This window comes from Alkaliphilus pronyensis, assembly GCF_009017275.1.
In the GTDB taxonomy this organism is placed as follows: domain Bacteria; phylum Bacillota; class Clostridia; order Peptostreptococcales; family Natronincolaceae; genus Alkaliphilus_C; species Alkaliphilus_C pronyensis.
In genome coordinates this window covers 115344-173014 of the sequence record NZ_WBZC01000010.1, presented here as the reverse complement: position 1 = coordinate 173014, position 57671 = coordinate 115344, and the positions used below count along the sequence as shown (strand labels likewise).

The following is a 57671-nucleotide window of genomic DNA, read 5'->3' as shown; positions in this document are numbered from 1 at the left end:
AATTGCTTGCATGCCTCTAATGCCCTTTGGCACATGGGTCCTAATGCAATAATTAAGGCGTCTTTACCTGCTTCATAGACTATCTCACCTCTACCTGTAGCTATTTCCTTAGAGTTGTCAGTCTCTATTACATCTGTATTACCCCTAGGGTATCTTATAGCAACTGGTCCATTACTATTGACAGCATAATCTATCATTTGCTTAAGCTCATTACCATCTTTTGGCGCCATAAAGGTGAGGTTAGGTATACAGGATAAAAAGGATATATCAAATACCCCATGATGGGTTTCTCCATCATTCCCCACTACCCCAGCTCTGTCTAGTAGTAATGTAACAGGTAAGCTTTGAATACAAACATCATGTATTACTTGATCAAAGCCTCTTTGTAGAAAAGTAGAATACACTGGAAAAAAGGGCTTATATCCTTCTGCTGCAAAGCCTGCCGCCAATGTTACTGCATGTTGTTCTGCAATACCAACATCAAAAAATCTGTCAGGAAATTTTTCTGCAAAAGTGGATAACCCAGTTCCAGAAGGCATTGCAGCAGTTATAGCTACTATTTTGGGGTTTTCTTCTGCTTTTTCTACTAAAGCAGCTCCTGCAACATCTGAAAAACTAATCTTTGAGGCTTTAGCTACTGGTTTTCCTGAGTCCACCTTAAAGGGACTAACACCGTGGTATTCATCGGGAAAGGTTTCTGCCGGCTTATAGCCTTTGCCCTTTTTAGTTAATACATGTAATAGCACTGGCCCACTAATGTTTTTGCATTGCTTTAATGCTTTACACATGGCTTGAAAATTATGTCCATCTATAGGTCCAATATAGGTAAAGCCAAGCTCCTCAAACAATACTCCCGGGACAAAGAAATATTTAATGCAATCCTTTGCCTTTTCAGCAGTTTTTACTACACTTTTGCCAATGGCAGGTATATTACTTAGAATATGCTCCATATCTCCTTTAACCTTTGAATATATTGGAGTAGTTCTAATTCTATTTAAATAATCAGATAATCCGCCCACATTATGGGATATAGACATCTCATTATCATTTAAAACTACGGTAATATTTTTCTTGCTTTGACCAGCATGATTTAATGCTTCAAAGGCCATGCCCCCTGTTAAGGCACCATCACCTATTACTGCTACTATCGAAAAGCTCTCCTTCTTTAGGTCTCTGGCAAAGGCCATTCCTAATGCGGCTGATATTGATGTGCTACTATGACCAGTTTCAAAATGATCATGGGGGCTTTCAACTCTTTTTGGAAAACCACTTAAGCCTTTATACTGTCTTAGGGATGCGAAAGCCTCTTTTCTCCCACATATAATTTTATGAATATAGCTTTGATGGCCTACATCCCAAATAAGCTTATCCTTAGGACTATCAAACATCATATGTAGGGCTAGAGTTAACTCTACAACCCCTAGATTTGAAGCAAGATGACCTCCAGTTTTTGAAACTGAATCTATTAAAAAGCACCTTATTTCCTGTGCTAATAATTCTATTTCATTTTCCTTCAGCTGTTTTAAGTCTTCTGGACTACTAATTTTAGATAGATACGTATACACTATATCATCTCTCTTTCTTATTTTTTCCGTTTGCTTCAGGTAAAACATCAATTCCTAATTTATCATATATTATGAATAGCAGTTTTGCCACTTGAAAAACTATTATTTGCCACTGCTTTATAGCAATGGTTTTCCCTACTGCTTTGCCTCCTACAGTTAAGGAGGCCACAAATCCCGTCAGTATAATTGTTATAATAGCTTTTGTAAAGGCATCATTAAAGGGTAGCTGAATAACAATGCTGGCACCTGCAACACCACTTACAATACCGCAAATGTCACCAATTACATCGTTGCAAAAGCTTGATACTACACTTGCATTTTTAACCAGCTTAATTGCTATTTTAGACCCGTTTACCTTGTCGGCAGCCATTGCATGAAAGGGCTTTGCATCTGAGGCAGCCACTGCTATACCAACCATATCACTAAAAACACCAATAAAGATTATGATTAACAGAATTAGAAATGCAAATATAACAGATGTGTTTGTTAATATTACCTCTGATAAAACACTAAACACAATCGTTAGTAAAAATGTCCATACTGAGATTAATAGCACCCATTTTAAGTTATATTTTTTCCATAATCCATTCATTTCATTAGTCCCTTTACTACCTTTTTTCATTACTTTAATATCTTTACTGTCACTGGACAAAAATATCCCTCCATATATTTTCACCATTTATTATTTGTTAATAAACATCATACCAAAAATAAACAAAAATAAAAAGTTAAAATAAATATCTGCATAAATAGAAAGCTGATAGCTACACTATCAGCATATTTATTAAAATCGTAGTGGTAATATATAAAGTAAATTTTACGGCTTAGGTCCAGTTGGATTTCCCAAATTAGTACTGCATGTCGCCATAGCAGCGGTTTCCCTTTAAACTAACTTCTACCTTGTCACCAAAAGCAGGACTGGATTACCACTTAGTCCGCACTGTAATCCTTTATATACTTCAATAGAACAGTCTAGGAGTTTTCCTCAACAATCTAACTAGCTATTAGCCTCTTTTGCAGAGTAGGTTTCAAGTAGCAATGATTTTTTCCAAAGGGCCCTTTTTTCCAAAACCTGATCTTCTTATCCACCTAACCCACTCAAGGCAGGCTACACTATAGTTATTTTTTTGAAAGCTATAGGTTTCCCCCACTTTATCACAGGATAAAGCTGGTCTCCACGAAGTGAGGGTCAACGCCCACATGCCATTGTGGATCGCCCCCATCTCCTTACTCCCTGAAATGACCCCCGACTGGGCGTCGGCAGCCAGAACAAAGAACTTCATCGATGTGCCCTTCAACGGATTTTTAGCCCCGTCTTCCCAGCTAGCTCGATTGACTAGAATACTGTACCACTACTATTAATTATCATATTATAGATGAATTATAGCATAATAAGATAGGTGTATCAAACCATTAAATAAGCAATAATAACACCTAAGAAAGCACCTGCCACCACTTCTATTGGTGTATGCCCAATTAGCTCCTTTAATCTTTGCTCTGTTTCCTTTTTCTCCTTTTTCTTATGAAGATTCTCAATAATCTTATTAAGAATTATGGCCTGTTTTCCTACTGCCCTTCTTACTCCTGCCGCGTCATACATAACTATTAGGGAAAAGCAAATTGAAAGGGCAAATATGCTTGAGTCCCATCCATGGATTAATCCAATTGATGTAGATAAGCTCATTACAAAGGCAGAATGTGAACTGGGCATACCTCCTGAACCAACAAATCTCCAAGCATTAAAGTGTTTATCAACAACAAATGTATAAATTACCTTTAATGTCTGTGCGATAAACCAAGCTAATAACGATATTAATAATACTCTGTTGTTGCCAATAGATTGAATCAAAGAATTTTCCTCCTTACTTTAATACTCACGTTCCATTAAGTGCAGGCTTAAGCTTCTCAGAAAATCAGCTTTTTTTCCATAGCCTTGAAGTATTTCCTTCACTTCTCCAGTTAATGCCTTTACTTTATTCTTAGAGTACTCTAATCCATATATAGATGGATATGTGGATTTATTATTATTTTCATCGCTACCAATGTCCTTACCTAGCTTATCCTTACTACCTATAATATCAAGTATATCGTCCCTTATCTGGAAGGCTAGTCCTAAATTCTTTCCCACTATCTCCATGTTTTTTATATCTGCTATATTTCCATCTCCAATTATTGCTCCAACCTTTAAAGAGGCTATTATTAAAGCTGCGGTTTTGTTAAGGTGAATATAGTCTAAGGTTTCGCCGTCAATAGATACCCCTTCGCTTTCTAAATCAACTAATTGTCCCCCTATCATACCGTTTACTCCAGCTGCCTTTATAATTTCATATATAGAACTGTAATATTTACCATTATTACGTAATAGTGCATCCTGTAGCATAACCTCAAAGGCATAGTTTAAAAGTCCATCACCTGCTAAAATTGCAGTGCCTTCTCCAAAAACCTTATGATTAGTTGGTTTATTTCTCCTAAAGTCGTCATCGTCCATAGCAGGTAAATCGTCATGGATTAATGAGTAGGTATGAATCATTTCTATACCACAGGCATAAGGTAGCACAGCCTCAGTATCATCACTAAACATATCATAGGCCGACAGGGAAAGAACTGGTCTGAGTCTTTTACCACCTGCAAACACACTATAGCCCATTGCTTGAAAAAGTCTTTTATTCTTACCCTCTTTAATAGATAAATAAAACTCTAATTTATTATTTACCCTTTTAATATACTCCTTAAACTGCTGTTGAAATTCCATTATTCCTCCTCCTTTTTTTGAAAGGGAACTTCCTTTAGAATTCCATTTTCGTCAATAATCATAGATATTTTTTTCTCTGCCTTATCTAACTGATTATTGCAATATTGATATAAATCAACACCCTCTTTAAATAATTTTAAGGATTCCTCTAAGCTCAATTCTCTATTTTCAAGATTAGTAATTATTGATTCCAGTTCTTTAATAGCCTCTTCAAACCCTTTTTTCATCAGTTCATTAATCCTCCTTTAAAACATCCGTAACTCTACATTTAATAGTGCCATCCTTTACTGTTAGCTTTATAGAGTCTTGGAGCTTAAACATTGACACGCTACTTAATACCTGCCCCTTTTCATTGGTAGCCAATGAATAACCTCTAGTTAGTATGGATAATGGACTTAGGCTATTCAATTTCTCACCTAAATAGAAAAGGTATTCTCTTTTACTATTCTTATTACTTTCAATTGCCTTCATTAGATTTTCTGTATTTTTATCTAACTCCTGGCGGTAGTTATTTATATGATGATAGGGATATTTTACTGGATAGCTATTTTGAAAGGCTTCCAGCTTCTCCCTTAAAGTATATATTTTAGAATCCAGTAGATATATTAGTTTTTGGGATAATGTCAATAAGTATCCTTTAACCTCCTTATAATCTGGTAGGGCTAATTCAGCTGCTGCTGATGGTGTAGGTGCCCTTAAATCTGCTACAAAATCGGAAATAGTATAATCAGTTTCATGTCCAACAGCAGAGATAATTGGTATACTGCTATTATAAATGGCTCTAGCTACTATCTCTTCGTTAAAGGACCAAAGTTCTTCTATTGATCCTCCACCTCTAGCTAATATTATCAAATCTATGGCTTCATTTCTATTTGCCATTGAAATTGCATTGCTGATTTTAACTGCAGACTCTTCTCCCTGTACTGCCACAGGGTATAGAAGTATATGAACCTGCGGAAAACGTCTATCTATAACCGATAGTATATCCTTTATAACTGAGCCTGTAGGGGAGGTTATAACTGCAATTTTTTTGGATATAAAGGGAATTGGCTTCTTTTTATTCTTATCAAATAGACCTTCTTTATCAAGGCGTTCCTTTAATTGTTGAAAAGCCTTGTATAATGAACCAATACCAGAGGGCTCTAGGTCATTAACATATAACTGATATTGTCCATCTCTTTCATAAATGGATATATATCCTTTTATATTAACCTCCATTCCCTCTTCTAAATCAAACTTCAAAAGCTGAGTATTATTCTTAAACATAACACAGCGTATTCTACTATTCTGATCCTTAAGGGTAAAGTAAGCATGTCCACTACTATGTAATTTATAGTTAGATATTTCACCCTTAACCCTAATATTATATAAAATCGGGTCAGCAGTTATGATTCTCTTAATATAGGAATTTACCTCTGAGACAGTTAACACCTTTATTTGCATTTTTTCTTTGCAGCCTCCAATGTATTTTTCAAGAGCATAGCTATTGTCATTGGACCAACTCCACCTGGTACTGGTGTAATATATGAAGCTACCCCACTGGCTTTAGAAAACTCAACATCACCTATTAATTTACCATCAACAACTGTAGTACCTGCATCGATTACAATGGCCCCTGGCTTAATCATGTCTCCCTTTATAAGCTCTGGTTTTCCTACTGCAGCAACAACTATATCTGCATTAAGAATATGCTCCTTTAAATTATTTGTTTTAGAGTGACAAATTGTAACTGTTGCATTTTCCTGTAAAAGTAGTACAGCAGCAGGCTTACCTACAATGTTGCTTCTTCCGATAACAACAGCATTTTTACCGCTAATACTAGCCCCAGTTGATTTTATAAGCTCAATAATACCCTTTGGTGTGCAGGGAACAATAGTATCCTCTCCTAATAATAAATTCCCTGTATTTATGGCATGAAAACCATCTACATCCTTCTCAGGTATTATGTGGGAGTTTACTATATTTTCATTAATACCCTTAGGTAGAGGCACCTGTACAAGAATACCATGGATTTTGGTATCTCCATTAAGCCTATTAATTAAATGTAGTAGCTGCTCCTGTGTGGTTTCTTCGGGTAAACGGTGTACCTCTGAATACATTCCAACTGAAGTACATGCCTTTTCCTTCATTCCTACATAGGTGTGGGAGGCGGGATCGTTTCCCACAATTACAACAGCTAAGCCTGGAGTTATATTATGCTTTTCCTTTAAATCACTAACATGTTTGCTAATATCCTCTCTTATATCCTTAGAAATAACTTTTCCATCAATAATTTTTGCCATTAGACTTTATTCCTCCTTAAGTAATTATTTAAGCCTAAGATTGCAATTCCTACGGCATTATCAGAGCAATACCTTGAATCTGCAAAATGTATATTTATGTTTTGAAGCTTTTTAGCTCCCTTAATAAGGGATTTTATTTGACTATTTGCTGCAACACCACCAACAATAATTATATCCTCTAATGGATATTTATTAAATCCATTAATTATTAGCTTTGATAGGGAGCTGCCTATACAGCTGAATACTGAATAGGCTATCTGTTCTTTACTCTTTATTTCATTGATTTTTCTACGTAAAAATGTTTCGGGTCCTGAGAAGCTTACTTCTGTTTGTTTAACAGAAACAGGTATTTCTATAGAGTTGCCCCTCCATTTTAATGCAAGCTCCTCAAGAGTGGGCCCTGCTGGAAAGGGTAAACCAAGCTTTACTCCTATTCTATCAATAAATTGTCCTGCACTTAAATCACTTGTACCTCCAGCTATTTCAATATTATAACCACTATTGGTCTTATCAACCTTAAGAAGCTCAGTTGTGCCTCCTGATATATGTAAAACCATAAACTCTTTGTTTACTTTCCTATCTATTGACCATATTCCTGCTTCAATATGCCCCTCTTGGTGACTAAACTCATAAAATGGTATTTGAAGTATATTTGCAATTGTTTCTCCATAGGATTTTGCAGCCATAAACACTGGCATATATGAATCCTTAACCGGTCTAGGGGTAGTTGCTGCTGCTATAGCTACTAATTCTCCCTTAAGCTTTATATTATCCATTAAGGGTTTTGAAGCCTGGGGAATATTTTTTATATGGTGAAATAAAGCATCTGATTGACGTAAGCCCACATTTCCTAATTCAACAGGCAGCATCATCCTTATATCATCTACTAAATTACCCATTAAGTCTACTAATGACAAGGAGGTGGTATAGTTACTGGTATCTATCCCTAGAATATAACCACTTTTATTCATTATTCTTTATACCCTTAGCTTCAACTAATTTACCAAGAATACCATTTATGTATGAATCAGCTTCATTAGAGCTATATTTTTTAGCTAGCTCAACAGCCTCATTAATTGAAACAGCATATGGAATATCTTCTAAATATAATATCTCTGCTATTGCAAGCCGTAGTATTGCCAAATCTACCTTAGCAATTCTGCTTAGTTTCCAGCTATTTGAAAAAGCATCAATAGTGCTATTTATTTCTTCTAAATTGCTTATAGCCTTCTCTATCAGCTCTTCTATATAATGTTTTTGCTCCCCTATTGATTCATCCTGTAGGTGATAATCTACAAGCTTCTTTTCATATTCATTATGTATACTCATTTCAAACAATACCTTCATGCATAGCTCCCTAGCTTCTTTTCTTTTCAAAGAACTCCTACCTCCTTATATAGAGTTTAATACTATTATTGTTAGATAACATCTCTAGTTTTAACCAAACATATTTAAAATCAAAAGTTTTCTTTATAGATTGTCCCACTTTAGGGCTTAATTATAACCTAAATAAACCCTCTTAGTAAGAGGGTTTATTATATTACTTTGTATTCTGTGTATTCTGTGGCTTTTTTTCTTCTTCCTTCTCTTTTGGGAATCTTACTCCCTGAATATGTATATTAACCTCTAAAACATTTAAATTTGTCATATTTTGTATTGATGCTTTTACTTTGTCTTGTGTTTGCCATGCTACATCTGGTATCCTTGTTCCATACTCTACAATTAAGTATAAATCTATTTTTGCACCCTTTTCATCTATATCAACCTTAACACCCTTTGATAAGTTTCTTTTTCCTAATATTTCTGCTATATCTCCGACTATATCACCACTCATACCGGCAACACCCTTTATATCGGTTGCTGCTAAGCCAGCAATTGTTGCTATAACCTCATCAGCAATTTTTATTTCGCCATTATCTAGTCTTTGTACTGCTTCCATTACTTCACCCCCTGAATGTCAATTATTCTAGACCTATTATAACAAATTCCTTTAAAATTGACAAACAGTTCATTCCTTTTCCATAATAATTATATTATCCATAGCAATATCTGTTTCTCTTGTTACAATATCAACTATTTGTGCTACCTCCTGTTGAACCAATCCTTCACTTTGTACAACAATATTAATTGAGTTATCACTTAAATAGACAATTACATCATTGAATCCCTTAGCAACAATCATTTTTTCTATTAGCATTTCCTTTTCAGAATTTGTTATTATAGATAGCTTCATATTTTGGGCTTGATTTCTATATTCTTCAGTTGTATGCTGACTACTTATTATTCCATCTAAATGACTAACCAATTCACTTCTCTTTTTATCACGCTCTAGCCTACCTTCAATAAAATAGGCACTGCTTTGCATATTTTCTTTACTAGTTATTATCTTTGATATTTCTGCACTGGTTTCTTCTGCAATGTTTAAGGGGTCATCACCTAGACTATCAACTATAATTGTGTCCTCCACATTTACTTCCTCAACATTACTGCTTACTAGGTCACCTTCTTCGCCTTCTTCAATGCCTAATTCCACATCTCCTTTGTTGACCTCCATCATCATTAGTTCATAGCCCTCTAGCTCACTGGAGGTTTGAAGTAAAGATTGCTTATTCAAGCTATAATTTATGTAGCCTATCAAGCCTAGAATTAATACAAGTGAGAAGATTACAAAGTTTTTTCTCCTAACTCCACCAATTTTCATGTTAACGCCTCCTCTAATTCATTGGGTAAATTTCAACTCGATGCCCTGGTATTTGAAGTACAGTTTTTACTGCTTCATATAGTTGTGACTTAACCTTTAAATCATCAGCACCCTCAGCTACAACAATAACTCCCTTTATTTGGGGCTTTATTTCCTTTATAACTAAAGGGTTATTTCCACTGTTATGATTAGTTGTTGCAATAGACTCTGTAGTATTATTTGAAATAACCACCCTTGTTCCACCATTTGAATCCCTTTCTTCTGTGGTATCTGTTGATTTAGTAGTGTTAAAAGCAGGTATAATTTCTGATCCCATTTCAAAGGTCACCATTACCTCTATATTTCCTGCTCCTCTAATAGCTTCAAGTATTTTTTTTAATCTTGCCTCAACTATATCCTCTTCTGTTTTGTTAGAATTTACTTCCTCTACTAGGGTGTCCTCAAGGGAATTATGATTTATGTTTTTAGAGGGGGTAGCTTTAAAGCTAAAGTCCCCTGATATTATTAATACCATAATTGCTGCTGCAATAAGGACTATTAAGTTAGCAACATATTTTTTTGACAATAGTTTTTTAAATGAATCTCTCCACTTTTCCATTTTAGTTCCTCCCCGTTAATTATTCTTAAGTACAGAAATGCTGATTTTTTCCTCTGAAATCTCATAAAAGCTACTAAAATCCTTTTTTATTTCTTCTCCTTCATTACCTAACATTATGCTATTGCTTTTAAATTTATTACTGTCTTCAGAAATTGATACGTTAACTTCAACCTCTTCTATTTCCTCATTTAAGTACTGTTCCTCTTTATTCTCATCTAGTATTATAGTCAAGCCATTAATTGCACCAAAGTTATCATTTTCTTCTTCTATCTCTAAATGTATGTCATGAACCTTAAAGCCCAATTGCTTTTCTATTCTGTTTTGCATTTGTGATTTTAAATTGTTTTTGTAAAGCATTATAATGCTTTCATTATTATTAAGCTGAAGATTATTTACTCTGTTTTGTGTTGTTTTAAGCTGAATTTCATTATTATTTTTTAGAATACCGTCCCCTAAAGCCATGCCCTCACTCATTAAACCCATTAATGGCTTTAAAATAATAAGCATAACTAATAGCCCAACTACTACATTTATGTATCTTCTATAATTAGAATTAGGTAGAATTATATCTACAAAGGTAACAAATATAATTACTGATAAAATTCTAATGATCCATTGCCTAAATAAATCCATTTTATCACCTCATCATTAGGGTTATATTACCTGCCCCTACTATAATCGTAATTGTAATGAAAAACATTATTGCCACCGATGATACGGTTGCAAAAAGAAGTATTAAAGAGTTGCTCATTTTATTTAGGCAGTCCACCAGTTGACTATTTGCTATTGGCTCTATCACAGCTGCACATACCTTGTAAATAATTATTAAAGCTAATATTTTAATCATAGGCGAAAGGCAGATTAAAAATATAGCTATTAATCCAATAGCTCCTACTGCGTTTTTTAAGAGTAATGAGCAGCCTATTACGGTATCCATAGCATCTGATAAAAAGCTACCTACTATTGGTATAAACTTATCTACAGCAAATTTAGCTGTTCTTATAGTAACCCCATCTACAGTGGCAGCTGTTATTCCTTGTATTGAAATAACACCTACAAAGGCTGTCAATATGAAGCCTAAAATTACAGCGGCTGTTTGCTTTAATAGTCCTGCAAGCCTTGACACCTGTATATTTGTTGTAAGATTGTTAACAATTGCTAGTACAGCTGAAAAAAATATTAATGGTAATATAATGCTTTTAATAATTGTGCCTATTAAGCCTATTGCACCAAGTAAAACAGGATGAAAGAAGGCGGAGGTAGTAATACCACCCATTGCTAAGAGCACTGCTAGAAGTACAGGTAGCAAGGCTTGCATAAAGCTAACCATCATATCTATTGCATCCTTTCCTAGGTCTATTGCAATTAAAAAGCTTCTTATAGTAATTGTAATTATAACTAAATAGCATACATTATGTGCCAATTGACCTACTACATCCTTCTCAAAGGCACTCTGTAAATTGCTTAAAATAGCGTAAATAGAGGCTAAAACGATAATTTGTGTCATCAGCTTCCAATTAGCTATAACCTCTTTAAATAGAAAGTTCATAGTCCCCTTTATTATGGTATTTAATGATAATGTTGTTTCACCTCTTATTAATTTAACGATTAGTTGTCGAAAATTAATGTTAGGTAAATACTCATTTAAATCTTTATTAATCCCGTCCATAATATTCTGTAGCTCTTGGGTTTCTAATCCGTCAAATTGGTCTAAAATAATTTTTTCTGGATTTATATCTCCCGAATCTCCCCAAGAAAACCCTAAAAATATACTAATTAATATAGTGACTAAAATTATGATTTTTTTCATGTTTTCACATCCTAAGGTACCATATTTATAATAACCTCCATTAAAGTAACCAATATTGGTACTGCCATAACCATTATTAATATTTTTCCTGCAAACTCAATTTTAGAAGCTATTACCCCTTCACCTGCATCCTTACATATTTGTGCACCAAATTCTGCTATATATGCAATTGCAACAATTTTTAGTATTGTAGAAAGGTATATATCTTCTATACTTATTTTATTGGCCAATTGACCCAGTACCTGTAAAACCGCTTGAAGCTTAGTTATCACAAAAAGGAATATAATAAAGCCCGTCACAATACTTACATATATGCCAATCTCTGGCTTTTGATTTTTAATTAAAACTGCTAACACTGTAGCAATAATTCCTATGGCTACAATTTGAAATATTTCCATTTACTATCACTTCCTTAATATAATTGGAACATAGCTTTAACAGTTTCGAATAGTTCACTGACAAGGTTTATAACCATCATCAAAACAACTATTATTCCCACCAGTGTCGTCATCATTGCTTGCTCTTCTCGACCAGCTTTGTTCAAAACCATATTTAAGACAGATACTATTATTCCTATAGCTGCAATTTTAAATATCAAATCTACATTTATCATTTTGCTCCCCCCTAGAATAGTACTATTGCTATGGCAAACCCTGCCAATAGACCCAGCTGTTTGTATAGCTTTACATTTCTCTTTTCTGCTATAATAGCATCCTCATGATTTCTACGAAGCTCCTCCATTATTAACCTTATATGCTTAATTTGATTATTGATATCAGTTGCTCCTAGATTATTTCCAAGCTGCTTAAATATCTCTAAATCCTCGGGATATAAATCTAAAGCCATTCCTTCAGAATCTAATATCATGCTCCACAAATAGCTGAATGTATAGCCTTCCTTTTTTGACAGGATTTCTGAGGCCTTTAAAAAAATACTTCCGATATCCTCCTTGCTTTTTTTACCAATATTACTAAGCAGTATTGGTAATGGTGTTGCACTGTAGGAAATCTCTGTTTCAAGCATTTGTAGTGATATTAGCAGCTGACTCAAAAGCTTTGTTCTATTAGAATAGGTATTAGCATGTATTCCTCCTATTAGAGTAAAGGAGATTATAATTACTATTGATGATATTACCTTTATAAGCAATTAACTCACCACCTTGTTTTTTAAAGGCTTAGATAATAAGTTCTTCATGGTATCTCCATCTATAATAGCTTCAATTGTTCCAACATCATTCTTGTTGGACAATATTATAATACGCTTAAAAATTCTACTTTTTACAATAGCTCCTATAACCTTTTTGCTGGAAATATCCTCAATAGACTTACCATGTACAGTTGTTATTAGTTTAATTCCTGCCTTTAAGGCTTCTTCTATTGCTAGGCTATCACTTTCTTTACCTATTTCATCTGTTGCAATTACTTGTGGTGACATGGCACGAATTAGCATTAGCATACCTTCTGCCTTTGGGCAGCTATCCAACAGGTCTGTCCTAATTCCAATGTCCATTTGAGGTATACCCTGGCAGCTGGCACCTATTTCTGATCTTTCATCTACAACACCCACCTTCATTCCCTTTATCTTTTGTTGAGGTATCCCATTGCTAATACAGCGAATAATATCCCTTAGTAAAGTGGTTTTACCACACTGTGGAGGTGATACAATTAGCGTATTTTGGAATTCTCCTAAATCATATAAATAGTTAATAATTGCAGCTGACACACCCTTTTTTTCTCTGGAAATTCGAAAGTTTAATCCATTAAACTCCTTCATAGCCTTTATTCCCTTTTCATCCCTAATAATTCTTCCTGTTATTCCTATTCTATGTCCACCTTCTATAGTAATATATCCTCTTTTTAATTCCTCCTCTACAGCATACATTGAGTAGTTGGAGATAAAATTTAATGTGTTTTCTATATTTTTTTTATTAGTTATTACAGCATTATATTCATTCTTAAGAAGTTGTCCACTGGTACCAACAAAATAATCTGAATAATTACCATAGACCATTAAGGGCTTATTAACTCTTAATCTTATTTCTTCTATAGCACCCTTAAAGTCAGTAGGTAACCCCTTTATATGGCATCTAACTTCAGGACACAAATACTCCTCCACCTGCTTTATTGGAATTTGAGAAGCTTCTATTTTATTAACAAAATAATTATTTGCATTTATCATTACAACATGTCCCTCCTTATATATAATAAATATTGACGAAGTATCGTAATTATTCTTTAAAGCAAAAAAAAAACTAAGACAATGATTAAAAATCATTGACTTAGTTTTTTTCTTATATGCCGTTACTATTCTTCATCCTCATGATTGTGATGTCCACAGCAATCATCATGACAGTGGTCTAATTCAATATCCTCTATAACTGTTATAGTTCTATTACACTTAGGACATGCCACCTCAACTTCTTCCTCTTCCAATAAGTCTTCATCCACATATAACTCATCACCACAATATGGACACTCTACTTCAGCAAATTCTACATCATCTTCATCATCATCATAATCATCATAATCATCATAATCATCTTCTTCAAACAGCTCATCTTCTACGTCCATTAAGTCTTCATCTAATGCTTCAACATATTCTGATAAATCATCTTGCTCTTGGCTTATTTCTACTATAGCATCTGCATAATCCTCAAGTATGTCTATCACACTAAGTAGAAGCTTGCCCTCCTTTGATGACCCTTTTAGCTCTAATCCATCTGCTAAACCCTTTAAATATGCTACCTTTTCATATAAGTACTCCATTTTGTTCCTCCTTATTCTTATGTTTATTTAGTATTACTTTGAAACATAGTTTTTATGCTCTTGACATATATTCTCCATCACGTGTATCGACACGGACTATGTCACCTTCATTAATAAACAGTGGAACCTGAATAACAGCTCCAGTTTCTAAGGTTGCTGACTTTGTAACATTTGATGCAGTATCTCCTTTAACACCAGGTTCAGTTTCCACAATTGTAAGTTCTACGAAGTTTGGTGGATCAACCTGAAAGGGCTTCCCTTGATAAAACTTAATTGTTGCACTGTCATTTTCCTTTAAAAATTTAATGGCATCCTCTACTTCTGCAAAGGTCAATGGAATTTGCTCATAGGTTTCATTGTCCATAAAATAATATAGCTCTCCATCATTATATAGATACTGCATTTCCTTTGTCTCAATATGTGCCCTTGGGAATTTATCACTTGGGTTAAATGCTTCCTCTCTAATTGAGCCTGTTTTTAAATTTTTATATTTTGTTCTTACAAAGGCTGCTCCTTTTCCAGGCTTTACATGCTGGAAGTCTAGTACAACATATGGTTCTCCATTCATTTCAAATGTGTTTCCTTTTCTAAAATCACCTGCTGAAATCATTATAATCCCTCCAAGTTAATTGGTTTATATGTTATTAAATATAAACAATAGTTGTATATATATTAATTGCTATTTAATATAGCTATAGCTCTATTAGCTCTTTGGTTGATTTTGATAGTACCCTAAAGCCATTTTCTGTAACCACAACAAGGTCCTCAATTCTTACACCGCCATAATTAGGTAAATATATGCCTGGCTCTATAGTAAGTACCATGCCTGGTTCCATAGGTACATCACCTATATGATTTACATGGGGTAATTCATGGACATTCAGACCAACACCGTGGCCTAAGCCATGTCCAAAATATTCACCATAGCCCTTATCAGTTATGTAATCTCTAGCTACTTTATCTAGCTCTTTTCCAGTTAAGCCTGGTTTAACAGCATTTAAAGATTTTATTTGAGCATCCAGTACTATGTTATAAATCTCTTTTTGCTTTTCAGTAGCTTTTCCAATAATTAAAGTTCTAGTCATATCTGAGGCATAGCCTTTATAGGTACATCCAAAATCAAGTGTAACTAAATCTCCAGCTTCAATTATTTTTTCAGATGCAACACCATGGGGTAAGGCTGATCTTTTTCCCGAGGCAACAATAGACTCGAAGCTAACTTTACTGGCACCATTTTTTTTCATATAGTACTCAAGCTCTAAGGCTACATCAGTTTCCTTTTGTCCTGGCTTTATAAAGTTTAATATATGTTGAAAGGCAAGGTCTGTTATGTCGGCAGCCTTTTCTATTATTTGAAGCTCCTCTTTTGATTTTACTGAACGTAGCTTTAAAATTCCACCATCCAATGGAACTAATTTAACATCCTCTAGCTTTTGGCAAAAATCATTATACTGACTATAGGTTACAAAATCCTCTTCAAAGCCAAGTGTTTTAATGCTTAAGCCCTTCAAAACATCAGTTAAAGGCTTTACTCTACTAATCTCAACTATTTCAAAGTCAGGGCACTGCTCTTTAGCCTGCTCTAGGTATCGAAAATCTGTAAGAAATTTAGCACTATTTTCAGTTATTAATGCATAGCCCGTGCTTCCAGTGAAGCCAGATGAATAAAGGCGGTTCTCAGGCTTAAATAATAAAATTCCATCGATATCAAGTTCCTTTAATAAGCTTCTAATCCCTTCTATTCTACTCATATTCTTCCCCCTAACTCTATTTTACCATTATTAGCCAAAAGACTATAAAAGGCAAGTATGTAGCTTTGAAAACCAAAACCACTTATAATACCTATGCATGCCTCAGCAGTAACTGATTTACATCTATAGCTGTCTCTAGCATGAATATTGCTAATATGAACCTCCACTACAGGAGTTTTTACGGCTCTTATTGCATCAAGTATAGCATAGCTATAGTGGGTGTAGGCTGCTGGATTAATTATTATACCCATAATGTTACTGTTCTTATGGATAAGGTCTATTATTTCTCCCTCGCTATTGCTTTGAACTATTTCCATTTCTACAGAATACTTTTCTGCTTCGTTGTATAGCTTATTATTAATCTCGTCTAAGGTTAAATTTCCATAAATATGTGGTTCTCTTGCTCCCAATAGATTTAAGCTTGGTCCATGAATAACTAAATATTTTTCCACAGCTGTTAAACCCTTCCTTCTTAAAAATCCTATAATATCATACCATACTTTTAAAGCTTTGAATAGCTTTACTTAAAAATGCCTTGGGCTTTTCGTTACCTTGTTAATGGCATCAACAATGGCGCTAATTGAATCTGCTTCAAATTGTACTGATAATTCATTAACCTTCGTGTAAACCTCTCCCTCTACTGTAGCAACGTATTTAGGTTTTAAATTATTTAAAGCCAATGCCTTTATGTCTGCTACACATCTTTCACAGGTACATATATTAGTAAACTCCTTTAATAATACTGGAATGAGGTTATCTACTACATCCTCCATATAATTTTTTACCTTCATTTGAATTTATACCCCCTAAATAATTGTTCCGCTAAAGTAATATAATTATAACAATTCTACATCCTTTTTGTAATACCTTTAGAAATAGGACTAAATATTTTAAAGTAACTTAAAATTAACACTATTAATAGGTATTTATCTATTTACCCCTCCCTCAATAAAAAGAAAACACCTCAGATTTTAAATCTTAGGTGTGCAAAAAAGGTTGGCTTTGCTTTAATAGCTTTCTATATCAATAGCCTTTGTTGTTTTGTTTCCTGCTTCGTCGGTAGCTATAATATTTAATTTAAAGTCTTCTTTAGGTAAATTGCTTATAGAAACTCTACTGATGGTGGCTTCCTCCTCCATATACATTTTAACCTTACCCTGTTGGCTAATGACCTCATTATTAACTAACACTTCAACATAAAAATCTACATATGGTGAGAGGCTATCAAATAAATGTAAATCAAAATCTAAGCTTCCATCGGCTGCTGCCAGTCTATAATAATTACTTGTTATGCTTATATCAGGAGGAGTTTTATCTATTAAAAAGTGAATTTGATATATATTCCCCTCTATACCATAAGAATTTCTGCTTCTAACATATACAAGCTTTTCACCCTCAGTACCGTCAAAGACCACCTCTATGTCTTCCTTCTTATTTGATACAGCCTTCCATTCTGTAAAGTCTTCTCCGTCTATTGATAGGGAAATCACCTTTACATTTTCAGTACTTAAGGTAATAGCTGTATTGTTTTTAGAAATAACATAGGGATTAGAGCTGCTTCCAGATTGTTTATGGTTACCAGCAGTAGTCACTTCTGGTGTGGCTTCATTAACGGCGGGAGTGTTTTCCTCTGGACTATAGGTTATTTCGCCACTAGTATAAAAGTCTTGCCCTTTATTATCAACTATTTTTACATATACGGTCTTTAAGCCTTCTATTTCTCCAATGTCAAAATCTGTATAATATTTTTGATAGCTCCCTGTAAAGCCATCCTTCCATTTGTTTTCCTTTTTGTCATAGCCAATCCAATTTTCTTTATCAAGAGAAAATTTCACATAACTAATATCCTTAATATTTTCCTCTACTACCTCTAAATCTAAAATAACCAAATTACTTTGTGTAACGGTTTCTCCATAGTTTATTATTAGCTTTGCCTTAAAGCTATCCTCCTGATAAGCAGCAAAGCCTAAATTAACCGACAATAGTAAAACAATTAATGTTATACAAAGCTTAAAATTATTTTTAATCAATGGATTACCTCCTTTAGCACAGCCATCTATACAAAGCCGATTATCTCAGCTTAAATAAAAGATAGACTGCCTCTGCCTTTGTAATGAAGTTTTTATTATTAGTTAAACCCTTAGAGTATATATTTTTTTCTATTACAAGCTCTTCGGCTATTTCCTTCCATTTGAAATCTGTATTTTCTAATACTTTTTGCAGTATCCATTCTACCTCCTGATAGGAAATTGGCATATGGGCCCTTAATGTTTTGTCAGAATATCCAGAAATGTACCCATTTGATAATGCCTTTTCAACTGCTTCTTTATATTCATGAAGTATTGCAGAATCCTTATAGCTATCTAAATTAACTTCTTCTTCTAAGGACCAATTATAAAGGTTGTCTAGTAAAGCAATAAACTCTCCCCTTTTCATAATACTATCCGGTTGAAATAGGTTATCATCATTTCCCTTTACATAATCCATTCTATGAAAGTAGTCTATTTCCTTTTCTGCCCAATGCAGTTCAATATCCTCTAATGGTGTATATCCCCTTTTTATGAGAACAGCATACCGACCACCTCTGTAAATTGAGGACTCAATTTGTGTGTAAATTTCATCATCCACAATTAGACTTGGCATATACACCCACTTATCCTCTATCAGTTGATAAATCCCCCCAGAATCAGGTCCATAGTATTTAAAGCTCAGCTTAAATGGCTTCTGTGGTATTATACTATCATCTTTAATTGCCAGTAGGTATGAGTCCGTTACTGGAGATAGCATTTGTCGGGGGTCAATAGCAGCTAAATCAATTTTTTCTACCTTTATATAATTATCTCTATAAAGGCCTCCTTCTTGAAATTCTACTGTCATTATGTTATCGGTGGTGGAAATAGTACCTCCAAATATGTTTATATTAGTATATTCATCAGTATCAATAGATTTTTCAAAGCCTATGAGAATTTCTTCTAAATTCGCATTTCTGAAGCCTAATATATAGTAGGTTTTAAAGGCCTTTTCAAAGCCCTCAATAAAACCATTTTTATAGGAGTCTATTTCACGGTTTAGGTTATAGTCATTAATAATAGCCTTTTCAGAGGGTAATGCTTTAGACCAATTGCTTATTATATTATCTAAAAAGTCCTGTCTACCAGCTAATTCACCTGCTAATGAGCCTACTAAAATACCATCATTAACACCTGAGCTATCTGTATCCACCTCTCCTATTTCTAGGTTGGAGTCTCTAAAGCCTCTTTTATAGGCTTCTCTAAAGGCCGACTTAAAGCTTTGTACAAAGGATGTTCTATAGCCAGAAGCCTCCCTTGATAGATTAAAGTATTCCTTTATAAACTTATCACTTGGGAGAGCCCTTTCCCAATCATTACTTCTTCCATGACTATAATCATCCATGCCATAGATTTCACCTAGAAATTTCCCCATTTCACTTCCATCATTCCTCCCCTGCTCATAATCTGAAACTGTATTGGCATAGGCTATATTACCTAATACTAGTGCAAGCAATATATTCAGTATTATACTTATAGCTATTATCCTTTTCATTGGAGTCACTCCTTTATATAAATTATTGCTTGGGTATTAATAATATTTTACCAGGCTGAATATCCTTACTATTTTCTAATCCATTTAATTGCATTATTTTTTCAATTGACTCTGTATTATTGAAAAACTTCAAGCTAATTTTATTTAAAGTATCATTATGTTGAACTTCATAATGTATAAAGTGGGTATTATCTTTCTTTATTGGGTTAATCAACTGCTCCTCTTCATATACAGCTTCTAAGCCGTCAAGTAATATAACCCCACCACCTGACTCACCAGCTTGTATATCTAAACAAATGTCTGTTAGTGCTAAGGGGTATAGGCTTTTATCTTGGGGAGCCATTGCTTCTACTTTTTTCCAGCCTACCCAATTAATATCCTGAGTGAAATCAATTGTATATTCATTGCCCTGTTTATCTGTCAGCCTACCCTTTAATGGAGTATCAACTGAGTTGTAGGAGTAAACCCACATTGATATACTAACAGGTGGTTCGTTAATCCATTTGTTTTCATTAAGTATTAAATAGGCTTCAGTATTTTCATCACGTTTTTCATAATCATATTCTAGCCTTAAGGAATGCTTGCCTACTTTTGAACTCTTAATAATATATCCATCTCCCTTTATTGACATATGGGAGCCTTTAAAAATGAAACTATCCTCTTCAAAATCCTCTAATAAAACACGGCTTGGACCAATTGAAATGGCTATAGAATTAGAATCATCATTATCATTTTCTAAATCAAACCCTTGAAAAGGATTAAATGTATAAGTGCTTTCATTTGAAGAATAATTAAAGCTTGTTAAGATGTCATTCAATGAGTTAGGTAAGCCATAAAAGGATAAAGCAATATCTCCCCTTAAATATCCATCTTTTTCAGAAGTAATGGTTAAGTTCTTTATAATAATTTTTTTATCATGTTTATTAATCTCTTCAATAAAATCTAATAAGGATAAAAACCCAGCTTCATATGCTATATGAACCTCCATTAAATCAAGTGGAATCTCTTCAATAATTTCCTTATTAATAGGTGTAAAATTCATATTTATAGTAGATAAATTAGATTTTTCTACAAAATCATTAATCAATAAAATGATTTCCTCCTGCTTGATGGTATTAAAGTAGTTTTTAGTCAAAGCATCACTTTTTTGGGCTAATTCTGAAAGCATAGTGTCATATTCTAATTCTGACTCAGCAATACTATTAAGCATAATAATATCTTCCTGATGTATTGCATGTTCTGATCTTAATTCATCAAGCTTAGCACCTTGTCCTAATATGACTAATCTATTATATCCAAATAAAAAGATTACGAAAACTAGAGCCATTACTAGAACTTTTTCTCTTTTACTAGTTCTCATTGGTGTTCACATCCTTTACATTAAAAGTTAAAGTGAAGTTATAAATATTATCACTAAAATTTATACTGGGTATAAATACCTCCGTAAAGGATGTCTTGCCCTTTAAGTTATATTCTAGAGCTGCTATTTCATCTTTAGACCTAGCTATCCCCTTTATTTGAACTGCATTTCCAATAATATTAATGGATTCGAAGAAAACTCCATCTGGTATAGCTGTTATAATAAGTTTAATTAATGGATTATCTATGGTATCTTTGTTTTTAAACTCAGCATCTACAGCATTTAAATTTTTTAAGGCTGACCTTAAACCTTCTACCTCTAACTTTTTTTTCTCTACCCTATTTATTGTTTCATAGGTATTAGATGAGTCTAAAACCTCCTTCATTGTCATAACCTCATTGTTTAGTCTAGTGATTGAGAGGAAGTTAAATAATGGATATATTACTAGCAAGCCACCTATTAAAGTAACTATTCCTATAACTAACAATCTTTTAAAATCTTGCTTTTCGTATTTTTCTGTATAGATTTCGAAAAAGTTAAAGTCTCTCACCAGGATCTTGCCTCCCTTATTTCCTTATTAATGCTCCCATTGCATTTACATATTTTTCTATGCCTATATTAATAAAGCTCTTACCAGAACTAATTTCCCCAACTTCTACTAGCTTATGGGCTGGTATTTGAAATTCCTCCCTTAGGTAAGTATCTAAGCCTTCAATATTACTACTGCCACCACATATGTAGATGCTGTTAATTGTGTTGTTGTTCTCTCTTGAAGTGTAATATTTAAATAGTCTATCAATTTCAATTACCCAGTTATCTACATTGATTTTTATTAAATTTAAAGTCTCCCTTTCTTCATAACTGTTAGCAATTTCATTAATAGATTTAGCTTTAATTTTAAGGCCTTCAGCCTCTTTCAATGATAAATTAAATGAGTTTGCAATACTATGATCGATTTCTACTCCCCCAAGCTTCATAAGTCTGTTAAACTTGAAAATACCATTTTTTATAATTACTAGATTGCTAAAGCTAAAGCCTAAATCAATAATTGCAATTGTCCTGTCCTTTATAAAATCCTCTCTATTGATGACTCCATTAAGGGTTACAAGCTTATGGATAGAGTTTGAGTTTAAATCTAGTGCCATTGGCTTTAATCCCAGTTTTTGAGATAGACTATGGTATTCACTGGCTATATCCTTAGGTAGTGCAGCAACTTGAATTTTAGACTTTCTTATTCCTTCAATTACTGTTTCTTCTATAAGGCGGCTTTGAATAATATAGCTTTCTAAATCAATGGGTAAATATTGCTTTATTTCAAAATCTAACATAGCTTTTATTTCATCAGCCTTAACAGATGGAAGAATTATTTCTCTTGTAATAATGGAGGTGCTTTCTATGGAGAAAACAACCCTTTTACCCTTAATATTCTCTTTTTTAAGTGCAGAGCCTATTGAATTACTAAGCTCATCAATATCTAATATTCTACCATCTCGATAGGTTTCTGTAGGTGTTGGTATAGTCATTGCCTTGTCAATATTTAAAGAGCCTCCACTAGCTTTTCCCTCAAGAATTTTAGTGGTGTGACTTCCAATATCTATAGATAATATTGGTCCATAGAACAAATTTAATAGTATATTTTTCAAGTGTTTTCCTCCCATTTTTTATTATAGTAAAGTCTTTGTAGTTAAAATTATTCTACATGTTGGTTTACCTCTCTCCAGCTGAAGATTTCCCAGCCTGCATTTGTAGGCTCAATAAAATGAGGTGGCGATTGATGTAGCATCCGTGGGTCATGGGCATAGTCTTTATTATAGCCCCTAAAATTGCTCCAGCTTATCCATGCTACTGGATAACGTCTATCTTGAATTAAGGCTCCCCTTATGATTATTGTCCCTTCTGTACCACTCAGTCTTGGGTAAGTGCTGTTATAGCTATCTGCACTATCATTACCAAAGCCCCCATTTATTGCAAATATGGCAGCATTTATTTCTATAATATTAGCGGCTGATATGGTTGATGTGCCACCATTGGTTGTAAACCATCCAGTTGTTAAAACCCATATGTAGTTGTTGGCAATTAAGCCTAAGATATCTTCCTCAGGATCAGTTACATTTACTTCACCTGTTAGGCTGTTCAAGCTAAAACCAGTGGTTGAATATTTTACTCCTCCTGTATCGGTGGCAGAGTGAAAATTATAATTTGTTGGATCTTTACTGGTTACATATATGTTGTTTGCTGCTGCAATGGTTAGTTTTCCACTTAAGGTTCCTGATATAAAAGCATTTCCTCTATTAATATTAAACTTGCTTGATATGCTTTCATAGGCTGTAGAGCTTGATGTACCATTTATGTATATGACACCATTGTTTGGTAATGGTCTTGTTTCAGGGCTACCTCCGTTTCTGTTACCATTACGGGTTGTTATTGTTCCATTACTATTAAGCATTATAGAGGTTCTTCCATAGTAAACATATCCATCCTGTTCTGCTCTTGTAAGTAACTCAGTGTTTGATTCAGGAAATATCATTGGTTGAACTCTATCTATACCTCCTAAAAATTGAGGATTATTACTTCCTACAGAGCCTGTATGCTCATATCTTTCAGTGCTAGGATAATAAACAATATTATTGGAATGAGTAACACGTCCATAGAATACTGGTTCATTCCATACTCTTAGCTTTGTGTTGGTATGCATAGGTCCATATACTGTATCACCTGAAGTCCACCATATATTTGATCCATCATTGTTTGATAAATATACATTTTGTGTAAAGGTTCTTTTTGTTAGCTGTGCCTCTATTGTTCTCTTTGTATTCTCATTTGAGTTAGCCCATCCTGTAGATCGAAGCCTTACTGTCCCCTCGCCATTCTCAATTATTTCAATTATGTATTTGCCCTCTCCAAAGCTAAAGGGATTATCTAGCTCCAGTTGGTCTGCTTCTATCTTATTAAGGCTCCATAAATAACGATGTACACCTGCCTCTGCATAATGTAATGCATCTGTCATTGAAGCCTGCAAGTCCCTTTGCTTTGTTTGATTACTGGCTATAGATATAGCTGATAAGGCATAAAGCATTATAATCATAATTAGTACTAAAACAATGGGCATTATAAGTCCATCCTCAGATCTAAAGCATTTTTGAAGCATTATATAACCCCCTTAGACCTAACAAAATATGTATTATTAATATCAATAGACTTATCCCCTATAGTTACTTTAAACCTTACATTAACACTTTTATTATCTAATTGAAAATAGGGTAGTGGGTTACTGAATTGATCTAATAACGGTTCGACTGCCGTTATAATACTTTCCCAGCTAACTGGGTCTTCATTTGTTTCATTTATTGATTTTTGTAATGCTCCATCTTGAATTCTATAGCTAACCCTTTTAAGATCATCATTTATATAGGTATAAATATCTAATCTATTATTACCTACCAATTCTACTGCTGCTGTAGCTGGAATGGGCCTAGTGGCCTGTCTAATTTCCCTATCCATCCACATAAGGGTGGTACTGGACTCCTGTAGTAAATTAGCTTCGTCAATGGAGTCATTATAGCTATTTAAAGAAAAGAAAAAAAGACCATATATGCCACTTAGAACAATTAGCATTAGGGCTACTACCAATATTAGTTCAAGCATTGTAAAGCCCTTATTTTTTAAATTAATAATGTTGCTTGACAATTTACCCATTTCTTTCTCCTCTATAAATATTTATCTAGAAATTAATCCGCCTTCTTGTGGAGACTTGCTTGCATCGGTTGGTAATTGAAATCCATCGGGAAAATAATAAGCCCCCTTTTCTATTAAAAGGGTATCATCCAATAAAACATCTGATGCAAAATACACTTTACCATATTGTCTACCACTAATTCCTTTATTTCCGTTGCCATCCTCTAATTCTGACCCATCCTTTAGCTCTTCTATTATAAACTGATTAACAGCTATAGTACCAAAGCTAGATTCAATGTCACCATTAATAATATTTAGTGTCAGCTTACCATCATTATCTGGATGACTGTGCTTATGAATTTCTACCTGACCCTTAATGACCACATTGTTTGCCTTTAATCTCAGATTAGAGTGGGATGAAACCTCTAATTTGCTGTTGGTGAAAAATAATCCACCTGCAGTATACTGAGGGCTACCACCTGCTAAAACTAGCTTGTCAGCGGGGTGGTTAGTTGAAAATATACTATCTGTTAAGTATTTGATATCATCTTCTGTATAATAGGCAATACCATCCTTTAATGGGTTATTGGCTGTTATATTTACACTGTCTGCCATGGTCCAGTTTTCATCTAAGGACTCCACTGTAGTATCACTAGGAAGTGGTAGTGGTATTATTAGAAGCTTAAGGTTTTTAGTTGTATCTGGTGCTTCAAAATCTCCCATCCACTCTTCATCCTTATCAGCATCCCATACCGGTTTTTGGGAAGGGATATAACCAGGTATGTTAATATCATCAAATGAATATAAACCTGAATAACCGGCACCTACAGGCCATAGTCCAGAAAATAGGTCATTTGGTAATAGACCCATTGAATCAGTAGAGTTAAAGGTTTTTACCCAAATATTATCATATGGATGGTTAAGGGTTAACTGACCACCTGAAAAGCTTTCCTCATTTAAAACAATTGGATTCTTTGTATCTAAATCTATTAGTTTAATACTTAGTCTACAGGGATACTCTACAAAGGCAAATTCTTGGGTTGTATTTCCGTCAGTAATCTCTATCTCCTTAGGAAAGGTGTTAGGGAGTACAATCATATTTAAAAATCCTGCATCCACCTCTACATCATAGGTGCCATTATTTATGTCTAAGAAAAGTGCTGACCCCTTATGATTGGAAATGACGGTTGCAATTGAAGGACCAATTATTGATACAGAAACGTCTTTAACAGGTCCAACATAAACTGGATTAAGAGGATCAAAGCTAGGATTCCATCCTCTAAAAACACAGACTCTAAGATTTGAGCCAGTAAAGGCAGGCTGTTCAGAATCACGGGCAATTAATGATTCAAGCTCCTTTGAAACATTTATACCACTTGCTGTGGCTGTAGATGTTGCTATTACTCTAATGGATTTATAGTCCCAGTCTGCACTACCTCCAGCTGAGCAGTCACCCTCTTCCACCCAATTCACTATAGTTTGTATTGTATAGCTTCTACCATTTATTTCTTTAGCTTCAGTCATTTCTAATGTACCAGAGGGATTACCTCCAACAGTTCCAATTTCTGCAAAGCTTAAGGACCTTATATATTCCATTTTTTCGTTTGCTAAATTTGCAGCTGTAAAGCTAATTCTATTGTATTCGTTACTGCGGGCTACAAAGGCAAAAACAGGGGGTATAGACACAGAAATTATTCCAATAATGGTAATTGCAATAATTATTTCTATTAAAGTAAATCCACTTGTCTTTTTTATATTAAAATCATATCTAAACACTATTGCTTCACCTCAACAATAAACAATTCAACACATTAAAGCACGCTAAAGGTTGAAAAATACCAGTTTATAATTTCGCCACCATAAAATATTGTTGCTATGGTGGCAACTACAATAAAGGGCCCAAAGGGTATAAAGTCTTTTTTTTCCTTTAGCTTTAATAAAATAAATACTAGGGATAATATTCCACCTATTAGAAAGGATAAAAAGGTGATTAAAACCACTTCTTTTATTCCAAACCAAAAGCCCAATACTGCCATGAGCTTAATATCTCCTCCACCCATAGCACCCTTTGATATAATAGCTATTAGTAGAAAGAAGCCACCGGCCAATAATAAACCCAATAGGTTGGTTAACAGAGCCCTAGGGTTGTTTATATTTTCAATACCAAGTAATATTATTCCTGATGCAAAAAGAAATAGATTTAAGCCATCAGGTATTATTTGATGATAATAGTCGATAGCAAAAACTACAATCAATACACTACAAAGAAGTGCATACTTTAAAAACTCTATAGAAGCACCAAAATTTATAAATAAAAGCATATAAGTAATACCATTTAAAAACTCAATAATAGGATACTGAGTTGAGATTTTACTGCTACAATACCTACACCTGCCTCTGTTCATCACATAGCTAAATACAGGTATTAAATCTATTGCCTTCAAGCTACTAGAACAGCTTGTGCAATGGGAGCTAGGAAAAACGATGGACTTATTTAGAGGAATTCTAAAAATACATACATTTAAGAAGGAGCCTATTAATAAACCAAGTATAAAAGCTAAAAAAACCATGCTTGTCCTCCTTTTGTTGACATAAAGTTTAAAGAGCAATGAGTAATGTAAGAGCAATTAGTAATTAGTAATGAGTAATTAGTAATGAAAAAGCAATTATTATTGAGTAATGAAAACATAAATACATTGTTAAATGATTAATGATTAATGAGTAATAAAAGAACAATGAGTAATTAGTAATTAGTAATGAGTAATGAAAACATAAAGACATTGTTAAATGAGTAATGAATAATGATTAATGTTGAATGTTAAATGTTAAATGTTGAATTGTGGTTGGAGGGGCTTTCCCCCTCCGTATAAGTTTTTATAAGACTCGTTTATTGATTAGCAGGGTGTAATATTGTACTTCCATCATCGGAAATTGCCCAATTATCGTCAACCGGTGTATCACCATTTACTACTGTTACTTGATCTAGAAATTCATTAAGCTTATCAATATGGCTTGACTCAGTACCATCAAAAGAAGTTGCAAAATGAGCTTCTACCATTGTTACAGCACTCTTTATGGTTCTAATAGTTGATTCATTAGCCCTTTGTTGTGCATTTGATGTAACATCTGCAAACCTTGGTACAGCTATTGCTGCTAATATACCTAAAATAGCAATAACAACAATAAGTTCAATCAAAGTAAAGCCTTTTCTGTTTTTTAGTCTTTTACTAAACATTTTAATCATATAATCTCCTCCTTAGTTTTTTTATATATATACCACCAGTAATTACTGGTAGGTATTAACTACAATTTTCAATTTTCAACTAGGTTTTGTGTTTTTATTTTTAATTTTCCATTTTCAATTTTTAACTTGGTTAGTGTTTTTAATTTTTCACTTTTCACTTTTAATTTTGTTTATGTCTTCTTGTTTCCATTTTCAATTTTCCATTTTCAATTTTCAATTTTCAATTCTACTTATTACTTATTACTTATTCCCTATTCCCTGCCTTTACTGTATCGTGTTCATCATATCAAACATTGGTAATATCATCGCAATTACTATAGCACCTATAATTAATGCCATAATTATTATCATTAATGGCTCCAGCATTGCTGTTAGCTTTTGAATTGCTGAGTCCACCTCTTCATCATAGAAGCTTGCAGTTTTCTCTAAAATATCGTCTAAAGCACCAGACTCTTCTCCAATTTTTATCATTGAATCAAGCATAGGAGGGAAAAATCCAATGGCTTTTATTGGTTTCGCCAGTGTCGAACCTCTTCTAACCTCATCTATTGATTTTAATATTCCCTTTTCTAAAACCTTATTGCCAACCACCCTAGAAACAATGTCTAGGGCCTCAAGTAGAGGTATACCACTTGCAAGTAGTGTAGATAACGTTCTTGAAAATCTTGAAGTTGATATTTTTTTTATTGTTTCTTTTATAACTGGAAGCTTTAGTTTAAACTCATCAAAGGAATATCTTCCAGCTTCAGTGGTGATAAAGGCCTTAAAGCCAACTATTGCTATAATTATAAAGACAGTGAATATATACCAATAGGTGGTTAAGATGTTGCTTACATCTAAAAGAATCCTTGTAGGAAGAGGCAAAGCTACTCCGCTACCTTCAAACATTCCAATAAAGGTTGGCATAACAAAGGTTAATAGGAAAACTACAACCCCAACAGCAAGAACACTTAAGATTATTGGATACACCATTGCTGTTTTAACCTTATTGTTTATTTTATTTTCCTTTTCAAAATGAGAGGCTAATCTACTCATAATAGCATCTAAATTACCACTTACCTCTCCAGCCTCAACCATATTTAATAATAAGCCTGGAAAGGTTCTTTTCCTATTTTTCATTGCCTCCGAGAGGGTTTGTCCCTTTTGGACATCCTCATAAACTCCTGCTATTTCTTCTCTTAGCTTTCCATTGTCTGTTTGTCTTCTCAATATATCTAAGGAAGCCACGATGCTTATTCCTGCGTTTAGCATAGTATAGAACTGGCGACAGAATATCGCTATATCCTTGGTTTTAACTGATTTGCCAAAGCTAAATGATAAATCCTTAATATCCTTACCTTCATGGAATTCCTCGACCTTTATTGGATAATGCTTTTTTTCTCTTAGCATAACTACAACATCATCCCTATTATTGGCTAGATGTGTTCCTTCAATTGTATTGCCCTCAGCAGTAGTTGCCTTATATTTAAAGGTTTGCATTTTTTCACCTCATTTTAATATATGAGTGTATTAAATCTCTATCATACGTTTTATTCCCTCTCTATCCATTCCCTGGTTTAAAAGGGTTTCCTTAGATATTTCATTCCTTTTATAAAGATTAACTAAGGATGAATCCATTGTTTGCATACCGAATTTCGAGCCAGTTTGTATTGAATTTTGAATTTGATGGGTCTTCCCCTCCCTGATTAAATTCCGCAGGGCAGGTGTTGCTGTCATTACTTCAAAGGCTGCAACCCTTCCATTGCCATCAGCTTTTGGTAATAGTTGCTGAGAAATAATCCCTTGTATAACCGATGCTAATTGAACCCTTATTTGCTGCTGTTGATGGGGGGGGAATACATCAATTATTCTATCTATTGTTTTTGCTGCTCCTAAGGTATGAAGTGTAGAAAGGACAAGATGACCAGTTTCGGCAGCAGTAATTGCTATTGCAATTGTTTCTAAATCCCTCATCTCACCCACCAATATAACATCTGGGTCTTGCCTAAGGGCAGATCTTAGGGCGTTTGAAAAGCTATAGGAATCATTGCCTATTTCTCTTTGATTAACAATACTTTTATTATGTTTATGTAAATACTCTATAGGGTCTTCAAGTGTTAGAATATGGCAGTTCTTTTCTTTATTTATAAGATCTATCATAGAAGCTAAAGTAGTTGATTTTCCACTTCCAGTTGGACCTGTCACAAGTATTAAGCCCCTTGGTCTTGTTGCCATTTCCTTTACAATCATTGGAACACCTAATTCCTCCATGGTAGGTATTGTTAAAGAAACAATTCTTAATGCCATTCCATAGCTGCCCCTTTGCTTAAAGGCATTTACTCTAAACCTGCCAAGTCCAGGGCTTGAATAGGAGCAATCCACCTCACCATTCTGTTGTAGATAAGAAAAATCCTCTTCTCTTAACACCTGCTTTACTAGGTTTTTGGTGTCCTCAGGCTTTAATTCTTCTCCCCCAATGGATATCAGACTACCATTGACCCTAATTGTTGGTTCTACAGCTACAGTAATGTGTATATCTGAAGCCCCTTCCTTTATGGCTCTTTCCAGCATTTCATGTATATTCATCTATTTTCCTCCTAGTCTGTACTGTAGGCTACTTTTATTAATTCCTCCATTGATGTAATGCCCTCCAACACCAACTGACTACAGGAGCCCTTCAGAGTTGTCATACCCTTTCTTGCAGCAGAATCTCTAATTTCATCTATACTACCACCTCTATCAATAATACCTCTAATATCCTTATTTATCGACACTATTTCATGAACAGCTGTTCTGCCCTTATAGCCAGTATTATTACATGCTCCACAGCCTTCCCTTCTATAAATATAAGTATCCTTACTGATGCTTAAAATTGTCTTTTCCTTTTCATCTGGTGTATATTTAACCTTGCATTGGTTACATAGCTTTTTAACCAGTCTTTGTGCTACTACTCCAACAATTGATGATGAAACTAGGTAAGAGTCAATGCCCATATCTAAAAGTCTTGAAATAGTTGAAGCAGTATCATTTGTATGCATTGTGCTTAGAACTAGATGCCCTGTTATAGCTGCTCTAACAGCAATTTGAGCTGTTTCAACATCTCTTATTTCTCCTATCATAATTATATCTGGGTCCTGCCTTAAGATTGATCTTAATCCACTGGCAAAGGTTAACCCTGCCTTGCTATTAACCTGTACCTGTGTAACTCCATCAACTTGATACTCTACAGGGTCTTCTACAGTGATTATATTCTTATTAATTTTATTTAGCTCTTTAACAATGGAATATAGGGTGGTGCTTTTACCACTTCCTGTTGGACCTGTAACTAAGATAATTCCATTTGGATTTTTAACTATACTATTGAATAAATTAAGGTTTTCTTCTGTAAAGCCAATTTGATTTTTTGATTTTAAAAAGCTCCTTCTGTCTAGTATTCTAATTACAATTTTCTCTCCATAAACAGTTGGTAAGGTGGAAATCCTTAAATCTATTTCTTCACCGTCTATTACAGTTTCAATTCTTCCATCTTGAGGCAATCTTTTTTCTGCTATGTCCATTTTTCCCATTATTTTAATTCTGGTAACTATAGCTGAATGGGTTGATTTTGCAGGAGTCATTATCTCCTGTAAATCACCATCAACTCTAAAGCGTACCCTTAAATGCTTTTCAAATGGCTCTATATGAACATCACTAGCTCTATATTTAATAGCCTGTTTAATTATCGAATTTACTAGCTTAACAACAGGTGCATTATTAATAACATTTAATATCTCTTCATCAATGTTTTCAATGCTTTCCATATTGTATTGCTCTTTAAACTCTTCTAGTGCCTTTTCAGCACTTTGCTTCTCATAGTACTGTTCAATTGCATTTAAAACATCTTGCTTAGTGGATATTGCTGGCTCTATTTCCATACCTGTTTCAATTTTTACATCATCTATTGCATAGATATTTAAAGGATCTGTCATTGCTACTATTAATTTACTTCTGTCAATTTTAATTGGTATTAATTCATGTCTTCTAGCTAGCTTTTCACTGACGAGCTTTGTTATTTCAGGATCAATGTAATATTTTGTTATGTCCATATGGGGTATACCCAGCTGAAATTCAAGAACTTCTATTATCTGCTTTTCACTAACTAAATCCTCTTCTATAAGGATTTCACCAAGTTTTTTGCCCTTTTTTTTCTGAACTTGAAGTGCATATTCCATATCGGCTTTAGTAAGTAAACCTGCATCGGTTAATAAGTCTCCTAATCTTTTCTTTAACATGGTTAACCTACTCCCTTAAAATATTTGCTTAACCTTAAACCTTTGTATATTATTGTAAATATAGGTCTATGGTCTTATATATTTATTCTACCGAAATAAGGAAAATCCTGTTTAGTTTACGTTAAAAATAAATTATTTTATCAAAATTTGTTTATATATTGATTTTTGCTTTTTTTACTAATAATTTCCTTATCAAAGCTAAAATTTGAAAATAAAAAGCTCGGCATAAATAATCTAGCCGAGCTACAGTATATTCTTTTATTAAATATCGCCTCTATGGCCTGGTATAACAATTTTTAAAACACGTCTCTCTATTTTTCTGACAAATGTAGTCCACCAAAACTCTTTACTCGCGATAGGAACAACTAAAACAGTATAAAGTCCCATTCTATTTCCTCCTAATACATCTGTAAAGATTTGATCACCGATTACTGCAGTATTACCAATATTGGTGCCTAGCTTTTCCATTGCCCTTTTAAAGGGTACCCTTCTTGGTTTAGTTGCCCTATGTATAGCAGGTAGCTTAAGCTCCTCATTAAAAACCACGACTCTATCCTCTGTATTATTTGATACTAAGCAAACCTTAAAGCCATCATCTAATAATTTAAGCAACCACTTTTTAGTCTCTTCACTGGCGAATTTAATATCCCATGCAACTAGAGTATTATCAATATCAATTATTAAGCCCTTTACACCTCTATCCTTAAGCTTTTGCAGATTCAAATGAAAAATTGATTCTACATATAAATCAGGAGTTAAAAGCTTCATTTCATCACCTCTTACATCACTTTCTATATATAGTCCCCAAAACTAAAGAAAATATAAAAACCTTCAGTATTTAAAGCTAAATTTACCAATATGTTTTAAATCTCATTTTGCCTTTTTTGCTTACTTCAATATTGCTTTTTAGTTCACTTTTTGCATCTTCCATTTCCCTCAGCATCTTAACTTCACATTGAGGACAATATTTGTGATGAGCCGAAAGCAACAAGCAACCACACCTTGTACATACAAGATTTAAAAACTCATTTGGTATTTCTACTAAACGACCATCCCTTACATAATTATTAACCACATGAATTGGTATTCCTAGTCTTTGTTCTATCTCGAAGGCTGTCGAATTTGGATACTGTCTTAAATACTCTCTTATAGAGTCAAAGGTATCCTCTACTAATTTAATGCAGCTTGAACAGTAATCATAAATAGAATTTTCATGAACAGGTGCTTTACATTTTTTACAGGCTCTAACCTTAGGGGAGTTATTTGCAGTTTTCATGATTATTCACCCTTAATCTTTAATTGATTATAATATAATATGTAATACTAAAGCTATAAGGTATTCTAAAAAACTAGTATTATACACTATTTTATATCTGTAGTACAATCAAAACAATAGTTATATAGGTTTATTTTAGTAGAATATGTAAAAATATTAAGTCGTTTATTTGTTTTTAAAGTCTTTATATAGAAGACTTGGTTGTATACCCTTATTATTTTGATATTTACCACTTTTATATTTATCATAATCACCTTCGATTTTATGATAAAAAATTTGACATATTTCAACTTCAGGATATATTTTTATAGGATGAACGCAAAAGATTTCTAAAGTCCAAAAACCATTAAAGCCAACATCACCAAAACCTGCTGTAACATGTACAAATAAACCTAATCTTCCAATTGAAGACCTTCCCTCCAGCATAGGAACATACCCGTCTGTCTTAGTATATTCAAGTGTTCTACCTAGATATAGCTTTCCAGCTTCTAAAAGCAGTCCTTCTGATGGAATAACAATTTTTTTGGCATTATTCACTTTTTTCATATCTAGTATTTGCTCTTCATATACCAAAAGCTCATTATGGAGTCTTAAATTATAGCTATTGGGGTTAAGCTGGCTTTTGTTAAAGGGCTCAATGGATATTTCTCTACCCATTTTTCGCTCTATTTCTCTACCTGAAAGAATCATAAGCAATCCTCCTTTTTTTGTGGAAACCTACTAGAAATACTTTCAAAGTATTTAATTCTCTATAGAGCCTTATTATTCCTTTTTATTATATTAACTTTAATAAACTCATAATAAATATAATGCCATAGCCCTTTTTTTAAATATTCCTTATTGAAGCAAAAAGCCCTTCACATTCCTCATAATTCTGTCTTTTGCTATGTATTTCCCCCATAAGGCAATATGTTTCCTTTAATAATATTTTGCTATTAATTTCTTTTGCTATTTGCTCTGCTTCTTTTAAGTAGTTTAGTGACATTCCCCAATCCCTTAGCTTCATGAAGATTACTGCATATATTATTTTTATTTTTACTCTATAATCATTGTTTATGCTTAATAGACTACTGGTCTTCTCAAGGGTTTTTTGAGCTGCTTCGTAGTTTTCTAGTATAATATAAGTCTTTGCTATTTCAAGACCTATCTCAACAGCCTCCACAGGATTTAAGACATTATACAGGTCATTTGTCATTTTAATGTAGCTATGGCCATTATCCTTACAGCCTATTTCAATATTGTACTTTGCTAAAGAAATATAGGTTAGTGCTTCAACTATAGCCTTAGTTTTTTTATTTTCTCTATTAATGAGTTTTTCAAATAGCTTTATTGCTTTATCGTAGTTTTTTAAGCTTAATAAAGCTGTAGCTTCTATGTATATAATCCAGTCCTGAATGCTATCCTTAATTCTTCCTATTTCCTTAAGCTGATAAATTGTATTAAGTGCTAGATCGAATTTTTCTACCTTTAGAAAAAGCTTAGACTTGTTAAGGAGGGATAAAATTTTAACATGTTGATAATTAGACACTTTATAGGTATCTGCTATAGCATATATTCTATCACAAAAGTAAATAGCTTCATCTATCATACCAATAGATCCATAGGCTTTTACAATAGAGAAGTACACATCTACTACTTTTGGGCTTTTTATATCATTTAGATAAAACTCCACTGACCTAAATAGATCCCTCAGCGCTTCAGAGTATTTACAGTATTTTAAGTTATACTCACCTTTTATTTTATGAATTTCTGCTATTTTGTGATTTAAGCTCCACTCTTCAGCGATACTTATAATTCTATTAAATGCTTCTAATATGTGGTTATGATCAACTCTTTCTCCATCATTAATGAGGGCTAAAAGAATTTTCATTTGCTTATCTATTATTTTTTCTGCTTGCTTTTCCTCTGTTTCTAGTAAACATTCAACCGTCACCTTTTCTCCTAAATTCCTATAGTACAGGTTTAGTTTATCGCATATTATAGATGCCGTTTTATGATTTAAGCTTCTTTTACCGTTTTCAATCATACTAATAAGGCTTCTAGTTATTTTGTCATCAGTTAATTGATCTTGCCTTAAACCAATTTTTTGCCTAAGCATGCGTATTTTTTTACCAGAGCTAATTATTTCCATTTGTTTTCCTCCTCAAATGGCTTTTCATAATATCATTAATAAAGATACTTTTATATTAATTATAGTAACAAAATATCCGTTAAAAGTCTAAATATTTGTTACTTCCATTGTATGTCCTTTGATTTATTGAAGATTTACTATTTAATTATATTTACATATACAAATAGAAAACAATACAGCTTTTATGATATAATAGCCTATATATATTGCTGTTTAACTAATAATAAATTGGAGGCTTTTATATGAAAGTCCAAAAAAAAAACATTGTTATGGGTGGATTACTAATGATTTTAGGTCTAGTAATTGCAATGCAATTTCAAACTGTAAAAAATACTGCTGGTGAAGGTCTTTTATCAACCCAAAAAGCACAGCAGCAAATGAAGAAGCTTGAAATTCTTAGAAATGAATCTCAATCCCTAAAGGATCGATTGGCTATTATCGAAAAAGAAATTAAGTCCTATGAATTGTCTGATGCTGATGAAAACCTCATAACTAAAAATTTACAAACTGAACTGAGAAAATATCAGGAAATTGCAGGAATGAAGAGCTTAGAAGGTCCTGGGTTAGTTGTAAGCATTTCTGACCCCCAAGGGGAAAGCTACTCTGGTCAGTATGAAAGTCAAATAATCTATAATTATATGTTCATTATAGATATAATAAATATTTTAAATGGTGCTGGAGCAGAAGCCATAACTATTAACGATCAGAGAATACTGGCCACAACAGAAATATATCCTTCTGCAAGAAGTTTAATTGTTAACTCAGTTCCTGTAACTCCACCAATAAACATTGCAGCTATAGGAGACTCTAAAGCATTAGAGGCTGCACTAAATATTAATTATGGAATTCTATATGAAATCAAAAAGTTTTCTAGTATACAGGTAAATATTAGGAAGGAAAATCTTGTTGTTGTACCTAGCTATAATCGAATACAAACATTTGAGTTTGCCCAGCCTGTTATACGTAATAATTAATTAAATAAGCAGTTGTAATAAAGGGTCTACTTATTGTATAGGTTTACATAGGTAGGCTTTTTTTATGTTTGAAGAAAAATATAGTAGACAAATTCAAATTACTTAAGTACATGCACATATGTAGATTATTCAACATATTATTAAGAGTGACCTATTATTAGGTTTATGGAAGGAGCTGATCTACATGTGGGCAGTTTTAACTGAAATATTTCCTTTGATTTTAAAACCCTTTCTGCTTTCAGTTTCTTACATCTCCAGCAGTACTTCCTTTCCTCAGCCCTTGAGCCCTGAGGAGGAGACAGAGTATTTGCAACGCTTTGAGGAGGGAGATGAAGAGGCTAGAAATATTCTTGTTGAAAGGAACTTAAGATTAGTTGCACATATAGTTAAAAAGTATGGCAATATAGGCTGTGACAGTGACGATTTAATATCTATAGGAACAATAGGCTTAATTAAAGGTATTACAACATTTGACCGCGGTAAAGGAACTAGATTAGCAACATATGCAGCAAGATGTATAGAAAATGAAATCTTAATGACTATAAGATCAAATAAAAAATTAAAAACAGAGGTGTCATTACAAGAGCCAATTGGTATGGATAAGGAGGGAAATGAAATTTCTCTTCTGGATTTGCTTGGTACAGAGCCTGATAAGGTATTAGAAGAGGTTGAGCTTAAAATGCAAGTTAAAAAATTATATAATAAAATGTCTTCTGTATTAAAGAAAAGAGAAAGAATAGTTTTAGAGCTTAGATATGGAATTTCTGCAGGTGGAAGTATGACTCAAAGGGAAATTGCTAAGCTATTGGGTATCTCTAGATCATATGTCTCAAGAATTGAAAAAAGAGCAGTAAAAAAGCTATTAAAATCCTTTCAAAATAATGATTAGTATTTATTTAACATCATAAGGGCCAAATTGGCCCTTTAAGGTTCTATACCGCCTTCTATTATTTTTTCTATAATATCTCTAAATACTGGAACTGCAGCTTGGCTTCCAAAGCCTCCATTCTGAATTAATACTGTAACTGCATATCTTGGCTCTACTAAAGGGTAATAGCCAGTGAACCAACCATGTAAGACTTTTTCACCCCTTTCAGTTGATTCAGCAGAGCCTGTTTTTCCAGCTGTAAATTCCGACAATTCTCCTATAGCCTTTCCGGTACCCTCCACCATTACTTGATGCATAAGCTGTTGAAGTATACTAGCTATATCCTTTGAAATAATAAACTCTTCGTCCTTAATTTCCATAGACTCTATTAAACCATAGTTATCATCTACAAAGCCTTTAATTAATGAAAGCTTCTTTTTTACTCCATCATTTGCTAAAATTTGTGTAAACTGATTAATTTGCAAGGGGGTAACCTCTATGTCCCCTTGTCCAATGGATATATTACCTATAGCTGGTCCACGTATATAATCCCCTGACGGTAAGTTACCTCTTTCTTCTTCCAGCCCGATGTCTACCTTTTCTCCAAAGCCAAATCTCCTAGCCATATCTAAGATATTGGTTGGACCTAGTTCCTGTCCTATTTTAATAAAGGTAGAATTACAGGACTCTGCAAAGGAATCAATAAAGCTAATATCTCCGTGACCGCCTCTTTCATGGGAGCTACATCTGATTTTGGTATTCCCTATTGTTTCACTTCCGCTACAGTTGTAAATCTCGTTTAAATCAATCATCCTTTCCTCTAGTCCCTCTGCTGTTACCACCAGCTTAAATATGGAACCTGGGGGAAAGGTCATTTGAAGGGCTTTGTTGTATAGCTCATCTCCGCTGCTTTTTAAATGGTTATCTATATTATTGGGATCAAAGGTTGGTCTACTGGCTAGTGCTAAAATTTCACCAGTTTCTACTTCACTTATTATTACTGCCCCCCTATAATTGTATTTATCAAGCACTTCCTCTACAATACTTTGAATAGGATAATCTATAGTTAATTGAACATGGATACCCTCCTTCTGGGATTTAAAATAGTATCCCTCACCTGGCAATAATCTTTTTTTACCATCTACTATTGCACCTATTGTCTTTAAGTCTGAATTTATTAGTACTTCATTTAAGGATTTTTCTAAGCCATACATACCACTGTTATCTTTTCTGTTATAATATCCTAAAACATGTGTAAGCAAGGGCTTACTTTGACTGTACCTTAGTCTTTTATTAACTATAAAAAGTCCTCTAGTTTGTATTATTTTTTCTGAATTTGAATCTATCTCTCCAATGATGTTGAATTCTAACGGTTCTTTTGAGGAGCTTATTTTTTCTTCTAATTTATATGTAGGTATTTTTGTAATTTCCTCTAGTACTTTTAAGCTATCCTCATTAGTCTTAAATAATTGAGGAAATATAATAGCAACAGCCTCTTCTGTTCTATCTGTTAATGGAATAAAGCTTCTATCAAAAAAGTAGCTTCTACCGCTGTTTATTGGTATAGTAAGGCTTCTTTGCTTGTTTACCTCTGTTAGAAACAAATCATGCTTGACTATTTGAATATAAAATAAACGGATTCCCAGCCCTAAAATACATATAGTTGACAATACCCCCAATAGTATAAGCTTTTTTGCTATAGGCTTTTTATCAAAACCATCCTTTGGGCTAAAACTCATAAAAACAACCCCCAGCCTTTTTCTTTTTAGTATTATCAAAAGCTTGGAGGTTTAAACTGAGTTTATAAGATGTTTCTTTCGGCAATAATTGATTTGATTTTTGCAACCATAATATCGATTGCAACTTGATTATTGCCACCTTCTGGTATAATGATATCTGCATACTTCTTGTTTGGTTCAACAAACTGTAGATGTGCTGGTCTCACTGTTGTTAGATATTGATTTATAACGCTGTCAAGAGTTCGACCTCTGGAATTTATATCTCTAACTATTCTTCTTATTATTCGTACATCTGCATCAGTGTCAACAAAAATTTTAATATCCATCATTTCTCTTAAATCTGCTATGTCAAGAAGCATTATTCCTTCTAATATAATAATATCCTTTGGATAAATAAGCTCTACTTCTTTTTTTCTATTATGCTTTTCAAAATCATAAATAGGTTTTTCTATTTGTTTATTATCTAATAAGGATTTCATATGTTGGATTAATAGCTCTGTGTCAAAAGCAAATGGATGATCATAGTTAGTTTTTATTCTTTCTTCAATGTTTAAGTGGCTTTGATCTTTGTAATATGAATCCTGTTCAATTATAACTATATTTTTACGTGATAGGCATTTAAATATTGCTTGTGCGACAGTACTCTTTCCCGATCCTGTCCCCCCAGTAATACCAATGAGAATCGGCCTTTTCAATTTAGTCATTCCTTTCTTTATTTACATTAGTCAACTCTTTCTTTTCTTAGAATGTCATAGGGCTTCAATTTACAGTTTAGCTTCATTTTTACTATTTGCTTTGGGTGTGGTGCTACCTCTATTTCATTTCCAGCTTCGTCCCACATATTTTCTATTGTTGTATAAATAATTTCATCTCTAGGGCTAAGTACTTCTATCTTATCTCCTTTGTAAAACCTATTACGCTGCTCAACAACAGTTAACCCATTTCCTTTGTCTCCCTCTAATACCATTCCAATAAATTCATAATTCCTTACATAGGAGTGGTCTGAGTAAAGATGCTCATCTTTACCAGGTTTTTCAAAATAAAAGCCTGTTGTAAACTCTCTATGGCTGGCTTTTTGCAGCTCTTCATACAATTCTGGAGGACAAGTCCAATTTTGGGGGCTTTTTAAATAGCTGTCGATTGCCTTTCTATATGCTCTAACTACTGTAGCAACATAATATGTAGTTTTCATTCTGCCTTCAATTTTTAAGCTTTTAATACCAGCCTTTATAGCCTTATCTATATGATTTATCATACATAAATCCTTAGCATTCATAATGTATGTTCCTCTTTCATCTTCATATACAGGCATATATTCTCCTGGACGTTTTTCTTCAACTAAAGCATATTTCCACCTACAGGGTTGGGCACATTCTCCTCTATTGGCATCTCTGTTAGCCATATAATTACTTAACAGGCATCGTCCAGAGTAGGAAATACACATCGCACCATGAATAAAGGCTTCAAGCTCTAAATCTGCAGGGGTTTTTTCTCTCATCTCATTAATCTCATTAAACGACAGCTCTCTTGCAAGAACTACTCTTTTCGCCCCCTGCTTATGCCAAAATTGAAGGGTTCTATAGTTGGCATTATTGGCCTGTGTACTTATATGTACCTCCATATTTGGTACAGCTTCTTTAACAATTGAAAATGTTCCTGGGTCAGATACTATAACTGCATCTATACCAATAAATTCAAGTTTTTTCAAATAATCAGGTAGCTCATACAGGTCATCGTTATGGGGTATTATATTTGCAGTAACAAACACCTTAACTCCCCTATGGTGGGCAAATTTAACAGCTTCTTCTAGCTCTTCTAATGTAAAGTTTTTTGCAGCCGCCCTTAATCCAAATATTTGTCCTCCTACATAAACTGCATCCGCTCCGTACATAATTGCTATTTTTAATCTTTCTAAGTCACCAGCTGGTGCTAACAGCTCAACTTTTGTCATTTTATAGCCTCCTACTTTTTGTAGCTTATAGCTAATCCATCACCAATAGGAATTATACTGGTATCTAATTGAGGATGATTACATATTGTTTCTAGGTATGTCCTCATTCTGTTAGTTATTGTTCTTTTTCTTCTAACAGCGTAATTGTCTGTTGCCACCATTCCTTTAAAAAGTATATTATCTGATATCAATAATCCTCCTGACTTCAGCTGTTGAAGACAATCATTTAAAAACTCATTGTATTGACCCTTTGCTCCATCAAGAAATATAATATCATACTCTGCATCAAGAAACTTAAGTATATCCTCTGCATCACCTTGAATTAGTCTTATGTTTTTTTCTAAACCTGCTCGTTTAATATTATTCTTTGCTTCTTCAATCATTTTTTCATTTCTTTCTATTGTTGTAATATGTCCATCTGAACCCATTGCATAGGAAAAAATAATTGTTGAATATGCAATTGCTGTACCAACCTCTAATATTTTCTTTGCCTTTACAGACTTAGTTAAAACCTTTAATAATGCAGCTACTTCTTTATGAACAATTGGAACATTATGCTCTTTAGCATATAGCTCTAGCTCCATTAATAATCCTTTGTTTTCTACAAGAACCTCTCTTATGTATTTTTCAACATATCCATCAGTTATATTACTCAATAAAAACATCTCCTTACTAATAAAGCGTGGGGTTGTATACCACGCACTATCATGTTTTTATCCATATATAATTCATTTTAACCATTATTTATATGTAAATACCTTATAATAGCCTTAGAGGTATTTGTATTAAATAGCTTTATATAAGTAAAATTTTCTATATTATTATATAATTATCGTCAAAAAAAAACAAGCTCCTATCTTGTCCTTGTAGATAAAGTAAAAGCTAGAGGTTATAATTTACCTCCAGCCTCCTATAGCTTCCTTCTATTTAATAATAATTTAATCTTGTCCAAAGCTGAAATCAAGCTCTAGTGCCTCCCCTAAAATCTTATAAATATCTGACATCATTTGTGTTAAACGAAACTCTGATTCCATAAATTCACTTATAATTCTATCCTTCATCAGTATGTTGTGGAGTTCTTGAAGCTTTGTAATCTTTTCCTCTTCTACTGTTTTACCCATCATTTGAGCACTTTGAACTTCAAATTGTCTTCGTCTAAAGTCATTCATTGTGTTTTTTATTTCTGGGTTGCCATTGATTTTTTCCTCCAGCTGCTTATAGTTTTTATATTCTTCACTATTTTTTAAAGCACGGGCCAGTTGGTGAGCGTAATCATATGGATTCATACAGCTTTCCCCCTCTTTCTATTATTAATTACTACTAGAAAGACAATTTATCCTTATTAAAGTATTATATTATTACTTTGCTTAGCCAGTAAAAAGCTTAATATATTTATATTCTATATCAATATAGTTAGAACATCAATGGGTAAGGTACTTTAAGAGATAAAATTATAGTTAAAATGTAAGCTTCATCATTAGGGGTACTAATACTGGAACAAGAGAAGATAGAACAACTCCAGTAATAAAGGATATTATTGCTACACTTCCATCAGTCGACCTAGAAATAATTGGCAGTGTAGTATCCATTGCAGTAGCCCCAGCTGGTGCTATACTTTCTAGCTTGCCAATGTATTTGGCTATAATAGGTATTGTTATTAATGCAATTACTTCACGGGTTACATTGGTGGTGAATGCTAGAGTGCCCAGTTCAGCACTATGTTTAGAAAGCTCAATTGCAGATAAGGAATACCAGCCAAAGCCTGCCCCTACTGCAGCAGCTTCATTGATGGGCAATTCAATTACTATTCCTCCAAAGATGGCTCCTACTATACTTCCTAAACCAATCATGATTGGAACTAATAAAATCTTAAATCCCATAACCTTAACCTTTAATAAAATATCTTTTTGTCTACCAATATCAATACCTACAAAGAATAATAAAAGACATAAGCCTAAATCTATTAGTAAACCTATATACTGAACTAAGTAATCAGGATAAATAAAAAAGCCTGTTAAAATACCTGCCACAACAGCTGTCAAGATTTTATATGTCATCTCCTACCTTCACCTTCTCCCTTAGAATTTTACTAGAAACCAGCTTTACCCCTAAAATACTGAATACTATAGAAGCTACCGCCAGTATAATGCTGTGTAGTCCTATTGTAGCTAATGAGAATATGATTTCTTTATCTAATCCAATTTTCACACCCATAATAAACAATAAAAACAATAGTGATAGCGTTTGGATACTTCCAATTCTATTCAGTAATTTTGGCTTTAAAAAATCTTTACTACCAATAAAAGCACCAATTAGTAGAATAAAAAGATATAATAGAATATTCAAAATAAACACCTCCAAGAATTATTATACACAATATAAAAAATGAAGTCATTATAATAAGACTTCATTTCTTATATACTCGTAAATTTTGAATTGTTAATTTTATTCTTTTTGCTTTAATCTCTAACGTATATTTTGATGGTTTAAATGTTTTTTGATTTCATTCAACATTCAAAATTTCTTTTATGTTTTTAACTCTTAATTCTTAATTCTTAACTCTTAACTCTTAACTTTTCATTTTTAACTTTTAACTTTTAACTTTTCACTTTTAACTTTCTTTCTCCCTACGCCTCCATTATTACAGGCAGTATCATTGGTCGTCTTTTGGTTTTTTCATATAGAAAATCCTTTAAGGCATCTCTTATGGAGCTTTTCAAAACAGACCATTCTCTTATATTTTGTTGGTTGCATCCATCAAGGGCATTTTTAACTACAACCTTTGCTTCTACCATTAAATCCTCTGATTCTCTTACATACACAAACCCTCTTGAAATAATATCAGGCCCAGCTATTATTTTTCCTGTTTCTCTTGATATAGTTACAACTATAACCATTAATCCGTCCTCTGCTAAATGCTTTCTGTCTCTTAATACTATATTACCTACATCTCCTACACCTAAACCATCCACCAGTATTCTACCTGCAGGTACATTTCCATTTACTTTTGCATAGTCCTTAGATACTTCCACTATTGAGCCATTTTGAATTATAAATATGTTTTCTTTTGGCATACCAAGCTCTTCTGCCAGCTGAGCATGCTTTTTTAAGTGTTTGTACTCACCGTGTACAGGTATAAAGTATTTGGGCTTTACAAGTCGATGCATTAGCTTTAGCTCTTCTTGACATGCATGTCCAGATACATGAATTTCTGCCAAGCTTTCATATATAACCTCGGCTCCTTTTTCAAATAGCTGATTAATTACTCTACTGACTAGCTTTTCGTTTCCTGGAATAGGTGTAGAAGAAAAAACAACTAAATCTCCTTGTCTAATCTCTACCTTTCTATGGTCTGAGCTTGCCATTCTTGATAATGCAGCCATTGGTTCTCCTTGGCTTCCTGTGGTAATAATAACTATTCTTTCATCTTCATACTGATCCATATTATCTATATCTATTATTAAGTCCTCTGGTACATTTAATGCTCCTAACTCATTTGCAACATTAACTACATTTATCATGCTTCTTCCAGACACAACAACTTTGCGGTTATACTTATGGGCGGCTTCCATAACCTGTTGTATTCTATGGACATTTGAAGCAAAGGTTGCTACAATTATTCTCTTATTAGTATTTTTAAATATATTTTCAAAGGTAACACCTACACTTCTTTCAGACATAGTTGATCCACGTCTTTCAGAATTCGTACTATCTGCTAGCATTAGCAATACACCTTTTTGGCCTAATTCAGCGATTTTATGAAGGTCTATCATTTCACCATCAATAGGTGTATAGTCAATTTTAAAATCTCCAGTATGAAAAATTGTTCCTACTGGTGTATGGATTGCTAAAGCGCAGGCATCAGGTATACTATGGTTTGTATGAATAAACTCAATACTAAATGAGCCAAGCTGAATGGTTTCTCTTGGTTTAATTCTTTGTAAATGTTGATTAGTCATTTTATGCTCTTTTAGTTTGTTTTCTACAAGACCTAATGTTAATCTGCTGCCATATACTGGTGCATTGATCTTCTTAAGAACATAAGGCAACGCACCAATGTGGTCTTCATGCCCATGGGTAAGAACAATACCCTTTACCTTGTCTTTGTTTTTGATTAAATAGGTAATATCAGGTATTACTATATCTATCCCTAACATTTCGTCCTCTGGAAAGCTTAGTCCACAATCTAGCACTAATATTTCATCCTTGTATTCAAAGGCTGTCATATTTTTACCGACTTCGTTTAAGCCTCCAAGAGGAATAATTTTTAATTTTGTTGGTTTTCTCCCCAAAATATCACTCCTTAAATATTAATTCCGCCCTATATATCTAAAAGTCACCTATCGATGAACTTTCCGAACAAAAAAATCAAATAGCTTAAGCTTTTAATATGATATTGCTTTATTATTTTAGCTTAACAATACATTTTGCTAATAAAAAACATTTACATATATATATTCTAACCCAAAGTATTTTTTTTAAAAGCAGGATAAACCATTACTTTTATATTACTTTGTAGATTAATTTCTAATTTAAAATACACATAAAAAAGTCTTGCATGAAGCCACAAGACTGTTAATCTAGGAACATTTTGAGCAAATTCCAAAAAACTTAACTTTATGATCAATAACCTTAAATTTATAAGTATTTTCAATTTCCTGCTCTAGCTGATCCAATAAATCTAACTCAACCTCAATTATTTTTCCACAGCTTTGACATATCAGATGATGATGTTGATGGTCATCATCATGGGTATTAAACTCGTATCTAATACAGCCATCATCTAGGTTTATCTTTGAAACAAGTTCCATTTCTTCGAGAAGCTGTAAAGTTCTATATACGGTGGCCAAGCCAATTTCAGGACATTTTTCTTTAACAAATCCATATATTTCCTCTGTATTTAAGTGTTTTCCTTTATTTCCAAAGACCACATCAAGGGTTGCTCTTCTTTGTGGTGTTAGCTTAAAACCCTTCTCCTTAAGCTTATCCTTTAAAATATCCGTTAGGCTATCCATATATACACCCCACTTCTCATATAATAAAGCTTTTCAAACAATAGTATATACTTTAAATAGTATTTTGTCAATGATTTCCTTATGATATATTATATTATATTGTAACCTCAATAGTCTCCTTTAATTCTACATAGTCTGGTGTAACTTTACATTTGTATGCATAGAACTCTACACCATAATCTAATCCTAGCTTTACAGCCTCATAAAAGCTTTCATCCATTTCAAGATTTGGTATGAATTTGTTACAATCCTCCCTTTGAACTATAAAAAAGACTGCTCCCCTTATTCCGCATTTTTTCGCTTCAATAAGCTCCATTACATGCTTTGTTCCCCTTTCTGTAGGGGCATCTGGAAAAGAAGCCCTGAAATTATCTTTAACTAATGTTACACATTTTGCTTCAATTAGGGCGTGTTCTCTACCATTATTAAGTGAAAAGTCAAATTTACTATTTCCAAACCTTACCTCCCTTTTAACTTCGGTAAAGTAATTGAAGCCCTCAATAGCCTTAGCTTTAAAGGCCTTATCAAGCATCGTATTTGGTAGCTTTGAATCTATTGCTATTAATAACCCATCCTTATATACCATTAAAAGGTCAAAGATAGTTTTTCTTTTGGGGTCATTTACTCTTCTTAAAATCACCTTAGCCTTTGGTAATAGAAGCTCCTTCATTCTTCCTGTATTTGGTACATGACTAATTTCTGTTCTTCCATTAACATTAACTTCTGCAATAAATCTATTTAATCGCCTTACAAAATACCCTTCCAGTAGATCACCTTCAACAAATATTTTCATAAATTTCACCTACTTATGTTATAATAAGATTATAAGTTAAACGAGGGGGGTTGTAATGAAAACAACTAAGGTTCTTTTTCTTCATACTATTCATGGTTTGTTTTTAGGATTTATACTAGGTATTACCTTAACCATTTTATTAAATGAATTATACCCTGATATTGAAGCACTATTTAATCCATCCTATGCTTTTCTTGTTTTAGCTTTATTAGGAGGTATAATTGGTTTTGTTAGAGGATATAAAGACAAGGTAAGGTTCTTATCCTTTATGTTTTCTACTGCTGCCGTTATCTTAACACCTATACTATTATCTTCTATATTAGTATATTTTATAGGTATAGACAGATTAATTAGCTTACCACCTATTATTTTTAAGGAGGGTATAGGATTATCTGGCTTAGATACTCAGCTTGCTACTTATCTCTTTAGTTTTTTTATTACAATAACTTTTGTAATTGCTTTTATTTCTAGTTTTTCAATTAATAAAAAGAAAAGATGGACTTGGTAAAGGTCCACCTCCTATAACAAAACCCTTTTAAGGGTTTTGTTTTACTCTTCCCCTTCTTCATCAATAATAGCTTCATAAGCAGCTATTACATTCTCGTATTCTTCATCATCTTCAATTGCAACTAATGTATATTCATCGTTTTCTTCATTTAATATCTTAAATATGTATGCCTCATCATCTTCATTGGATTCAAGGGCCATTAAAATTGCGTATTCACTATCCTCCACTTCAAGGGTCATTAACACCTCAAAATCCTCTTCATTACCTTCTTCATCAACTAAAGAAATTATATTATCTCGCTCTTCCATTTTATTACTCCTTTCCTTATTGAATTCACACATTTGTATTATATACTAATAATGATTAAAAAAATACTATTTACTTAATATTATTTATTTTTTGCTATCTAGGTATCCTTGTAAAATATAAACAGCTGCCATTTTATCAATTACTTTTTTTCTTTTTTTTCTACTTACATCAGCTTTAATCAAGGCTCTTTCTGCAGCAACAGTAGTTAGTCTCTCATCCCATAGCATTACTTCTATATTAAATCTTTTTTTTAGTCTTTCAGTAAATTCTAATACCTTCTCACCTTGAGGACCAATACTTCCATTCATATTTTTAGGTAGTCCAACAACTATTACATTAACCTCATACCCTTTAATTACTTCCTCTAATCGTTGAAGATCCTTTTTTATTCCTATCCTTTGAATTGTTTCTATTCCTTGAGCTGTCCACCCTAAAGGATCGCTGACCGCAACACCAATAGTTTTATCCCCTACATCTAATCCCATTACTCTAGTCATTTAAATCCTCCTCTTTAGACAACTTTAATGCAGAACTGAGGGCAATGCTTAGAACAATAACCACATAGAACACATTTAGTATGATTTATGATAAGCTGATTATTAGTTAAGCTTAATGCACTGTGACTACAACCCTCTATACACTTACCGCAGCCTTCACACCAATAGGCAATATTGAGTCTTTTATTATCAAAATTAATTTCAATATCTGCTAAAGCTTCTAACCCTTCATTAACTATCGTAACATTCATATCAATTTCTTCAATACTTTGCATACCAATAGCTATTGAATCTAAGGATTTTAACTGAAGTACAAACTTAAAGCACTCTTTAAAGCTTTTTAGTAGATTTCCTCCACCAAGGGGTTTCATTCCATATATGCCCTTACCTGCTTTTTTTGCAGACTCTAAGGCTAGAAGCATTTCTTCTATTGTCCCATCTTGAATTCCTAAGCCTGATATATTAACTATTGGATGAAGCACCTCAATTTCCTTTATAGAAAGACTAGCCTTTATAGCTGCTATATGATGTGTAGAAATACCAATAGCTTTTATATAACCCTTTTCCTTCATTTTGACAAAATATTCAAGGGCCTCATAGTGTCCTTTTAATGTATGCTCATTCTCCTGTTCATGTAAAAGAAAAATATCAATATAGTCTAGCTCCATTTCCTCTAGTGCTTTTCTTAAGCTTTTTTCAGCAGAATCCTTAGAATATGCATAGGATTTAGTCCCTATAACAATATTATTTCTATTATAACCCTTTAAGGCCAAGGTTATATGTGGGTAGGTTTCATACAATTCAGCTGTATCTATAAAGTTAATTCCCCTATCAAAGCCATACTTAAGTAGCTGACATCCCTTCTGTGGGCTTAAGTTCTTTTGAAGTGGTCCCATAGTTAAGCTTCCAAAGCATATATTAGAAACTAACAAACCTGTATTGCCTAGTAATTTCTTTTTCAAATAAATCACCCCAGAATAATGAGATAAATGTATTAAATAATATCCTTTGCCTTAATGTCGTTTAATAATAGATAAAGAATTGTAGTGGTTAAGTAAATTATAGACATTGCTGCTGTCACAACTCCAGAATCATTTACTAAAAATCCTATTCCACAAGCCAGTATAATACCACTCCAGCCCTTTGCTAGCTGGGGATATAAGGCTGCTATTCTCTTAAATAATCCTATTGGTTTATAAAACAACACTCCAAGTATTGCCACTGCAATTAATAAAACCCTACTCCAAATTGTAACCCCCATAACTCTAATATTCATTGCTATTTTCCTTGTTATAATATCAAGTATTACAATTGGCCCACCATTAAGTATTTGCTTAATAGCTTCTGCTAAATGGGACTTACTCTCCAACAGAAACAAGTCTATAAGTGCCATAATTGTAACAACAAGGACTACAAACACACCTATAAATGCTAAGTTTTTTATCTTACATTTATTTGTAAACACTCTGTAGCCTACAAATAGAAAGGATGCTGTAGCAGTTATTGTTGCTCCAACATTTGCTCCAAATAAAGGTAACCCAATAGCTATAACTATTATAAAATATAGTATGGGTACAAGCCTTTTGTATGAAGAATTTTTTTGAATTAATGCAGTTGTAAAAATTAGACTGCAACCAATTAGTATGCCTGCGTACTCGTTACCAATACCATAATATCTTGCTCCTATTATGGGGTCATAGCCCATAATTGAGTTTTTTATTAAGGCTTGACCCAAGAATATATCCACCAATAAAGCAAATAAGGTTATGGCTGTAGTAAAAGCAATTATGCTTATGGGGGAATTTTTAAACAGATTGCTTATAGCTAAAACCATAAAAGTAGAAATTGTCACCAGAAGCAAATATGTAACTAAAATATGGTTTGATCCAAATATTGGCATTATCAAAAAGACTAAGGGGGCTATAATTGTTCCCAATAAAATAAGAGATATAAGCTCTCTTTTTGAATTACATATCTTTTTACGGAATATTATAGCTAAAAGTGCCAATACTGAAGCAAGCATTTGGTAAATAGCAAAGGTATATAATACTCTATATCTCTGAACTGAAGTATTAACAACTCTATTATTCAAATTTTTAATATATTCTAAGTTGTCAGTGCTAGTAATTAGCTCTACCTCTCTACCTGTCATGTTTTTTATTGGATTATTATTTAAGTAGCTTAAAACACTGGGGGCAATATCGATATTGGCGATTATGCCCTTTCGTCTAGTTGTATTTGAGGTTAGCAGTCCACCTTCATCGCCACCAAAATAAAAAACAACAGGTGTAAGCCGATCACCCTTTTCTGCTGATTTATCAGAAGGATATGGAGTTACTAGCATAATCATAGTTTTATTAAAATCTATTGTATTTACAAGCTCTTTTACGAAATTATCTATTTCGTTAAGTGTTATTTCACTTAAGCCATTGTAGGCTTTTGGTGTTAAGTTTTTCTTATAGTCCTCTAGTCTGTTGGTATCACCAGTTTCAATTACAATAAAGCTTGCCTTATCTTGAACCTTATCATAAATTGAAAGGATCCCATTAAAATCAGTCTTTACTCCATAGGGTCTGTTAATATCCTTTACCGTTGCACCTTCATCTGTAGCCCCCATGTCAATATACCCTTTATTATCCATAGCAATATAGCCTGCTGCTCTGTTTTTTCTTTCATCGGTATCACTGTTTCCTATAAGGGCAGTTTTAAGACTGCTTTCTTTTAGCTGATGTCCTAATGAGCCAACAGCTGGATTAAAATCACCTCTACTATTTAACTCCTTAAGCATATTAATATCAATATTCACAATACCTTCTTCTGGTAATATATCCCCTGTTCTTCTGGTATATATTTTAGAAGCATTATCATCTATATTGTGAAAGATAGATGTATCCTGTGATGCCTCTGCACGGGTACCCCAGCCAATAGTTGCATATCCTTTGGCTTCACTGTTCCTTCCTGATACCCGTGTATTCATAAGTCCAATATATCCATTATCAATCATATGCTTTATTTGAGGCATTGATTCAAGCTGCTGAAGGCTACATCTGTTTAATATAACCATAACAACCTTATCAACTACCTGTGAAGAAGCTCCATTACTTATACTGGTAAATGTAAATACCATAAGTAAAACTGTACATAGTAGAACCTTAAAAGTCTTCAAATCCTATCTCTCTCCTATTTGTCTAAATAAGATCTTAACAGCTCCTCTAGTAGCTCGTCTCTTTCTATTTTTCTAATAATACTTCTTGCATCATTATGATTTGTTATATATGTAGGGTCTCCCGATAGAATATAACCTATAAATTGGTTTACTGGATTATAGCCCTTTTCCTCAAGTGCTTTATATACTACTGTTATGATCTCTCTAGCTTTTTTTTCCTTTTCTTTATCCAAATTGAACTTCATTGTAAAATTCATTTTATCCGTCATCTTATTATTCTCCCTTCTTCTTAAGATATTATTATTTTACCATATTATATCCTTATGTCTCAATTTTAATATAATTTAAAGGAGTATGTTTTTTGCAAGCATACTCCTTAGATTAGTATTATAGTAACTCTTGCAGCAGCTTTTTTACGGTAGCCAAAGCTTCATTTACTTTACTAGTGTCTTTACCACCTGCTTGAGCCATATCTGGACGACCACCACCGCCGCCACCAGTTATTTTTGCAGCCTCTTTAACAAGATTACCAGCTTTTATACCTTTAGAAATCAAATCCTTTGTAACGGATGCAACAAAGCTTACCTTCCCATCCTTTACAGCAGATAAAATAATAACACCACTCTCAAGCCTTTCCTTTAAAGAATCCGTTAGCTTTCTTAAATCATCCATACTAGCATCTCCAACATTATTAATAAAAATTGTCTTATCATTAATAACTATAGAATTTGATAGTATTTCATCTATTGAGGAATTAGCCAGCTGATCCTTTAATTTGCTTATTTCTCTATCCTTTTCCCTTAAATCATTTACTAATGCTTCTATTCTATTCAATACTTGACCCTGTTGAGCCTTAATTAGCTCCGATACTGTATTTAAGGTGTTTTGTTGCTCTTTAAAGTATTTGTATGCCTCTTTACCTGTTATTGCCTCTATCCTTCTAACTCCTGCAGCTATTCCCCCTTCGCTGATCAACACAAATAATCCAATTTCACTTGTATTATTTACATGGGTACCACCACAAAGCTCAGTGCTGTAGTCACCAGTTTTAACTACCCTAACAAGGTCCCCATACTTTTCACCAAATAGCGCTTCTGCTCCTTGCTTTTTTGCCTCCTGTAATGTGTCTTGAAAAACCTTAACCTTTAGAGCCTCCATAATTCTATCATTTATTTCTTTTTCTATGGCTTTAAGCTCCTCTGTTTTTAGTGGCTCAAAATGTGTAAAGTCAAAGCGTAATCTATCTGGTGTAACTAATGAACCTGCCTGCTGAATGTGATCTCCAATTAAAGACTTTAAAGCCCTGTGAAGTAAATGTGTGGCTGTGTGATTTCTAGCAGTGTTATGTCTTTGCTCCTTAGATACCCTTGCCCTTACAACCTCACCATTTTTCAGAGCACCGTCTGTTACTTTAACATAGTGTAGTACAGTATCATTAGCAGCCTTCTTTGCTGTAGCTACTAGCCCTGTAAAAGAATCATTAATTAACTCTCCACAATCTCCTACCTGTCCTCCACCTTCTCCATAAAAGGGTGTATCTTCTAAAATAACTATTACTTCTTCCTCTGATGTGGCCTCCTCAACTAGCTTGTTATCTTTAATAATTGCTATAACTGTAGTTTTGGTTTCTGTTTCTTCGTAACCAATAAAATTAGATTGAAGGTCTTTATTAATAGAAGCAAGTACATCTTCCTTCCATCCTTTTGTATCTACATCTGTTCTAGCACTTCGAGCTCTACTTCTCTGCTTTGCCATCTCCTCTTGAAAGCTATCTTCTTTTAAGTCCATACCTTTTTCCTGTAATATTTCCTTTGTTAGCTCTAGTGGGAATCCAAAGGTATCATAAAGCTTAAAGGCTTTTTCTCCTGATAGGTTTATCTCATCTGATTTCTCCATATCTAAAATATAGCCATTTAGAATTTCTAAACCTTGATTAATTGTTTCTTGGAAACGCTCTTCTTCAACCTCAATAACCTTTTTAATATAGCTTTTCTTTTCCTTAAGCTCTTCATAAGCATCTCCAAACATATCAATAACAGCATCAACTAATTTATACAGGAAGAGGTCATTTTTTCCTAGAAGCTTTCCATGTCTTGCTGCTCTCCTTAGTAATCTTCTTAATACATAGCCCCTACCCTCATTACTTGGTATAACTCCATCGCTTATTAAAAATGATATAGAGCGAATATGATCTGTTATTATACATATAGATATATCATTTTTTACATTTTCTTTATATTTTATCCCTAATTCTTCACATACCTTTTTTAGTATATAGGACATTGTATCAATATCATAAATTGAATCAACATCCTGCATAATGCATGCAACCCTTTCTAAGCCCATACCAGTATCAATATTGGGATTAGGTAGCAGGTTATAATTACCAGCTTCATCCTTGTCGAATTGAGTAAATACATGATTCCAAAACTCAATATATCGGTCACATTCACAGCCTGGTTTACAGTCAGCAGAGTCACATCCGTATTTTTCCCCTCTATCATAATAAATTTCTGAGCAGGGACCACAGGGTCCTAAGCCTATTTCCCAAAAATTATCCTCTTTACCAAGTCGTACTATTTTTTCTGGTGGTAGACCTACCTTTTTGTTCCATATATCATAGGCTTCGTCATCCTCATGGTATACACTTGCCCAAAGCTTATCAATAGGCATTTTTAAGTATTCTGTTGCAAATTCCCAGCCCCATAATATAGATTCTGTTTTAAAGTAATCTCCAAAAGAAAAATTCCCCAGCATCTCAAAAAAAGTAGCATGTCTTGCAGTTTTACCAACATTCTCTATGTCACCAGTTCTTATACACTTTTGACAGGTGGCCATTCTTTTATTTGGTGGTTCCTCAAGACCTGCAAAATATGGCTTTAATGGTGCCATTCCAGCGTTTATTAAAAGCAGGCTTTTGTCATTTTCAGGTACAAGTGGATAGCTTGAAACAATTAGATGATCCTTTTCTTTGAAAAAATCTAAAAAAAGGCTTCTAATCTCATTTACACCTAGCTTCTTCATCTTAAAATCCTCCTTCGGTTTTAATAGTAATATAATGCAAAAAAGCCACCATCATAATATTTTAGGGACGAGATAACACCCGCGGTACCACCCTAATTACCATAAAGGTCGCTTTAAACTCAATTATAAGGAAATGAGGATAGTAGTTACCCCTCCGAGACAGCTTCATATGACTTATCTAGGGGCTTCACAGCCTAGAGCCCCCTCTCTATAAGAAATCAATCATATTACTATTTCTCTTATTCCATTATATTTATTAATTTACAAGCAATTATAATAGGTTTCACATATTTTGTCAATATTCTAAATTACAACTTTTTCTATAAAGCTTAATCGTTTAATAAGAATTTCTTTAATTACATTTTAATTACGTAGTTAATTAGGTGTTTAGCTAATACTTTTAATACCCCCGCAGTTGGTACAGCTAGTAATAACCCAACAAGACCATATAGCCTTCCTCCAATTAACAGGGCTAATAAAACCCAAATGGGGTGTATTCCAACACTTTTTCCTACTATTTTAGGTGATAATATGGCACTTTCTATCTGTTGAATAATTGTAAAGGCTACTATAACCCAGATTGCCTTCATAGGATTATCTAATAATGCAAATATTACAGCAGGCACAATACCAATTATTGGGCCAAAGTAAGGAATAATATTTGCTAAGCCTGCTATTAAGCCTACTAAAACTGCAAACTCTACCCCCATAACTATTAAAACTAATGTAGTCATTAAACCCACTAGGGCTGCTACAATCAATTGTCCTCTTATGAAGCCTCCTAGTACAAAATCAATATCCTTCATTATTACTAATACAGCTTTTCTCGACTTACTTGGTATTAATAGTACTAACGCTTTCTTGAAGTCTTCAGCATCCTTTAGGAAATAAAAGCCCAAAATGGGAATTAATATAAGACCTACTATCCTTGAAAACATACCCAAAAGCCCGTTAGTTATAGAGGTTAATACATTAAATGTTGCCTTTTGTATACGATTTATGTTTACATCTAATATCTCTTTTAATCCATCAAACTCAGGTGGTAAATTAGCAATATTTCTGTTGTAGTGAATAAGTATATCATTGAAGTAATCATAGGTTTCATTACCATATTTAGGCAGTACCTCCAATAGATTTTTTACCTCAGAAACAATTCTAGGAACCATAGTTATAGAAATTAAAAAAATGATTATTGATATTGATAAATATATTATCAGAACTCCCCATACTCTCTTTATACCCCTTATGCTTAAATACTTTACAAAAGGATTAAGGGTGTAAGCCAATATAATACCCAATATGAAGGGGTACAATATCTCAATCAAAAAACCACGTATTTGAAACACAAAAACAAAAATCATTAAGAATATTATAAAAAAAGTGAAGTATATAACCTGTCTTCTTTTAATATCTACTCTTTTATTTGAATCTACGTATTTATTTCCAATATGTACAAGGAAGTATATGATAAAGCCTAAAAGCACTAATAAAAACAGCTGCATTAATATGTTAAAAAAATTTTGAAAATAGGTTTTTTCTGCAAAGCTTTTAACGCTATTGGATAAGACCTCTAAGGGAGTCAATATTTATCACCTCTAATATAATATATTCAAGGAAATAAGTTTATATCAATTTAAAAGAAAAACAGCTTATAAAAGCTGCTTTTACATAAAATTCATCATCATTGCTTTAGACAACATTTTTTTTGTTCTTTTCATAGTTCTTCTTTTATCTTTAGGACTCATATTAGACACTGCGTAAATTCCTACAGTAGCTCCTAAAAGTCCTCCCGTGATTAAACCCATCATCATTGAGCGATTCACATTATCATCTCCTTTACAGCTATTCTCTTATAGTTTTTGCTGATTTAATGGATCTATACCAAGTATTTTTTTCAAGCCACCTAATGGATGATGTATTAAAACATTTTTAAAATCCTTATTAACTATTAAGCAGTTACACTTTAAATCTAAGTTGCAATTCCTTATAGATAAATAACTGTAGCCCTCCATAAGATCAGTTAAAACTCCTTCACTGGCAATATATCCTATTACATCACCGCTTTTATTATCAAAAACAGTATCCTTGACTATACCTATAAGCTCACCCTCTGTAGTTTTAATCTCCATACCTATAATTTGAAGATTTTTTTCAATTGCAGCCTCTACATCAGGTATTTGCTCTGGTTGCACTATATCCTTCTCTGAAGATATTTTAACTCCATTGGTTGCAAAGGCCGTTATTTTTTTAAATGGAATAAAGTAGGTATCCTTCATTCCTTTGCATTTTTTATCTAAAGTAAAACCAATGATTTTTAATGGTTTTGACCTATAAAGGCTACCTTTAATATAATAATTTAATTTTTTATCCCCCCTATTAAATAATGCTAATCCAATTAATTCACTATTAATTACCATATATATCCCTCTTTTTTTTATCTTATTTATATTTTTCTTTATTAAATAAAAAAAATGCAGGTAATACCTGCATTTTTTACTTTTACTATTTATTATTCTTCATCCCCATGATGATGATGATCATGCTCTTCATTTGGATCAAAGCCCTCAAGACCTTCATATTGCTTATTATTTTTTTTGGCATAATCATATATAGCAGATTTAACCGCTTGCTCTGCCAATACAGAACAATGCATTTTTACAGGTGGTAGGCCGTCAAGAGCTTCTGCAACTGCTTTATTAGATAGATTTAAAGCCTCTTGTACTGTTTTTCCTTTTATCATTTCTGTTGCCATACTAGAGGTAGCTATTGCAGAGCCACACCCAAAGGTTTTGAATTTGACGTCTGTAATTACGTCATTTTCTATCCTTAAGTACATTTTCATTATATCTCCACACTTAGGGTTTCCTACTTGCCCAACTGCATCGGGATTTTCTATTTCACCAACATTTCTGGGGTTCATGAAATGCTCCATAACTTTATCGCTATACATTTTTTAATTTCCTCCTTTTACCTTCTCATAAAGTGGAGACATTTGTCTTAACTTCTCCACAATTGGTGGCAGCTGATTAATTACATATTCAATATCCTCTTCTGTTGTAAAGTCTCCAATAGTTAATCTTAGTGACCCGTGGGCTAGCTCATG

At 33.3% G+C, this 57671-nt stretch carries 64 protein-coding genes and 1 other annotated feature (2 of these 65 cut by a window edge); of the genes, 3 read left to right on the top strand and 61 right to left on the bottom strand.

Features of this window, described 5'->3' with window-relative positions; translation table 11 throughout:
* The 40 genes from dxs to F8154_RS03415 all read right to left on the bottom strand — a co-directional run.
* On the bottom strand, positions 1 to 1565 hold the 5' portion of the coding sequence (gene dxs, locus F8154_RS03610; RefSeq protein WP_207706817.1) for a 1-deoxy-D-xylulose-5-phosphate synthase. 334 nt of this gene lie to the left of the window's left edge; only the first 1565 of its 1899 coding nucleotides appear in the window; it begins with the start codon at positions 1563 to 1565; the stop codon falls past the left edge of the window.
* A gap of 4 nt (positions 1566 to 1569) precedes the next feature.
* Positions 1570 to 2217 (bottom strand): hypothetical protein, encoded by a 648-nt coding sequence (locus F8154_RS03605; protein WP_243141150.1) that lies wholly within the window; start codon positions 2215 to 2217, stop codon positions 1570 to 1572.
* A 753-nt stretch (positions 2218 to 2970) separates the two neighbouring features.
* Positions 2971 to 3411: a divergent PAP2 family protein gene (locus tag F8154_RS03600; RefSeq protein WP_456298071.1), complete on the bottom strand. Its 441-nt coding sequence runs from the start codon at positions 3409 to 3411 to the stop codon at positions 2971 to 2973.
* A 21-nt stretch (positions 3412 to 3432) separates the two neighbouring features.
* A complete protein-coding gene (locus F8154_RS03595) occupies positions 3433 to 4317 on the bottom strand; it encodes a polyprenyl synthetase family protein (protein WP_151860220.1) in 885 nt (294 codons plus the stop codon).
* Entirely contained in the window at positions 4317 to 4544 is a 228-nt protein-coding gene (gene xseB, locus F8154_RS03590; RefSeq protein WP_192930142.1) for an exodeoxyribonuclease VII small subunit, read from the bottom strand. The genes F8154_RS03595 and xseB overlap by 1 nt, the downstream gene beginning before the upstream one ends.
* Before the next feature lie 7 nt (positions 4545 to 4551).
* Positions 4552 to 5760: an exodeoxyribonuclease VII large subunit gene (gene xseA, locus F8154_RS03585; protein ID WP_151860218.1), complete on the bottom strand. Its 1209-nt coding sequence runs from the start codon at positions 5758 to 5760 to the stop codon at positions 4552 to 4554.
* The gene (gene folD / locus F8154_RS03580; RefSeq protein ID WP_151860217.1) at positions 5751 to 6599 is read right to left on the bottom strand and encodes a bifunctional methylenetetrahydrofolate dehydrogenase/methenyltetrahydrofolate cyclohydrolase FolD; all 849 of its coding nucleotides are present in this window, start codon (positions 6597 to 6599) and stop codon (positions 5751 to 5753) included. The genes xseA and folD overlap by 10 nt, the downstream gene beginning before the upstream one ends.
* The gene (locus F8154_RS03575; protein ID WP_151860216.1) at positions 6599 to 7570 is read right to left on the bottom strand and encodes a tRNA (adenosine(37)-N6)-threonylcarbamoyltransferase complex transferase subunit TsaD; all 972 of its coding nucleotides are present in this window, start codon (positions 7568 to 7570) and stop codon (positions 6599 to 6601) included. Before F8154_RS03575 ends, folD begins: the two co-directional genes overlap by 1 nt.
* Positions 7563 to 7976: a transcription antitermination factor NusB gene (nusB, locus tag F8154_RS03570; protein ID WP_151860215.1), complete on the bottom strand. Its 414-nt coding sequence runs from the start codon at positions 7974 to 7976 to the stop codon at positions 7563 to 7565. Before nusB ends, F8154_RS03575 begins: the two co-directional genes overlap by 8 nt.
* 163 nt (positions 7977 to 8139) lie before the next feature.
* The gene (locus tag F8154_RS03565; RefSeq protein ID WP_151860214.1) at positions 8140 to 8538 is read right to left on the bottom strand and encodes an Asp23/Gls24 family envelope stress response protein; all 399 of its coding nucleotides are present in this window, start codon (positions 8536 to 8538) and stop codon (positions 8140 to 8142) included.
* A gap of 69 nt (positions 8539 to 8607) precedes the next feature.
* Positions 8608 to 9300 (bottom strand): SpoIIIAH-like family protein, encoded by a 693-nt coding sequence (locus tag F8154_RS03560; protein WP_151860213.1) that lies wholly within the window; start codon positions 9298 to 9300, stop codon positions 8608 to 8610.
* 13 nt (positions 9301 to 9313) lie between these two features.
* The gene (gene spoIIIAG, locus F8154_RS03555) at positions 9314 to 9898 is read right to left on the bottom strand and encodes a stage III sporulation protein AG (protein ID WP_151860212.1); all 585 of its coding nucleotides are present in this window, start codon (positions 9896 to 9898) and stop codon (positions 9314 to 9316) included.
* Between the two features lie 15 nt (positions 9899 to 9913).
* On the bottom strand, positions 9914 to 10531 hold the full coding sequence (gene spoIIIAF, locus F8154_RS03550) for a stage III sporulation protein AF (RefSeq protein WP_151860211.1): 618 nt from the start codon (positions 10529 to 10531) through the stop codon (positions 9914 to 9916).
* A gap of 4 nt (positions 10532 to 10535) precedes the next feature.
* Positions 10536 to 11708, bottom strand: a complete 1173-nt coding sequence (gene spoIIIAE / locus F8154_RS03545; RefSeq protein WP_151860210.1) for a stage III sporulation protein AE — start codon at positions 11706 to 11708, stop codon at positions 10536 to 10538.
* A gap of 11 nt (positions 11709 to 11719) precedes the next feature.
* Entirely contained in the window at positions 11720 to 12106 is a 387-nt protein-coding gene (spoIIIAD, locus tag F8154_RS03540) for a stage III sporulation protein AD (RefSeq protein ID WP_151860209.1), read from the bottom strand.
* A 14-nt stretch (positions 12107 to 12120) separates the two neighbouring features.
* Positions 12121 to 12321: a stage III sporulation protein AC gene (gene spoIIIAC / locus F8154_RS03535; RefSeq protein ID WP_330577828.1), complete on the bottom strand. Its 201-nt coding sequence runs from the start codon at positions 12319 to 12321 to the stop codon at positions 12121 to 12123.
* 11 nt (positions 12322 to 12332) lie between these two features.
* Complete coding sequence (locus F8154_RS03530; RefSeq protein WP_151860208.1) at positions 12333 to 12854, bottom strand: sporulation protein; 522 nt, start codon at positions 12852 to 12854, stop codon at positions 12333 to 12335.
* Positions 12855 to 13886, bottom strand: coding sequence for a stage III sporulation protein AA (gene spoIIIAA / locus F8154_RS03525; protein ID WP_151860207.1), 1032 nt, complete (start codon positions 13884 to 13886; stop codon positions 12855 to 12857). It abuts the gene before it with no gap.
* Positions 13887 to 14011: 125 nt separating this feature from the next.
* Complete coding sequence (locus F8154_RS03520; RefSeq protein ID WP_151860206.1) at positions 14012 to 14473, bottom strand: CD1247 N-terminal domain-containing protein; 462 nt, start codon at positions 14471 to 14473, stop codon at positions 14012 to 14014.
* 52 nt (positions 14474 to 14525) lie between these two features.
* The gene (gene efp, locus F8154_RS03515) at positions 14526 to 15083 is read right to left on the bottom strand and encodes an elongation factor P (protein WP_151860205.1); all 558 of its coding nucleotides are present in this window, start codon (positions 15081 to 15083) and stop codon (positions 14526 to 14528) included.
* A gap of 82 nt (positions 15084 to 15165) precedes the next feature.
* A complete protein-coding gene (locus F8154_RS03510) occupies positions 15166 to 16224 on the bottom strand; it encodes a M24 family metallopeptidase (protein ID WP_151860204.1) in 1059 nt (352 codons plus the stop codon).
* Complete coding sequence (gene aroQ / locus F8154_RS03505) at positions 16221 to 16676, bottom strand: type II 3-dehydroquinate dehydratase (protein ID WP_151860203.1); 456 nt, start codon at positions 16674 to 16676, stop codon at positions 16221 to 16223. Before aroQ ends, F8154_RS03510 begins: the two co-directional genes overlap by 4 nt.
* Before the next feature lie 72 nt (positions 16677 to 16748).
* A complete protein-coding gene (locus F8154_RS03500) occupies positions 16749 to 17015 on the bottom strand; it encodes a late competence development ComFB family protein (protein WP_151860202.1) in 267 nt (88 codons plus the stop codon).
* A gap of 216 nt (positions 17016 to 17231) precedes the next feature.
* Entirely contained in the window at positions 17232 to 18254 is a 1023-nt protein-coding gene (locus tag F8154_RS03495) for a hypothetical protein (protein WP_151860201.1), read from the bottom strand.
* 40 nt (positions 18255 to 18294) lie between these two features.
* Positions 18295 to 19788 (bottom strand): S-layer homology domain-containing protein, encoded by a 1494-nt coding sequence (locus F8154_RS03490; RefSeq protein ID WP_151860200.1) that lies wholly within the window; start codon positions 19786 to 19788, stop codon positions 18295 to 18297.
* A gap of 22 nt (positions 19789 to 19810) precedes the next feature.
* Positions 19811 to 21148 carry a LysM peptidoglycan-binding domain-containing protein gene (locus tag F8154_RS03485; protein WP_151860199.1) on the bottom strand — a complete coding sequence of 446 codons (1338 nt, stop codon included), beginning with the start codon at positions 21146 to 21148 and terminating at the stop codon, positions 19811 to 19813.
* Complete coding sequence (locus tag F8154_RS03480) at positions 21138 to 21698, bottom strand: PilN domain-containing protein (RefSeq protein WP_151860198.1); 561 nt, start codon at positions 21696 to 21698, stop codon at positions 21138 to 21140. The genes F8154_RS03485 and F8154_RS03480 overlap by 11 nt, the downstream gene beginning before the upstream one ends.
* Before the next feature lie 16 nt (positions 21699 to 21714).
* Positions 21715 to 22791, bottom strand: a complete 1077-nt coding sequence (gene pilM, locus F8154_RS03475) for a type IV pilus assembly protein PilM (RefSeq protein WP_192930141.1) — start codon at positions 22789 to 22791, stop codon at positions 21715 to 21717.
* A 47-nt stretch (positions 22792 to 22838) separates the two neighbouring features.
* Positions 22839 to 24296 (bottom strand): DUF4900 domain-containing protein, encoded by a 1458-nt coding sequence (locus F8154_RS03470; RefSeq protein WP_151860196.1) that lies wholly within the window; start codon positions 24294 to 24296, stop codon positions 22839 to 22841.
* The gene (locus F8154_RS03465) at positions 24296 to 24844 is read right to left on the bottom strand and encodes a PulJ/GspJ family protein (RefSeq protein WP_151860195.1); all 549 of its coding nucleotides are present in this window, start codon (positions 24842 to 24844) and stop codon (positions 24296 to 24298) included. The genes F8154_RS03470 and F8154_RS03465 overlap by 1 nt, the downstream gene beginning before the upstream one ends.
* Before the next feature lie 21 nt (positions 24845 to 24865).
* The gene (locus F8154_RS03460; RefSeq protein WP_192930140.1) at positions 24866 to 26599 is read right to left on the bottom strand and encodes a prepilin-type N-terminal cleavage/methylation domain-containing protein; all 1734 of its coding nucleotides are present in this window, start codon (positions 26597 to 26599) and stop codon (positions 24866 to 24868) included.
* A 35-nt stretch (positions 26600 to 26634) separates the two neighbouring features.
* Complete coding sequence (locus tag F8154_RS03455) at positions 26635 to 27393, bottom strand: prepilin peptidase (RefSeq protein WP_151860193.1); 759 nt, start codon at positions 27391 to 27393, stop codon at positions 26635 to 26637.
* 317 nt (positions 27394 to 27710) lie between these two features.
* Positions 27711 to 28067 (bottom strand): type II secretion system protein, encoded by a 357-nt coding sequence (locus F8154_RS15480; RefSeq protein WP_279237159.1) that lies wholly within the window; start codon positions 28065 to 28067, stop codon positions 27711 to 27713.
* A gap of 264 nt (positions 28068 to 28331) precedes the next feature.
* Positions 28332 to 29546, bottom strand: a complete 1215-nt coding sequence (locus tag F8154_RS03445; protein WP_151860192.1) for a type II secretion system F family protein — start codon at positions 29544 to 29546, stop codon at positions 28332 to 28334.
* A 30-nt stretch (positions 29547 to 29576) separates the two neighbouring features.
* The gene (locus F8154_RS03440; RefSeq protein WP_151860191.1) at positions 29577 to 30632 is read right to left on the bottom strand and encodes a type IV pilus twitching motility protein PilT; all 1056 of its coding nucleotides are present in this window, start codon (positions 30630 to 30632) and stop codon (positions 29577 to 29579) included.
* A gap of 11 nt (positions 30633 to 30643) precedes the next feature.
* A complete protein-coding gene (locus F8154_RS03435) occupies positions 30644 to 32317 on the bottom strand; it encodes a GspE/PulE family protein (RefSeq protein WP_151860190.1) in 1674 nt (557 codons plus the stop codon).
* A gap of 261 nt (positions 32318 to 32578) precedes the next feature.
* On the bottom strand, positions 32579 to 33085 hold the full coding sequence (locus F8154_RS03430) for a YqeG family HAD IIIA-type phosphatase (RefSeq protein WP_151860189.1): 507 nt from the start codon (positions 33083 to 33085) through the stop codon (positions 32579 to 32581).
* Positions 33086 to 33167: 82 nt separating this feature from the next.
* Complete coding sequence (locus F8154_RS03425) at positions 33168 to 33593, bottom strand: hypothetical protein (RefSeq protein WP_151860188.1); 426 nt, start codon at positions 33591 to 33593, stop codon at positions 33168 to 33170.
* Positions 33594 to 33758: 165 nt separating this feature from the next.
* Positions 33759 to 34283 carry a dCTP deaminase gene (gene dcd, locus F8154_RS03420; RefSeq protein WP_151860187.1) on the bottom strand — a complete coding sequence of 175 codons (525 nt, stop codon included), beginning with the start codon at positions 34281 to 34283 and terminating at the stop codon, positions 33759 to 33761.
* Positions 34284 to 34419: 136 nt separating this feature from the next.
* A complete protein-coding gene (locus F8154_RS03415; RefSeq protein ID WP_151860186.1) occupies positions 34420 to 35724 on the bottom strand; it encodes a helix-turn-helix domain-containing protein in 1305 nt (434 codons plus the stop codon).
* A 242-nt stretch (positions 35725 to 35966) separates the two neighbouring features.
* On the opposite strand from F8154_RS03415, the gene F8154_RS03410 reads away from it, so the two are divergent.
* Positions 35967 to 36698 carry a DUF881 domain-containing protein gene (locus F8154_RS03410; RefSeq protein WP_151860185.1) on the top strand — a complete coding sequence of 244 codons (732 nt, stop codon included), beginning with the start codon at positions 35967 to 35969 and terminating at the stop codon, positions 36696 to 36698.
* Between the two features lie 184 nt (positions 36699 to 36882).
* The gene (gene sigK, locus F8154_RS03405) at positions 36883 to 37587 is read left to right on the top strand and encodes an RNA polymerase sporulation sigma factor SigK (RefSeq protein WP_151860184.1); all 705 of its coding nucleotides are present in this window, start codon (positions 36883 to 36885) and stop codon (positions 37585 to 37587) included.
* Positions 37588 to 37622: 35 nt separating this feature from the next.
* Here sigK and F8154_RS03400 read toward each other — a convergent pair whose 3' ends face one another.
* The 10 genes from F8154_RS03400 to sfsA form a co-directional block, all read right to left on the bottom strand.
* The gene (locus F8154_RS03400) at positions 37623 to 39305 is read right to left on the bottom strand and encodes a peptidoglycan D,D-transpeptidase FtsI family protein (protein ID WP_151860183.1); all 1683 of its coding nucleotides are present in this window, start codon (positions 39303 to 39305) and stop codon (positions 37623 to 37625) included.
* Positions 39306 to 39367: 62 nt separating this feature from the next.
* Positions 39368 to 40000 carry a uridine kinase gene (gene udk, locus F8154_RS03395; RefSeq protein WP_151860182.1) on the bottom strand — a complete coding sequence of 211 codons (633 nt, stop codon included), beginning with the start codon at positions 39998 to 40000 and terminating at the stop codon, positions 39368 to 39370.
* A 26-nt stretch (positions 40001 to 40026) separates the two neighbouring features.
* Positions 40027 to 41256: a peptidase U32 family protein gene (locus F8154_RS03390; protein WP_151860181.1), complete on the bottom strand. Its 1230-nt coding sequence runs from the start codon at positions 41254 to 41256 to the stop codon at positions 40027 to 40029.
* 11 nt (positions 41257 to 41267) lie between these two features.
* Complete coding sequence (locus tag F8154_RS03385) at positions 41268 to 41912, bottom strand: O-methyltransferase (protein ID WP_151860180.1); 645 nt, start codon at positions 41910 to 41912, stop codon at positions 41268 to 41270.
* A gap of 282 nt (positions 41913 to 42194) precedes the next feature.
* The gene (locus F8154_RS03380) at positions 42195 to 42542 is read right to left on the bottom strand and encodes a YlbF family regulator (RefSeq protein WP_151860179.1); all 348 of its coding nucleotides are present in this window, start codon (positions 42540 to 42542) and stop codon (positions 42195 to 42197) included.
* 171 nt (positions 42543 to 42713) lie between these two features.
* On the bottom strand, positions 42714 to 43313 hold the full coding sequence (locus F8154_RS03375) for a lysine exporter LysO family protein (protein ID WP_151860178.1): 600 nt from the start codon (positions 43311 to 43313) through the stop codon (positions 42714 to 42716).
* On the bottom strand, positions 43303 to 43602 hold the full coding sequence (locus tag F8154_RS03370; RefSeq protein WP_151860177.1) for a LysO family transporter: 300 nt from the start codon (positions 43600 to 43602) through the stop codon (positions 43303 to 43305). The genes F8154_RS03375 and F8154_RS03370 overlap by 11 nt, the downstream gene beginning before the upstream one ends.
* Before the next feature lie 281 nt (positions 43603 to 43883).
* Complete coding sequence (locus F8154_RS03365) at positions 43884 to 45551, bottom strand: ribonuclease J (protein ID WP_408608997.1); 1668 nt, start codon at positions 45549 to 45551, stop codon at positions 43884 to 43886.
* A gap of 285 nt (positions 45552 to 45836) precedes the next feature.
* The gene (locus tag F8154_RS03360) at positions 45837 to 46271 is read right to left on the bottom strand and encodes a Fur family transcriptional regulator (RefSeq protein WP_151860175.1); all 435 of its coding nucleotides are present in this window, start codon (positions 46269 to 46271) and stop codon (positions 45837 to 45839) included.
* A 94-nt stretch (positions 46272 to 46365) separates the two neighbouring features.
* Positions 46366 to 47064, bottom strand: a complete 699-nt coding sequence (gene sfsA / locus F8154_RS03355) for a DNA/RNA nuclease SfsA (protein ID WP_151860174.1) — start codon at positions 47062 to 47064, stop codon at positions 46366 to 46368.
* A 55-nt stretch (positions 47065 to 47119) separates the two neighbouring features.
* Here sfsA and F8154_RS03350 point away from each other — a divergent pair, with 55 nt between their 5' ends.
* Positions 47120 to 47572 carry a hypothetical protein gene (locus tag F8154_RS03350; RefSeq protein ID WP_151860173.1) on the top strand — a complete coding sequence of 151 codons (453 nt, stop codon included), beginning with the start codon at positions 47120 to 47122 and terminating at the stop codon, positions 47570 to 47572.
* Between the two features lie 41 nt (positions 47573 to 47613).
* Here the strand turns inward: F8154_RS03350 and F8154_RS03345 are convergent, their stop codons facing one another.
* The 11 genes from F8154_RS03345 to nifS all read right to left on the bottom strand — a co-directional run.
* Complete coding sequence (locus tag F8154_RS03345; RefSeq protein ID WP_151860172.1) at positions 47614 to 47880, bottom strand: DUF1292 domain-containing protein; 267 nt, start codon at positions 47878 to 47880, stop codon at positions 47614 to 47616.
* Between the two features lie 84 nt (positions 47881 to 47964).
* The gene (gene ruvX / locus F8154_RS03340; protein ID WP_151860171.1) at positions 47965 to 48378 is read right to left on the bottom strand and encodes a Holliday junction resolvase RuvX; all 414 of its coding nucleotides are present in this window, start codon (positions 48376 to 48378) and stop codon (positions 47965 to 47967) included.
* Between the two features lie 14 nt (positions 48379 to 48392).
* Positions 48393 to 49349 (bottom strand): aldo/keto reductase, encoded by a 957-nt coding sequence (locus tag F8154_RS03335; RefSeq protein ID WP_334296198.1) that lies wholly within the window; start codon positions 49347 to 49349, stop codon positions 48393 to 48395.
* A 23-nt stretch (positions 49350 to 49372) separates the two neighbouring features.
* A complete protein-coding gene (locus tag F8154_RS03330) occupies positions 49373 to 51544 on the bottom strand; it encodes an MFS transporter (protein WP_151860169.1) in 2172 nt (723 codons plus the stop codon).
* A 14-nt stretch (positions 51545 to 51558) separates the two neighbouring features.
* On the bottom strand, positions 51559 to 51813 hold the full coding sequence (locus tag F8154_RS03325; protein WP_151860168.1) for an IreB family regulatory phosphoprotein: 255 nt from the start codon (positions 51811 to 51813) through the stop codon (positions 51559 to 51561).
* A gap of 118 nt (positions 51814 to 51931) precedes the next feature.
* Positions 51932 to 54568 carry an alanine--tRNA ligase gene (gene alaS, locus F8154_RS03320; RefSeq protein ID WP_151860167.1) on the bottom strand — a complete coding sequence of 879 codons (2637 nt, stop codon included), beginning with the start codon at positions 54566 to 54568 and terminating at the stop codon, positions 51932 to 51934.
* Between the two features lie 60 nt (positions 54569 to 54628).
* Positions 54629 to 54821 (bottom strand) — a binding site (T-box leader).
* 103 nt (positions 54822 to 54924) lie between these two features.
* The gene (locus F8154_RS03315; protein ID WP_151860166.1) at positions 54925 to 56151 is read right to left on the bottom strand and encodes an AI-2E family transporter; all 1227 of its coding nucleotides are present in this window, start codon (positions 56149 to 56151) and stop codon (positions 54925 to 54927) included.
* Positions 56152 to 56232: 81 nt separating this feature from the next.
* The gene (locus tag F8154_RS15010) at positions 56233 to 56391 is read right to left on the bottom strand and encodes a hypothetical protein (protein WP_192930139.1); all 159 of its coding nucleotides are present in this window, start codon (positions 56389 to 56391) and stop codon (positions 56233 to 56235) included.
* A 27-nt stretch (positions 56392 to 56418) separates the two neighbouring features.
* The gene (locus F8154_RS03310) at positions 56419 to 56985 is read right to left on the bottom strand and encodes a PRC-barrel domain-containing protein (protein WP_151860165.1); all 567 of its coding nucleotides are present in this window, start codon (positions 56983 to 56985) and stop codon (positions 56419 to 56421) included.
* A gap of 92 nt (positions 56986 to 57077) precedes the next feature.
* Positions 57078 to 57518 (bottom strand): Fe-S cluster assembly scaffold protein NifU, encoded by a 441-nt coding sequence (gene nifU, locus F8154_RS03305; RefSeq protein ID WP_151860164.1) that lies wholly within the window; start codon positions 57516 to 57518, stop codon positions 57078 to 57080.
* Positions 57519 to 57521: 3 nt separating this feature from the next.
* Positions 57522 to 57671: the final stretch of a cysteine desulfurase NifS gene (nifS, locus tag F8154_RS03300; RefSeq protein ID WP_151860163.1), read on the bottom strand. It continues 1029 nt past the right edge of the window; 150 of the gene's 1179 nt are visible here — the last part of the coding sequence; its start codon lies off the right edge, out of view — the gene reads right to left on this strand; its stop codon occupies positions 57522 to 57524.

What these genes read in the sequence shown, in the direction of transcription:
- F8154_RS03345 (WP_151860172.1), bottom strand. Translation starts at nt 47,880, where the DNA reads ATGGAAGAGCGAGATAATATAATTTCTTTAGTTGATGAAGAAGGTAAT.
- F8154_RS03440 (WP_151860191.1), bottom strand. Translation starts at nt 30,632, where the DNA reads ATGAATATACATGAAATGCTGGAAAGAGCCATAAAGGAAGGGGCTTCA.
- F8154_RS03430 (WP_151860189.1), bottom strand. Translation starts at nt 33,085, where the DNA reads ATGAAGCTTTTAACTCCTGATTTATATGTAGAATCAATTTTTCATTTG.
- F8154_RS03360 (WP_151860175.1), bottom strand. Translation starts at nt 46,271, where the DNA reads ATGGATAGCCTAACGGATATTTTAAAGGATAAGCTTAAGGAGAAGGGT.
- F8154_RS03520 (WP_151860206.1), bottom strand. Translation starts at nt 14,473, where the DNA reads ATGGAGTACTTATATGAAAAGGTAGCATATTTAAAGGGTTTAGCAGAT.
- F8154_RS03435 (WP_151860190.1), bottom strand. Translation starts at nt 32,317, where the DNA reads ATGTTAAAGAAAAGATTAGGAGACTTATTAACCGATGCAGGTTTACTT.
- folD (WP_151860217.1), bottom strand. Translation starts at nt 6,599, where the DNA reads ATGGCAAAAATTATTGATGGAAAAGTTATTTCTAAGGATATAAGAGAG.
- spoIIIAD (WP_151860209.1), bottom strand. Translation starts at nt 12,106, where the DNA reads ATGGAAATATTTCAAATTGTAGCCATAGGAATTATTGCTACAGTGTTA.
- F8154_RS03325 (WP_151860168.1), bottom strand. Translation starts at nt 51,813, where the DNA reads ATGACGGATAAAATGAATTTTACAATGAAGTTCAATTTGGATAAAGAA.
- ruvX (WP_151860171.1), bottom strand. Translation starts at nt 48,378, where the DNA reads ATGACTAGAGTAATGGGATTAGATGTAGGGGATAAAACTATTGGTGTT.
- F8154_RS03595 (WP_151860220.1), bottom strand. Translation starts at nt 4,317, where the DNA reads ATGGAATTTCAACAGCAGTTTAAGGAGTATATTAAAAGGGTAAATAAT.
- F8154_RS03455 (WP_151860193.1), bottom strand. Translation starts at nt 27,393, where the DNA reads ATGGTTTTTTTAGCTTTTATACTTGGTTTATTAATAGGCTCCTTCTTA.
- F8154_RS03565 (WP_151860214.1), bottom strand. Translation starts at nt 8,538, where the DNA reads ATGGAAGCAGTACAAAGACTAGATAATGGCGAAATAAAAATTGCTGAT.
- spoIIIAC (WP_330577828.1), bottom strand. Translation starts at nt 12,321, where the DNA reads ATGATAAATGTAGATTTGATATTTAAAATTGCAGCTATAGGAATAATA.
- F8154_RS03380 (WP_151860179.1), bottom strand. Translation starts at nt 42,542, where the DNA reads ATGAATCCATATGATTACGCTCACCAACTGGCCCGTGCTTTAAAAAAT.
- F8154_RS03445 (WP_151860192.1), bottom strand. Translation starts at nt 29,546, where the DNA reads ATGCAAACCTTTAAATATAAGGCAACTACTGCTGAGGGCAATACAATT.
- spoIIIAA (WP_151860207.1), bottom strand. Translation starts at nt 13,886, where the DNA reads ATGATAAATGCAAATAATTATTTTGTTAATAAAATAGAAGCTTCTCAA.
- xseB (WP_192930142.1), bottom strand. Translation starts at nt 4,544, where the DNA reads ATGAAAAAAGGGTTTGAAGAGGCTATTAAAGAACTGGAATCAATAATT.
- F8154_RS03310 (WP_151860165.1), bottom strand. Translation starts at nt 56,985, where the DNA reads ATGGTAATTAATAGTGAATTAATTGGATTAGCATTATTTAATAGGGGG.
- F8154_RS03400 (WP_151860183.1), bottom strand. Translation starts at nt 39,305, where the DNA reads ATGAGTTTTAGCCCAAAGGATGGTTTTGATAAAAAGCCTATAGCAAAA.
- sfsA (WP_151860174.1), bottom strand. Translation starts at nt 47,064, where the DNA reads ATGAAAATATTTGTTGAAGGTGATCTACTGGAAGGGTATTTTGTAAGG.
- F8154_RS03465 (WP_151860195.1), bottom strand. Translation starts at nt 24,844, where the DNA reads ATGGGTAAATTGTCAAGCAACATTATTAATTTAAAAAATAAGGGCTTT.
- F8154_RS03410 (WP_151860185.1), top strand. Translation starts at nt 35,967, where the DNA reads ATGAAAGTCCAAAAAAAAAACATTGTTATGGGTGGATTACTAATGATT.
- F8154_RS03500 (WP_151860202.1), bottom strand. Translation starts at nt 17,015, where the DNA reads ATGAAGGTAAAAAATTATATGGAGGATGTAGTAGATAACCTCATTCCA.
- F8154_RS03510 (WP_151860204.1), bottom strand. Translation starts at nt 16,224, where the DNA reads ATGAGTAGAATAGAAGGGATTAGAAGCTTATTAAAGGAACTTGATATC.
- F8154_RS03470 (WP_151860196.1), bottom strand. Translation starts at nt 24,296, where the DNA reads ATGCTTCAAAAATGCTTTAGATCTGAGGATGGACTTATAATGCCCATT.
- alaS (WP_151860167.1), bottom strand. Translation starts at nt 54,568, where the DNA reads ATGAAGAAGCTAGGTGTAAATGAGATTAGAAGCCTTTTTTTAGATTTT.
- dcd (WP_151860187.1), bottom strand. Translation starts at nt 34,283, where the DNA reads ATGATTCTTTCAGGTAGAGAAATAGAGCGAAAAATGGGTAGAGAAATA.
- spoIIIAF (WP_151860211.1), bottom strand. Translation starts at nt 10,531, where the DNA reads ATGGATTTATTTAGGCAATGGATCATTAGAATTTTATCAGTAATTATA.
- sigK (WP_151860184.1), top strand. Translation starts at nt 36,883, where the DNA reads ATGTGGGCAGTTTTAACTGAAATATTTCCTTTGATTTTAAAACCCTTT.
- F8154_RS03390 (WP_151860181.1), bottom strand. Translation starts at nt 41,256, where the DNA reads ATGACAAAAGTTGAGCTGTTAGCACCAGCTGGTGACTTAGAAAGATTA.
- F8154_RS03415 (WP_151860186.1), bottom strand. Translation starts at nt 35,724, where the DNA reads ATGGAAATAATTAGCTCTGGTAAAAAAATACGCATGCTTAGGCAAAAA.
- F8154_RS15480 (WP_279237159.1), bottom strand. Translation starts at nt 28,067, where the DNA reads ATGATTAAAATGTTTAGTAAAAGACTAAAAAACAGAAAAGGCTTTACT.
- F8154_RS03425 (WP_151860188.1), bottom strand. Translation starts at nt 33,593, where the DNA reads ATGAAAACTGCAAATAACTCCCCTAAGGTTAGAGCCTGTAAAAAATGT.
- F8154_RS03560 (WP_151860213.1), bottom strand. Translation starts at nt 9,300, where the DNA reads ATGAAAATTGGTGGAGTTAGGAGAAAAAACTTTGTAATCTTCTCACTT.
- F8154_RS03485 (WP_151860199.1), bottom strand. Translation starts at nt 21,148, where the DNA reads ATGAGAACTAGTAAAAGAGAAAAAGTTCTAGTAATGGCTCTAGTTTTC.
- F8154_RS03490 (WP_151860200.1), bottom strand. Translation starts at nt 19,788, where the DNA reads ATGAAAAGGATAATAGCTATAAGTATAATACTGAATATATTGCTTGCA.
- xseA (WP_151860218.1), bottom strand. Translation starts at nt 5,760, where the DNA reads ATGCAAATAAAGGTGTTAACTGTCTCAGAGGTAAATTCCTATATTAAG.
- F8154_RS03350 (WP_151860173.1), top strand. Translation starts at nt 47,120, where the DNA reads ATGAAAACAACTAAGGTTCTTTTTCTTCATACTATTCATGGTTTGTTT.
- F8154_RS03375 (WP_151860178.1), bottom strand. Translation starts at nt 43,313, where the DNA reads ATGACATATAAAATCTTGACAGCTGTTGTGGCAGGTATTTTAACAGGC.
- spoIIIAE (WP_151860210.1), bottom strand. Translation starts at nt 11,708, where the DNA reads ATGAAAAAAATCATAATTTTAGTCACTATATTAATTAGTATATTTTTA.
- F8154_RS03575 (WP_151860216.1), bottom strand. Translation starts at nt 7,570, where the DNA reads ATGAATAAAAGTGGTTATATTCTAGGGATAGATACCAGTAACTATACC.
- spoIIIAG (WP_151860212.1), bottom strand. Translation starts at nt 9,898, where the DNA reads ATGGAAAAGTGGAGAGATTCATTTAAAAAACTATTGTCAAAAAAATAT.
- efp (WP_151860205.1), bottom strand. Translation starts at nt 15,083, where the DNA reads ATGATTTCAGCAGGTGATTTTAGAAAAGGAAACACATTTGAAATGAAT.
- nifU (WP_151860164.1), bottom strand. Translation starts at nt 57,518, where the DNA reads ATGTATAGCGATAAAGTTATGGAGCATTTCATGAACCCCAGAAATGTT.